The sequence below is a fragment of the Bacillus sp. FSL M8-0277 genome (genome assembly GCF_037975305.1).
Classification (GTDB): Bacteria; Bacillota; Bacilli; order Bacillales; family Bacillaceae; genus Bacillus; species Bacillus pumilus.
Map to the genome: position 1 here is coordinate 2,989,913 of NZ_CP150255.1, position 57,671 is coordinate 3,047,583.

Sequence of the window (57,671 nt, forward strand, 5' to 3'; positions counted from 1 at the left end):
TCTGTCATGACGCTATTGACGCCTTTTAACGCATCCACAAAGAAGCTTGAGGATGTGCCTTCTGTTAAACTCGTGAAAAACAGACCGATTGTAAACGATTTTTGTGATACAAGGCCTCTGGCATGGACATTTGGTGAATAGTTCAGCTGTTTTGCAATCGACAAAATCTTTTGTTTTGTCTTCTCTTTAATAAAAGGACTGTTATTCAAAGCCCTTGATACTGTGGTATGAGAGACATTTGCCAATTTTGCTATGTCTTTAATTGTGACTGTCATGCTATTCCGCCTTTTATGATTTTTTTCCATCTTATCATAAAACCGCTTTCATTTTCTCACCTTTTTCCTCATGTGATTTTACTTTGATGATGGAGCTGCTTTGCCCGGTCAAATTGAAAATATTGCTTGGCATTTTCATAGCTGATTCCCTTCACGATCTCCCCTAACAGCTCAAGGTCATAGGGGACTTCTCCTTTTTCTACCCAATCCCCGATGATATCACAAAGCAGTCTTCGGAAATATTCATGCCTTGTATAGGACAAAAAGCTTCGTGAATCTGTCAGCATCCCGATAAAACGGCTGATCAGTCCGATACTGGAAAGAGCCATCATCTGCTCTGTCATTCCTTGCTTCGTATCATTAAACCACCAGGCTGTTCCGTGCTGCATCTTCCCCGGTGTCTTCCCGTCTTGAAAGCTTCCAGCCAACGTTGATATCACTACATTGTCCCTTGGATTTAAGGAATAAAGAATCGTGTTTGGCAATGCATCTTCTTGTTCTAAACGATCTAATATTCGGCAAAGCGGCTTTGCAATGTCTTCGTCATTCATCGCATCGTACCCCGTATCTGGTCCGAGCCTCTCAAACATTTTCGTATTGTTGTTTCTAAGTGCATTGATATGAAGCTGCATTGCCCAGCCACGCTCACAGTAAGCCTGACCTAGCATAATGAATGTCTCTGTTTTAAATTTGATCTTCTCTTTTTCCGTCAATGGATGACCAGACATTCTTTTATGAAAGATGGTCTCCACTTCTTCTTGTGCCGTTTCTTCATATGTCATTTCATTAATGGCATGATCTGAGATCAAGCAGCCGTGATCATGAAAAAAATCAATTCTCGCACGGAGGGCATGTAAGAAGTCTTGGTAGGATTGTATCGGGATAGCTGAAGCCTCTGCCAGCTCATGAACATATTTTTCAAACAGATCATTCGCTATATCGAGTGCTTTATCAGGTCGAAACCCTGGAAGCACTTGTACAGAGAATCCCTCTTCCCGCAGTTTTTGATGATATTGAAGAGAATCGACCGGATCATCTGTTGTGACAACGGTTTCAACGTTTGATTTCATGATGAAGTCTCTCGCCCCAAATCCCTCTCCTTGCAGCTTTTCATTGACTTTCTGCCAAATGATGTCTGCATTTTTTTCATTTAATAGGTCTTCGACTCCGAAATACCTTCTCAGCTCTAGATGAGTCCAGTGATAGAGCGGATTTCCTATGGTCATAGGGACGGTCTTCGCCCACGCCAAAAATTTATCATCATCAGATGCATCCCCCGTGACGTGCGTTTCAGGGATGCCGTTTGCTCTCATGGCACGCCATTTGTAATGATCTCCATAAAGCCATGCCTCGGTGATATTTCGGAAGGTTTTATTTTCATAGATGTCTTTAGGACTTAAATGACAATGGTAATCTATGATTGGAAGGTCCTTTGCAAACTCATGGTATAACTTTTCCGCCGTTGGACTGTTTAGTAAAAACTGCTCATCTAAAAAGGCTTTCATCAAATTCCCCCATCCCTCTTATCGTATTAAATTGTTTTGTTCACGTTAACAATTTAATTGTAATCGTTTACAAAGTTGATTTCAATCCTAAAACAGGAAAAAACGATCTCCTTTTGAAAGGAAAATCGTTTTTTGGCTATTTTACAGGAGGTGATTTTTTTAGGATAATCGCAATAGTTGTTCCAGCACCTTGTTCACTTTCCACTTGAATATCACCGTCATGCAGCAAGACAAGCTCTTTTGCAATCGCCAGCCCGAGTCCTGTTCCATTCGTTGGATCGTTCGTATTTGTCCCTCTATAGTAGCGGTTAAATAAGTGATCGACCGTTTCTTGTGCCATTCCGCACCCGTTGTCTTTCATTTCGATCCGAACTTCCTCATTTGTTTCAGATAAGGTAGCTGTAATATGAGTTCCTTTTTGGTTATGCTTGACTGCATTCGCTAGCAGGTTCTCAATCACTCGTCTGAACCAGGCTTTGTCGATCTCAAACATGACACCATCAGTTTGATCTTCGAAGGAGGAAGGGAAATCTTCTGAAAATGAGCTCCTTGAAAACTCGTCCATAATGGATGCTAAGAATTCACCAAGCTCGACAGGTTTTCGATTAATAGGCAATGCGCCATTTTTTAGTCGATAAGTGAGGTTTAAATCTTCAATCAAGGTCGACATGTATTCTGATTTCTCACGAATCACCTGTCCCATTTCCATGACTTCTTCCTTGGACCATTGATATTGATCAGATTCAAGCATGAGCCCGTAGCCGTAAATCGTACTAAGAGGTGTTTTCAGATCATGAGACAATCCTGCAATCCATTCTTCCCTTGTGGTTTGAATTTTTCTTCGGTTTGCTTCATTCTCTTTTAATGTAAGCGTGAGCTGATCCATTGTTTTTAGGATATCCTCAAATAATCGGTATTCCCGCTTAATACGACCTTTTTTATTTTTACTGATTGGAATTCCTTTTCTATTTGTTGGTTCCTGCAATTTATTTCTAGATAAGAAAATCAGCCAGCGGATAATGTGATAGATCGGCAGTCCATAGCGATACGAGTACCATAATGTCATGACGATAATAATCGTAATCGCAAGACCTGCAATTAAGATGGTCGTATATTGATTTAAAGCGTCTGTTTCTTTATCGTATAATCCATCTGGGGTGTATACTTTATTTGGTACAGAAATAATGATATACCGGTTTTTATTCACCCTGATATAAGACAGATCACTTCTAAACTCCCAAGGCTTTGATTGATACTTGAGCAGTTCAACATCTGTTACCTCATGTTTCAAATTGGTATTGGCTCGAATACCTTGTAAATATTTCCCTTCATCATTGAACAGATGCACCGATCCATTCATTCTCTTCAAGAATTCTTTCGTTTCAACCGAATATTGAGATAATGCAGCCAAGTCTTTCTCGTGTTGCTTCAGATAGTTGGCGACCTTTGTGCTGTTCGTTTTGAACCCGTATAGCACGATAAAGCTTTTTTGATCAATTTCAATTGGCCAGAAGTACATCTTGTAATCTTTATATTGCCTTTTTTCAAAGATCTTGATCATTTCATCCTTTTGATAGGAAGTTGGAATGGACTTAGGGCGGTGATAGCTATAGACGTTATCCTTTTTTGAATCAATGACTTGCAGCCATCCGTCTCGTTTTCTCACTGCTTGTTTCAGCTGATCATCGGCTTCCATTTTTCCATCCTCATTAAAATAAAGCCAGCTCATGAGTGTATCTCCATCAGCTTTTGTTAAACCGGTTTCAGCCATGTTCTCGTAGTATTTTTTTAAATATAAATTATCAGAGAACGTATTTCCGATGATCAAAATGGCAATCACAATAAACATTTGTCCGACAAAGTGAAAGAAGAGTTTTGCTCGTAGATTCATAAATTATTTAAGAACCTTTGCTGGGTGCGGTATAAATTTATAGCCCATACCACGGATCGTCACAATATATTCTGGCTGACTCGGATCTAGCTCGATCTTTTCTCTCAGCTTTCGGATATGAACCATCACGGTGTTGTTATCACCATATGATGGAACGCCCCATACTTTCTCATAGATTTGATCTTTTGAAAGAACCACATTCGGATGATCACAAAAGTACTTCAGCAAGGAAAGCAGCTGAGCTGAGCATGCAGTCACCTCTCCTCTTACTTTCAATTCGGCTGAATGAGGATGATAAGAGAAATGGGCATATTCGTATTGACTTTGAGCCTCATCGTGGTCTTCCTTTAAAGAGATATATGTTCGGTTTAAGTGAGCCTTAATTCTAGCCACTAGCTCTAGCGGGTTAAATGGCTTTGTGATGTAATCATCTGCTCCTTGAGCAAAGCCGGTCAGTTTATCTACATCAGACGTTCTTGCAGTTAAATAGAAAATGGGCGCTTTCGTATATTTTCTCATTTCAGGAAGAACATCAAAACCAGACTTACCGGGCATCATCACATCTAGAAGTAAAAGGTGGATGTCCTCGTTTTTGACAACATCTAATGCTTCATCTGCATGGTAGGCTTTATAAATATGCTTGAATCCTTCTTTTTTTAATACGCGTTCAACCATTTTTACAATTGCTTCTTCGTCATCTGCAATCAATATTTTTGCTGTTTCCACGCATCTCTTTCCTTTCTAGCTATGATCTCTAACCGTATATTACCATTGTCTAAAGTAAAAAAGTACCTCTTTTCTGCATAAAAGCGAAAAAATATCAACTGGAGAAAATGGCAGCACTAGGAAGTTTCAGAGACACAAAAAAACTCGGCTATTCCACCGAGTTCCTTTTACTTCTATTATCCATTCACAGCTTCTAGCTTTCTTTCATGATTCATTAAGTCATATGTTAAACAGATCGGCTTATTCGTTCTAGGGTCAAGTACGATTTCTGCATCAATGTGGAATACCTGACCAAGCACCTCTTTGGTCATGACCTCATGAGGCGTCCCATCTTTGATGACTTTTCCTTGATTGAGAGCAATCATGTAATGAGAAAAACGTGCCGCATGATTCAAATCATGAATGACCATCAACACAGTACGTCCCTGCTCTCTGTTTAACCGTTCTAACAGCTGAAGAATTTCGAGCTGATGTGCAAGGTCCAAATACGTCGTCGGCTCATCCAATAGAAGCAGTTCTGTTTCCTGGGCAAGTGCCATTGCAATCCATACACGCTGACGCTGTCCACCAGAAAGTGCTTCAATTGGCCGATCATGAAAAGCAATCATGCCCGTTTCCTCAAGTGCCCATCTGATGATTCGTTTATCTTCATTTGATAAGCGCCCAAATCCATTTTGATGTGGGAAACGTCCATATGACACCAGCTCATACACTGTCAGTCCACTTGGTGCTTCGGGCGTTTGCGGTAAGATCGCCATTTGTTTTGAAATTTCTTTTGTAGGCGTTTGATGAATAGCCTGACCATTTAAGTAAACAACGCCTTGATTGGACTTCATGATCCGGGACATTGTTTTTAAAATCGTTGATTTCCCGCACCCATTCGGTCCGATTAGTGTTGTCACCTTGCCTTTTGGGATACTGATATTTAAATCGTCTACAATCAAACGGTCATTATAGCCAATACAAAGCTTTTCTGTTTCGAGCGATTTCATATGTTGTACTCTCCTTCCTTCTTAGTTCGTTTTCATCAATAAGTAAATGAAGTAAGGTGCGCCTAAAGCCGAAACGACAAGACCAACTGGCACCTCTGATGGTGCAAGTATGACGCGGCCAAGTGTATCTGCCAGTAATAATAACAGTGCGCCAATCAACGCGGAGGCTGGTATCATTCCTTGATGCTTTGGTCCAACAAGCTTTCTCGCCAAGTGCGGTGCGGCTAACCCTAAGAACGAGATACTACCTGCAACAGCGACACTAGCACCTGCTAATGCAACAGCAATCAGCATAAAAAAGCTTCTTTCTTTATGAACCGAGATCCCTAAGCCGTAGGAAAGCTGGTCACCCAAATTCATGATATTTAAGTAGCGTGCTCTTACAACCGCTAATACAAGGAAAATCAGCATCCATGGCAGGACAGCCAGGACATACGTCCAGCTCGATCCCCAAATGCTTCCTGATAACCACACGATGGCTTGGTTAAAATCATTTGGGCTCATTTTTAATTGAATAACCACAATTGCTGCTGAAAACGCAGCATTCACGCCAATACCCGTTAAAATCAATCGAACAGGTGTGATGCCTTTTTTCCACGCTAACACATAGATGAGAAATGCAGCAAAGCCTGCACCTACAAAAGCGAAGAGCGGCAGTACAAAGATCGTAAAATCACCTAGGTTTGACATCGTACCTTGGAAAGCAAAAATAAACAAAACCACTGCAAAGCCTGCGCCCGCATTGACACCAAGAATGCCTGGATCGGCTAAACCGTTTTGAGAAACACCTTGCCAAATCGCTCCTGATACAGCGATAGAAGCGCCAACAAGTAAAGCGATGACCATTCTTGGAAGTCTGAACTCGAATAATACAAGCTCATCCATTTCACTTCCGAATCCAAAAAATGTTTTCAATGTATCCATCGGAGAAATGCGAATTTCTCCGGTATTTAAACTAATAAGGAACACAGCCACGATCGCCAAAAAGATCATGAGCATCGTTCGTTTGTATTTCTTTTTCTTTGCCTGCTGCACCATTTCCATCTAAATCCCGCTCCTTTCACGTCTAGCTAAATATAAGAAGAAAGGAACGCCTATAATTGCAGTAATGGCACCGACTGGCGTTTCAAATGGGGCATTGACCAGCCTTGCAGCAATGTCTGCATAAATTAACAGAACCGCCCCTAAAATAGCTGAGCATGGGATAATCCATCGATAGTCAACTCCGACCAAGAAACGAGTGACATGAGGAATCACAAGCCCGATAAAGCCAATAGTACCGGCCACTGAGACAGCAGCACCTGTTAGAAGAATGACGACCAATATTCCAAGTACCTTGACAGTTTTCGTGTACTGTCCAAGCCCTTTTGCCAATTCATCACCTAAGCTGAGAACAGTGATCGAGCGGGCAAGAATCATTGCGATGATCAGCCCCGCAACCGCAACTGGAATGATGACCTTAATATTGCTCCAATTCACACCAGCCACGCCGCCAGCATACCAAAAGCTCATGTCTTGAGCGACGTCAAACCGGATGGCAATTGCTGAGGAGATGGAGCTTAAAAGTGCCCCAACAGCCGTACCAGCTAGTGCGAGCTTCACTGGGGTCAATCCACCTTTTGAAAGAGTACCGACACCAAACACAATAGAGGCAGCGAGTGCCGCACCAACAAATGACCAAAGAATTAATGTAAAAGAAGATTGTCCTGGGAAAAAAGCAAACGCAATGGCAATCGCAAATGCAGAGCCATTTGTCACACCCATAATTTCAGGAGACGCAAGCGCATTTCTTGTCATGCCTTGCATAATAGCTCCCGATACGGCTAAAAAGGCACCGACGAGTGCAGCCCCAACTGTACGCGGCAGCCTCAATTCCCGGATGATTTGATGTGAAGTTTGCTCATGATCAAATTGAAAAATGGCTTCCCATACCGTGTGAAGATGAATATTTGCTGCTCCTAATGATACCGATAAAAAAAGACCAAATGCTAAAGCGATAATTCCTATGATGACAACAACTGCTGTTCCAAAGGGTTTCGTGACAATATCCATTGCATCGTCTTTGGCCGGCAGCTGTTTATTCGATTGTGAGCCCAAAACCAGTCTCTTCCTTTCCGTTCAAATCTATTCCTCATTAGTGATAATGATTATCAATCTCGAAGTCTAGTATATCACTTTCTTTTCTTTTTGAAATCATTGTTCTAAACATTTTCTTTATTTTCATCAAAAAACCGTGAGAAATTTACCATTTTTCTTTAGGCCCTAAAATAGACGATGCATTTTTCATCCCATCATGTTACGATACAATTGAAATTGAGAATCATTATCACAAGAAAGTGAATAGGAGAGAATCTTTGTGAAAAACCGATCTGGATTTCTTTTGATATCCTTAGCCATTCTCATGCTTTTTACAGCTGCTTGCGGCAGCACTTCAAATAAAAAATCTGGTGCCAACCAGGATGACACAATCACCTATCAGGATGTAAAAGGTGAAGTCAAACTCCCTAAAGATCCAAAACGAATTGTACTTCTGGCAGAAAGCTACTACGGTGACCTCGTGACACTTGGCAAGACGCCAATTGCTGCAACGGCACCCATCTTTAAAAACCCTTTCTATAAAGGCAAAACGGATGGTGTCAAAAACCTTGGAACAACCCCTTCTGTCGAAAAGGTCGCCGCTTTGAAGCCAGATATGATTATTGCTTGGGGAGAAGACGAGAAATTTGATCAATACAAAAAAATTGCGCCAACCGTTGCCATTAAATACAATCAATATTCCTTTAAAGATCAACTAAAAGAATTCGGTAAAATGACAGGTACACCGAAAAAAGCAGCAGAATGGATCACAAAATGGGATACCAAAATAGCTGAGGTAAAGCCTAAAGTAACAAAAGCGATCGGCAGTAAAACCGTTTCAATCGTGTCACCTTTTGATAAAGGGATCTATATCTTTGGAAACACCTTTGCACGCGGAGGCGAAATTATTTATGATGAGCTGAAATTACGTGCGCCAAAGGCAGTTAAAAAAGATGCCATCGACAGCGGCGTCGGCTATGCAAACATTTCCCTTGAAAAGCTGCCAGAATACGCAGGCGACTATATTTTCACTAGTCCATGGAGCGGGTCAAAAAGTAAAGGAGACCAGGTGTATGAAAGCAGCATTTGGGCATCACTTACTGCTGTACAAAATAAACACGTATTTGAAATCGACCCTGTCGGTTACTTCTTTAATGACCCAGTTTCATTAGAAGGACAGCTTGAGTTTATTGTGGACCGATTAACATCTGCATCATAAAAAAACGTTTCTCCATATGTGGAGAAACGTTTCCCTTATTCCGTTCCTTTGGCAAATCCTTTTGACATGAATGGATAAAGCAAAATACCTACTAAGAACAGACCGATGCCAAGTCCAAATGTTTTCAAATCAGCTGTTCCTGAAATAATCACCCAAGCGGAATACCCCATCGCAACAAGCGCAATGATTCCGTCTCTTGTTCGCTTCCCTTTTTGAAGATCATACGTGTCACCTTGCATGATGACTTTAAAGCTATAGATCGAAGACACAATATACGGAATGAGATACGCAAGTGTCGCTGATGTCGTTAAAAAGGTAAAAGCTTCATTAATCGTACGAGACATCACTGAGAAAATAAACAGCTGTGACATGATATTTGTAACCGTTAAAGCAAAAACAGGACTGCCTTTTTTGTTTGTTTTTGCAAATACTGCCGGGAAATCGCCAGCCTTTGCTGCTTGGTATGGTACTTCTGAACCAAGTAAGATCCAGCCAAGCATCGAGCCAAATAAACAAATAATCGCAAGCAATGCCATCACAATTCCACCAGCCGGTCCAATAATAAGCTGAAGCACGTCTACGAATGGTTTATCTGAGCCTTGCAACTGATCGTGTGGCAGGACGCCCATTGTAATCAAAGTAATAATCATGTAGATAGAAAGTGCAATTAAAAGACCTGTAATCGTTGCACGTTTCACATCGCGCTGCGAGGACGCTCTTCCTGATAAAATGACAGCAGATTCGATGCCAATAAATGCCCATAGAGTGGAAATGGCCGCATGATGAATTTGGCCTCCAAGTCCGAGCATTCCTTCGCCTTCTGCTGCAACTGGGAAGTAATAATGTTCAAATAATGCCGTTTGGAATGCAAATAATCCCGCAACAATAAAAAGGACGAATCCAAGTACCTTTGAAAAGGTCGTAATAAAGTTTAATTTACTTGCAGCACTTAAGCTTGTAATTAAGATCGTATGTGTTCCCCAAAGAAGAATGGTACATACAATAAACGTTGTCAGCTGACCAAGTGTGATCGCTTCTTTACCAAAGGTGAAAATCTCCGTCTTCACTGTGAGAATTGGGAAAAATGTCGTTAAATAACCGGCAAGACTCGTAATAATTGCGACATTACTAATCCAGCTTGCTACCCAATATCCCCAAACCATTGTAAAACCGGCCGCTTTCCCCTTTTTCGGATCGTTAAAAAGTGCTCTTGCATAACTTTGTGGTCCTGCCGTTAGCTGCGGCTTATGAATGGACAAATGCCCAAAAACAAGTGCAATCATCAGCACACCGCCACCTGTGACAAGCCATGCCATCGTCACACCTAAAGGACTCGCATGCTGGGCAAGCGTACTTGGCAGCATAAAGATGCCTGAACCTACCATATTTCCGACGACAAAAGCCGTCAATAACCAAAAACCCCATTTTTTTGTCTGTTCCATTTCCGTACCTCCGTTATATTCACTTCGGACCAGACCCGGCAGTATCTTCATTGATATATTTGTGAAGCAATGACTTGTATTCTTTATGTTCCTCATGGGTCCACTTTCTTAACAGCATACCCTTATCTTCGGTACTCAGAACATAAAAAAAAGCCTGAACAACAGTCCATGCTTTTCAAAACATACACCTTGATCTCCGGATAGCCCTCCACGCTTCAAAGACGTGGCAGTCCTGCATTTATTCAATGCAGACCCAGCATAAAGAAAGTTGGAGCTCTCTCTACACTTCGGCGCTGATGCCTTTTTTCTCATGTTCTTCGATTCCATCTCTCCCATGAGTGACTCATCATCCGCGCAACCTCTACCTCACTGAGACATAGCGTGAGGATTTCTATTCATTTTTACTACACGAAGGTTATCAAACATTCTCACTTCTGTCAAAGGGAAAAACATAGAAAAAGGGCAGAGATCCTTTTCTCTGCCCTATACCTGTTTATTGATCGTTGTTTTTCTTCTTTTGTACAGCTTCCTGAAGCGGATCGCCTGCTAGCTCTTTGCTTGCTTCTTCTAACAGCTGATCTACTTGCTTGTGGTCTTTCTCGCTTTTCGCCTTTTTATCCTTTTGGAAAAATGACATCGCTGTTTCCTCCCTTTTCATAAAATGCGGTTGCCTGTTTAATTTGTGCTACAGTGCGCCGCATTATACAAAGTGGAAAGGCTCAATCATCATGAAAGGTCTGTCTCATTTTTTGCAGATACGTCAAATAGGTCTTTAAGTCTTCCTTTGTGAAGTCTGACATCATATGCTGAATCACCTTTCCGAAAAGACGTGTGTGCTTTTCATAAATCACCTGCCCTTTTTCGGTGGCTTCTAACCGGACGAGCGAGGGGTCGTCTTTGTCCCGTTCTCTCTGAATATAGCCCTGCTCACATAATTTATTGAGTGCAATGGAGGCTGCACCTGGGTTTAAAGAGAGTCTTTGTTTCAGCTCTTCGGCATGTGATACTTTGCCTTGTATCAAAATAGAAAGAGCATATATCTGCGGAGGCGTGATGTCTTTTTCTAACTCAAGTAACTTGCGGTTTAATTTACGGCTGACTTCATAATGTACAAGAACAATTTCTTTTAAAATGTCTGCATTCCCCATCCGAATCGCATCCTTATCGTTAGTATCAACATGACTTCCCCCTTATTATAGAATGTTTTTCCAATCAGCCAACCCTTTTGCCCTCTTTTTCTTTAGAAATAAGTCTTGCTGAATGAATTCACCCTTGATATAGTGAGGACTTGAACAAAAAACAGAACAGGAGTACGCATCATGACAGGAAAAACACACATTATGGGCGGAATCGCCGCCTCAACAGCCGTCGCCTACTACTACGGATTCGACCCAGTCATCATGGCTGCAGCTGGATCAGCAGGTGCTTTGATCCCCGATCTTTGCCATACAAAAAGTAAAATCGGTAGAAAATTTCCGCTGCTCTCGGCACTGATCAGCAGCGTATTCGGTCATCGCACGTTCACTCACAGTTTATTATTTCTGCTGATCATTTATTTTCTTGCGACAACATACATTCCAAATGACAGCCTAAGTATCGGTTTACTAGTTGGAATGGCGAGCCATCTTATCCTTGATGCTGGAACAGTGAACGGCATTAAATTTTTATTTCCAGCTTCCATTAAAGTGCGTCTCCCCTTCTATGTCAAAACAGGCAGCACAGGAGAACAAGTCGTACTAGCTGCTCTCACTGTCGTCACCTGCTATTACATCGCCGTCATCTGCGGCATATCTATCCCCATCCAGTTCTAACAGAATAAAAAAGAGTTTTGCGAAAAAGATAAGATATGAATTGATCATTCCTCATTTTTTTAGTAGGTTTAAGATAAGTGTTTTTGCCTTGCAGCTGAATACAGAATGATGAGGAGATACATAAATGAAAGCGTTTTTCAAAAATCACTGGTTTTTAGTGTATTCCATCCTCTTCATGTGGATGAAAACATACATCATTTATCAACTAGGTTTTCACATACGAACGGCCAATCTGTTTCATGAATGGCTGCTTTTGATCAATCCACTTAGCTTTCTACTCCCTTTGTTTGGGATAGCTCTTTTTTTAAATGAAACCAAACAAAAGGTTTTTTTATTGACTGCAAATTTTATTCTTACGGCGATTCTTATATCGAATACGATCTTTTATGGTTTTTACATTGATTTCATTACCATTCCCTTGCTATTCCAAGCGAAGAACATGGGAGATATGGGCAGCAGTATGACGGAATTATTCCACCCGCTCTTTGTGCTGATGCTCGTTGATTTTGTCGTACTTGCTTGGCTGCTCAAGCGCAAACCATTAGCCCCAAAAGCGTCATACAAGACGATCAAAACATATTATGCGATCTGCTGCAGCTTCCTATTGTTTCATGTCAGCTCAGCTATGATGGATCACCCTCGATTTCTGACAAGCTCTTATGATCGTGAAGTCATTGTCAGAAACCTCGGGCTGTTCCAATTCCATCTTTACGACGGTGCTGCCCAAACGGCACGCATTGGACAAAAGGCTTTTGCAGATGAAGATACGCTTTCTACTGTAGCAAACTACACAAAGGCTGATTACAGTGCACCAAACGAAGAGTACTTCGGACTTGCTAAAGGCAAGAACGTTGTGTTCATTTCACTTGAATCGACGCAGCAATTTGTCATGAATCAAAAGGTAAATGGACAATATATCACTCCCTTTTTAAATCAATTGGCTAAAAAGAGTTTTTATTTTGATGAATTTTATCAGCAGACAGAACAGGGGAAGACGTCCGATTCAGAGTTTATTGTCGCGAATTCCCTCTACCCTTCTAGCAGCGGCGCTGTCTTTTTCACAGCGAGTGATAATGAATATGATACGTTATACAAGCAGTTGAAAAAGGAAAACTATCAATCCGTCCAATTTCATGCGAATAATAAAACGTTTTGGAATCGTGATGTAATGTATGAATCTCTAGGAATTGATCGTTTTTATGATGTCGATTCATATCATGTCAATGAACGGAATTCCACTGGCTGGGGCTTAAAGGATATCGACTTCTTTGATCAATCCATTGATTATTTAAAAAAGTTGAAGCAGCCTTATTACAGTACGTTCATTACTTTGACCAATCATTTTCCATTTGAAATTGACCCGAAGGATCAGTTTATTGATGAATATGATTCGTCCAGTACCATTTTAAACCGCTATGTGACGACCGTCCGCTATCAAGATGAAGCGATTAAGACATTTTTTGACCGTATGAAAGAAGAAGGATTGTATAACAATACGATGTTTGTCCTCATGGGTGACCATTATGGCATCTCTGAGGCACATCATGAGGCAATGGCACAGCTACTCAATCAAGAGGAAATCACATCGTTTGATGCGGTCAAACTGCAGCGTGTTCCGTTTTTGATTTACATTCCTGGTGTCACGGACCAAGCACCGCAGACGATTTCTGAAACAGCTGGTCAAATGGACGTCAAGCCGACACTTCTTCACTTACTAGGGATTGAAACGAAGGATTCCATTCAATTCGGCAATGATTTATTTTCAAATGAACGGACGCCTTTCGCTGTATTGAGAAACGGTAACTTTATTACAGATGATTATCTCTATACAAAGAACACCTGCTATGATCAAAAAACAAAAGAACCCGTGAAGCAGGATGAGGTATGTCAGCCTTATATCGAAAAAGCCAATAAAGAGCTCTCCTTATCAGACAAGGTGATCAATGGGAATTTGCTGCGTTTTTATCAGCAGTAAACAGGATAAAACGATCTCCTTAGTCGTCACGCTGAAAGTCGCCATTTGGCGGCTTTTTCTTTTCTCTTTTTATTGAAAGCCTATGAATGCTCAAATAAGTTTGCTTATAATAAAGGGAACTACATGATATTGAATGATAAGAGGTGTGAACATGAAGTATATATTCTTAGCCTTCATCTCCATATGTTTGCTTCTGAGTGGATGCCAAACAGAGATGAAGCCATCTAATTCGAATAAAAAAACAGAGCTTGTGATTTCAGCAGCGGCAAGTCTTCAGGATGCACTAAAGGAAATTGAAGCCTCCTTTCACAAACAGCATCCACATGTGACATTAACGAATAACTTCGGATCATCCGGCGCATTGAAGCAGCAAATCGCTCAAGGAGCAAAAGCGGATCTCTTTTTCTCAGCAGCTGAAGAGCCCTTCGATGAACTTGTTCAATCTGGAGACATTGACCGAGAATATATCAAGGACGCCATACAAAATGAGCTAGTCCTTATTGTGCCAAAAGATGGCTCTTCCTCTATTAAAAGCTTTCAAGACGTCCAGCACGTAAAAGGAAAGATCGCTCTTGGCACACCTGAATCGGTTCCTGCTGGTACATATGGCAAAGAGATTTTCACAAAACTGAATATATGGGATCAAGTGAAAAAGAATGCTGTCTATGCCAAAGATGTACGGCAAGTTTTAAGCTACGTTGAAACTGGAAATGTCGAAGCAGGTGTTGTGTATAAAACAGACGCCCTCGTTTCTAAAAAAGTAAAGATTGCAGCTGAAGCAAATTCGGACATGCACTCCCCGGTTATATATCCAGTAGGGATTGTCAAAGGGACAAATCATCTTACGGAAGCCAAAGCCTTTTTTCAATTTCTTCAATCTGATAAAGCCACATCCATTTTTAAGAAATACGGCTTTCAAGTGTCGTAATGCCTATGCTGACTGAAGACTTTCTATCACCCATTTGGCTGTCCGTGCAAGTGGCTATCGTCAGCGGGCTGTTGGCCACTGTCTTTGGCACAACGATTGGCTTTTGGATGGCGCGAACAACTTTTAAAGGGAAAATGATTGTGGAAACGCTCCTGATGATGCCGCTCGTTCTCCCGCCAACAGTCGTTGGCTTTTTATTGCTCGTCGTATTCGGAAAACATAGTGTAATAGGGGGCGCGATTGAATGGATCTTCCATCAGCCGGTCATTTTCACATGGTGGGCGGCGGTCATTGCATCGACTGTCGTGGCATTTCCGCTTATGTATCAATCAGCAAAGGCGGGCTTTTCTACAATTGAGTCAGATATTGAAGGGGCTGCAAAAGTAGATGGTGCTCATTCATTCCAAGTCTTTGCCTATATTACTGTACCTCTTGCCCTGCCGTCCCTCTTGTCAGGCAGCATCCTTAGCTTTGCAAGAGCCCTTGGAGAATTCGGAGCGACTTTAATGTTTGCCGGCAACATCCCAGGAAAAACCCAAACACTCCCAACCGCTATTTATGTGGCGATTGATTCTGGACGCATGGAGCTTGCTTGGGCATGGACGATCTGTATTGTGATCTTATCTTTTATTATGCTTTTGGCTGTGCGTAGAAGTAGTACGTAAAAAAATCCCCTTTCTCACGTGAGAAAGAGGATTTTTTCATTTATTCAAACCCAACCGTCATCGTCTCTGGATTCGAGCCGACACGCTCGTTATTGTTTAATGCATCGATTTTTTCCATGTCTTCTTTTGTTAGTTCGAAATCGAAAATATCTGCATTTTGTTTAATGCGTTCTTCGTTGATTGATTTAGGAATCGTCACGACGCCGCTTTGCAGATCCCAGCGCAGGATGACCTGTGCAACAGATTTGTTGTAGCGTGCAGCCATGTCCTTTAATACGTCATGATCTAATAGCTTTCCTTGCATGAGCGGAGACCACGCTTCAATTTGAATGCCTTTTTCTTTTGCGTATTGACGCAGTTCGACAAGTGTCAGTTTCGGATGAAATTCAACTTGGTTCACGGCTGGAACAACCTCAGCATCTTTTAACAGCTCATCTAAATGCTGAATGTAGAAGTTGCTGACGCCAATGGCTCTCACTTTCCCATCCTTGTAAAGCTTCTCAAGCGCACGCCATGTGTCTTTAAATGTTTCTGCATTTGGGCCAGGCCAATGAATCAAATAGAGGTCTAAGTAATCAAGACCTAATCGATTCAAGCTTGCGTCAAATGCAGCCAGCGCTTTATCATAGCCTTGATCCGTATTCCATACTTTAGACGTAATGAACAAATCTTCTCGTTTCACGCCAGATTCTTTAATTGCTTTGCCTACGCCTGTCTCATTTTTATAAACGGCAGCCGTATCAATACTGCGGTATCCGTTGCGTATGGCTGCTTTTACGGCATCTACCACTTGATTGCCGTCCTCCACTTTGAATACACCTAAACCAAACCAAGGCATTTCCACTCCGTTATTCAGTGTTACGGTATCATTCAAGCTTTTAACCATTTTAACAACCACCTTTTTCATAGATTCCATCTTTTTCATTATCTCACGTTGTCCATTAAAACTCTATTATCAGGCGTTTTTCTTCGCTTCGATGGCTAACAGCAAAGCACCTGTCATGCCGGCCTTGTCTTCAAGTCCAGGAGAGACAATATATGAATCAAGCGGCGGCAGGTCTACATAATCATTGAGATAAGCAGCAAGCTTCTCTCGAATTAGTGGAAACAGTTGTTTTTGCTTCATGACGCCCCCGCCCATAATGATGCGCTCTGGGCTTAAAATAAGCGAGTACTGCATCAGCGCCTGCGCCAAATAGTCAGCTTCAAGTGCCCAAACTGATTCTTCCTCCGTAAGCTCTTTAGCAGATTTCCCCCATCTTTTCTCAATCGCTGGTCCAGCTGCCAGTCCTTCTAAACACGTCCCATGCGCTGGGCAGACTCCTTCAAACACGTCTGATTCATGCTGCCTGACAAGGATGTGCCCCATTTCTGGATGCGAATGACCGTGAAGAAGCTCGTTTTTTACAACAGCGCCAGCACCGATACCCGTACCGACCGTGATATACAAACAACTATTCAGCCCTTTGGCTGCTCCTTTTGTTAATTCACCTAAGGCTGCCGCATTTACATCTGTTGTAAAAGATACTGGGACTTCTAATTGCTTCTCTAGCTCTGGGATGAACGGGTAATGCTTCCACTCTACTTTCGGCGTGTTCATGATATAACCGTAAGAAGGGTCGTCCTTTTGGACACAAATCGGTCCAAAGGAGCCGACCCCTAATGCTTCAATGTCATGCTGCTCGAAAAATGGGATGAGCTTTTGTAATGTTTTTTCTGGGTGCTCTGTAGGAATTGTCATTTCTTCGAGAATGTCCCCGTTCTCATTGCCAATTGCACAACAAAACTTTGTACCGCCAGCTTCAATTGCTCCATAATACGCCATTATTGATCTCCCCCTGCTTGTTCTCTTTCTTCATCATAAAACATAGGGAAAAAGATAACAACATTACGTGTTGGTCAGGAGAACAGCTTCCATATCATTGATATACTCCCTTAGATGATGGGCAATATCACGATTGATTTCACCATTTTCATACAAAGTTTGAATTTCATTTCGAATCGTCTGTACAGCTTGGAAGTTAAGCTCTTTTTTCTTCCGGTCAAACGAACGGTCTTTTTGCTGAAAGAAGCTTGGACCGTGTTCACATCGATAAATGACTTGGTTGTAAAAGCCAATCACTTGGTGACATGTTTGTTTATTTTCATCGGTCATATGCTGTTTGATCGAGTCCACAGCAGCCTCTGCCGTTTTCTTACGGATTTGCTTGTACGAGTCTTCGTTTTCTAAAATACCGCTGGAAACGAGCTGATTCGGTCGCCATAATTGGAGCCATTGAAGCAAGCGCAGGAACTTCACTTTTGAAAAACGAATTTTGAAGGAGTTTGAATACAGCATTTCCAGCTCATGAAATCTCTCCTGTAGCTCATAGGCTTCTTCTTTATCTAATTTCTCTTCATCAATTAATTGCTGAAGCTTCATTTGTTCTGCTTTAATTCCATGCAATCTAATTTTTCGTTCCTGTCTTCTCATCCCGAATTGGTACGGCTCACGCTGGATATTACGCAGCTTCATTCGGTAATCATTAATGAGTGCTAGAGACACTTCCCTGTTGTCTTCATTCATTCCTTCTCTTAAGGTTTTAATGGCACTTCTCAGCAGCTTCCGTTTCGCATGCTGAACCTTTGTATCCAAATCCACGGCAATTTGTTTGTCTTTTTTCTCAGATAAAAGAGGCAATAATACACTAGCTAAAATGAGTGTACATAAAATGACGCCTGCTGCGAGGAAAATAATCAAATGCCGCTCGGGGAATGGTGATCCGTCCGCAAGCGTAAATGGGATTGAGAAGGCACCAGCTAAAGTGACAGCACCACGAACACCAGAGAATGTCATCAGCATCGAAGCACGCAGCTTCGGTTTTTTCACATTCTGCTTTTTCGTTACACTCCAGTTACCTGCCCAGAAGAGCCATACCCATAAGAATCTCAGGATCATGAGACACAGCGTGATGATTAAGATGTAGCTGATGACCTGCATATTATTAAACGCTTCATCCTGGAAAATCACTGTCGATACATCCGGAATCTGCAATCCAAGGATAACGAAAACAAGTCCGTTTAAAATAAATAAAATAATATTCCATGTGTTTGATGAAGCAATTTGCAGTTTGGCTAAATTTGCTTCCATTCGATCCTGCTCAATGGCATGTGTCACACCGCCAGCAACAACCGCTAAAATACCGGATACACCAATTTCTTCAGCTGCTAAATAGATGACAAATGGTGTAAGGATTTGCAGAATGATATGCATCGTGACATCGTCCATTCCTAAACGGCGGAGAAAATAGCGAAAACGAATGATAAAAAAGGATAGAATAAATCCAGTCAATAGACCACCTGCGGCAATCAGGACAAAGCTAAAGGATGCCTCAGCAATTGAAAAAGCGCCAGTTACTGTTGCTGCAATGGCAAATTTAAAGGCAACAAGTCCTGATGCATCGTTCATCAATCCCTCGCCTTCCAGCAGTCTCATGATGCCCTTTGGCATGTTCACACGGCTGGAAAGAGCACTGACTGCTACCACATCTGTCGGTGATAAAATCGCTGCAAGCGCAAATGCGGCTGGAAGTGGTATGCTTGGGATCATCCAATGGATGGTATATCCCGCGACAATGACTGTCGCAAAGACTAACCCTAGGGCTAACAGAAGAATCGGCGCTCTTAATTTCCACAGCTCATCCCTTGGGGTACGCTTCCCGTCATTAAATAACAGCGGCGCAATGAATAAAACGAAGAATAGTTCAGGATTTAAAGAAATATGTAAACCTGAAGGAAAAGCTGCCACCAGTATTCCTAAGCCCACTTGAATTAACGGGACTGGAATAAAGGGGACAAAACGATTGATAATATTAGATGATGCAATGAGTGCAAGTAGTACGAGCACTGCCAAAAAAATCTCCACTAGTACGTGTCCCTCCTATTTTCATTTTTTCGTCAAGTTTTGCTTACATGCAAAGATGTGTTCATTTCGAGTTGATTCATCCGTCCGATCATAGAAGCTTCTTTAGTATTCCGCAAAATGTGAAACCAACACATAACAATCCATCTAGGCAAAAAAAGGCTGAATCCAGATATTCAGCCAGCTGACAAAATTTTCATCATATGTATTGTTCCAATGATGAACAAAAAGACCCTGCTTTTATTTTACACGAAAACTCCATTACCTGCTGACATCCAGCTCGTTTCAAACACAAAAAAAAGAGCGAAATCGCTCTTTTCTCGTTTTACCCTTTATTTAAAAAATAAGACCTAGCGGGAAGCCGCCATTTGAATAGGTAGGAACAAACCCTGCATACGACGAGGATGAGAAACAGCAAATACAAAGCAATCTCTCCTTGTGCTAAACCGAGTCCTACGAGTAAGCCGCCAAGTGCTGCCCAGACTGCGTAAATCTCTGCTTTTAGCACAAGTGGCTTTCGCCCTGCCAATAAATCACGCACAATTCCGCCACCGCTTCCAGTCAGAATGGCTGCCACAATGACCGCACTGAGTGGAAGCTCTCTTTGCACAGCAAATAATGCACCTTGAATCGCAAACGCTGCTAAGCCAATCGCATCCGAGAAATTCCCCCATGTGCTCCAGTGCTTGAGCAAAAGCTTTGGAAAAAGAAACACAATCGTAATGGATACAAGAGCAATGGTAAACATCTTGCCCTGTGACCATAAAGCAGACACCGGAAGACCGATTAATAGATTCCGAATCGCTCCACCGCCAAATGCTGTCACAATCCCTAAAATGTACACACCAAGAATATCGTACTCTTCCTCCATTGCCACTATCGCACCACTAATGGCGAATGCGATAATACCAATGATACTTAAGACTTCCCATGCCATTTTCCGCTTATCTCCTTACATGATCTGATCATCTAACACTACTCCCTTAATGTATATCTGACATAAGCGAAAAGCAATACAAATTTTCTTTAAATTTTATCTTTTTGCAAAAATAAAAAATAGCCCGCTAAAAAGCAGGCTATCTCTCAATCTTCTTTTGCATTTAACAGCAGCATACTGATGATGATCAGAATAAATGCAATAAGTGCTAATAGCGGAATGGTGATAAAACCAAACCAGTTCAAATAATCAACAGAACAAGGAATACCGCTGAGGCAAGGGCGAATCGACGCAAAGCCTGGGATCTTTTGTTCCATATAATGATAGATGGAAAAGCCAGCACCGATTACAGCTAAAGGCAGTACGTAATACTTCACTTTGACATCACCCCGGAACGTAGCAATTCCAAGTAAAAGCACGAGCGGGTACATGAAAATACGCTGGAACCAGCACATATCGCATGGAATAAACTTTTTGATTTCACTTAAATACAGGCTGCTCATCGTCGCAACGATCGAGACAATCCAAGCACTGTACAAGTAAATAAGCTTATTCTTCATGATTTCTTCCCTTTAAGCTCTTGATCAATTAATTCTTTGATTTCATCATAGTCATAGAAGTTTTGAACTTGTTTATTGTTAATGAAAATCGTTGGTGTTGAATTCACTTTGTATTTGTTCACAAGCTGATCGTCTGTGTTCAACTGCGGCTGATACGTTTTCTTTGATAGGTTATCTTTGAGTTTGTCCGTATTAATTTTTGTTGTCTTTTTCGCTAATTCAGTCAGCTTAGCAGGCGAAACCCATTCTGCTTCACTATCTGGCTGTGCTTGATAGACAGCTTCATGGAATGCCCAGAAGTTTTTTGGATCTTCTTTCCATACTTCTTCAGAAGCTAGTGCTGCTAACACTGCGCCATCTCCATGAACAGGCAGTGGCAAGTTAATAAATGAAAATGATACATCGCCTTTATCTATGTAGTCTGCTTTCAGTTTTGGGAAAATGTCTGTTTCGAATGATTTACATGACGGACATTTGTAGTCCCCAAACTCGACAATTTGCACCGCTGCATCTTTGTCTCCTATGACAGGCTGTCCTTTAATCGAAGGCTTACTGTCAACTGTTTGTGCTTCTTGGCTGTTCTTGTTTCCAATCACAACAAATATACCGATGAGAAGAGCTGCGATGATGGTTAAAATGACAGCAAATTTAATGGATGAAGATTGATTATTTTTCTTACTCACATAAGCACCTACCTTATCTTTTTCATTCCTTTTAAAAAAGAAAAGGGATAATAGCTTAGAAAAATGCCATTATCCAACTTCTTCTATTTTAACAAGAGGGGGTCCATTATGAAAGATGGTATTCATGAAATTTTCCTTACAATTTTATTTCATGACCCTCATCGCATTTAAAACAGCGAGTACGGTGACACCGACATCCGAGAAGACGGCTTCCCACATCGTCGCAATTCCGAATGCTCCGAGTAATAGGAAAACGCCTTTGACACCAAGGGCAAATGCGATATTCTGCCAGACAATCCTTCTTGTTCGTTTTGCGACAGCGATGGCTTCTGCTACCTTTGATGGCTGGTCCGTCATGATGACGATATCAGCCGCTTCGACAGCTGCATCTGAACCAAGCCCGCCCATTGCAATTCCTATGTCCGCTCTTGCTAATACCGGTGTATCATTAATGCCGTCCCCAACAAATAATAGCTTTTCTTGAGGCGCTTTTTTCTGATCAATTTCTTCTAATTTCGTTACTTTGTCTTGCGGTAATAATTCTGCATGTACTTCATCAATGCCAATTTGCTTAGCGACCGCAGTTCCGACTTGCTTAGCATCACCAGTGAGCATGACGGTTTGAATACCAGACGCCTTTAGAGCAGAAACGGCTTCGATTGCATCGTCCTTTAATTCATCTGCGATCAAGATTGATCCGGCAAACTCACCGTTAATTGCCATGTACACAACGGTTCCGCTTCTTTTTTCTTTTTCATACGCAATGTCTTCTCGCTCCATCAAGCGATGATTTCCCGCTAAGACGTGAGATCCGCTGATGGTCGCTTTAATTCCATGTCCCGCGATATCCTCATATGCTTCGATCTGGCTTTCATCAAGCGGTGAGCTATATGCCGCTTTAATCGATTCTGCAATAGGGTGAGAGGAATGGGCTTCTGCTAGTGCTGCAAAAGAAAGCAGCTCTTCTTCTGACCACTTGTCACTGACTGTGGCAATATTGGTCACTGTAAAGTTTCCTTTTGTAAGCGTGCCCGTCTTATCAAATACCGCATATTTCACAGAATTCAATGCTTCTAAATAGTTACTGCCTTTGACAAGGATGCCTCGTTTAGACGCTGCCCCAATTCCCCCGAAAAACCCTAATGGAATGGATACAACAAGAGCACAAGGACAAGAGATCACGAGAAAGACAAGCGCCCGGTACACCCAGTCAGACAATTGTGCTGATGGAATAAGAAGCGGCGGCACAAAGGCAAGCAATAAGGCGAGCACGACGACAGCCGGTGTATAATATTTTGCAAACTTTGTGATGAAATTTTCTGTCTGTGCTTTTCGACTGCTTGCATTCTCAACCAAATCTAAAATTTTCGTCACTACCGATTCGCTTAACTCTTTTTGGACTTCAATTTCAAGTATACCGTTTTGATTCACAAATCCTGCAAGAACTTCTTTTCCCGCTTCTACATCCCGCGGCACCGATTCCCCTGTTAATGCGGATGTATCAACAAGTGAGAAGCCCTCAATAACGAGCCCATCCAGCGGAATTTTTTCACCAGGCTTCACGACAATACGGTCACCGGCTTTTACTTCTTCTGGATTCACTTTTTTCGTTTCATTTCCAACTTTTAGATTCGCGTATTCTGGACGTATATTCATTAATTCACTAATTGAACGTCTTGAACGATTCACTGCCGCCCCTTGGAAGAGCTCTCCAATTTGGTAAAAGAGCATCACTGCCAGTGCCTCTGGATATTGCTGAATCACAAAAGCGCCAACTGTTGCAATGGTCATTAAAAAGTTCTCATCAAATACTTGGCCTCGCACGATATTTTTCAGCGCTTTAAAAACCACATCACCGCCGACTAGTAAATATGCTGCGAAGAACATAAGGAACTTTAATACACCATCTTCAGGTATAAAGAAAGCGGCTGTTCCAATGACTGCACCGCCAATTAATTTCAGCACAATCGTTTTTAAATTTTTTGTCCCATGATCATGATCGTGATGATGTCCTTCTTCTTTCGGTGATACACTCACATGAGGTTCAATGGACTGAACAGTTTTTTCAATACGCTTTGTCATCGTTTCTTGCTTATCTGCATGCGTCACAGTCATGGTGCCTGTCGCAAAGTTAACAGAGCAAGCTTCCACTCCATCCATTTTGCTGACACCTGTTTCTATTTTCCGTGCACAGTTGCCGCAATCAAGACCGCTTAATACGTATTCATCCTTCATCTTTTTCATGTTCTCACCTTTTTCTATATGATAAGTAACGTTCCCTGGATCGATTCAACCTATTAAAAATTAAAAACTTTATATATGAGCATATATTCATATATTGGATTACCCTTATTATATGAGGATTTCTTATCTTCTGTCAATCATTTATGAAGAAATAATTGGTTTTTTGTGTCCCATTCTGTCACACGGATTTTCAATAAACCAAGCTCATGTCCCCCGCTCACCACATAACATAAAAACGATCGTTTGATCTCTGACAGAATAAGTGCAGTTTTTTCTCTTTACAAAAGAAGGACAGACGCTTAGAATGAAATAAAAGTTTCCTCAAGGAAACAAATTAGCGTTAGAGAATCATTTCATCCTTTAGTCAAAATTATTTAATGTATGCATATATCTTTAGGAAGTGCAATGATGATCGAAAGGGGCCGCAAGAGATGCCAAATGCTTTAACAATCGACCGTCTTCATGTCTCATATCACGGGCAGGATGCTTTAGAGAACATCTCTCTTTCCATACAGGAAGGAACGATGACAGGAATCATAGGTCCAAATGGTGCCGGTAAATCGACTTTACTCAAGGCATGCTTGGATTTAATTGAAAAAGATCAAGGGGATATTCGCTTTTTTGAACAGCCCTTTAAACAAGTTAGAAAACAGATCGCCTATGTACCTCAGAGAAATGATCTAGACTGGACGTTTCCTATTCATGTGCTGGATACCGTCCTACTTGGAACATATCCGAAGCTTGGCCTGATCAAACGTCCGAAAAAAGAAGACCGGTCATATGCGTACCACTGTTTAGAAAAAGTCGGCATGCAGGACTTTGCCAAAAGACAAATTGGTGAGTTATCCGGCGGTCAACAGCAGCGTGTCTTCCTTGCAAGAGCACTTGCGCAAAACGCACAGCTCTTCTGTTTGGATGAACCATTTGTTGGAATTGATATGGCAAGTGAAGAAACGATGATTCGCATTTTGAAGGAATTACGGGATGAAGGAAAAACCATTTTGGTGGTCCATCATGATTTAAGTAAAGCCGATGATTACTTCAGCCATCTCGTTCTGTTAAATAAAAAACTCATCAAAGCTGGACCTGTACACGATATCCTTCGCCCAGAGGTCATGCTGGAGGCATATGAAACGCAGCTACCATTCTTAAAATCAGCAGGAGGAGACGTGTAATGGAATTTTTAACCGGACTCTTTGAATATGCGTTTTTACAAAAAGCATTATTTACATCCGTGATGGTAGGCATTATTTGCGGGGTCATTGGCTGCTTTATCATTTTACGGGGCATGGCCTTGATGGGAGACGCCATATCGCATGCTGTGCTGCCAGGTGTCGCCATCTCTTATATGCTGGGAATTAACTTTTTCTTCGGAGCCGTCTTAACTGGCGTATTAACAGCGATTGGGATCGGATATGTGAGTCAAAACAGCCGCATTAAAAATGACTCTGCGATTGGCATTGTCTTCACCGCTTTTTTCTCAATCGGGATCATCTTGATCACATTTTTGAAAAGTTCCAGTGATTTATATCATATCTTGTTTGGAAACGTTCTAGCTGTTCGATCATCTGATATGTGGATTACGCTTGGCATCGGCATTTTTATCCTGCTGGCCGTCATCATTTTCTACAAAGAATTGCTCATTAGTTCATTTGATCCGGTGATTTCTTCGGTTTACGGTTTACCGAATCGAATGATCCATTATTTTCTCATGACCTTGTTGACCCTTGTGACCGTTGCTTCACTACAAACTGTTGGGATTATTCTTGTCGTTGCCATGCTTATTACGCCGGCAGCCACTGCGTATCTCTTAACAGACCGGCTATGGATTATGATTTATTTATCTGCATTTTTCGGGGCAGTTTCTGCCGTTGCCGGTCTTGGGCTTAGTTTTACGTATAACTTGTCGTCTGGCGCTTCTATCGTGCTAGTTGCGACCATTTTATTCGGGAGTGCCTTTATCCTTTCACCAAAGCAAGGAATTCTATGGAGATCATTAAGATCTAAACGAAAACGAACGCAGCTAAAAAAGGAAGCGTCTATGTAAAAGGAGGACATATATGAAGAAGGTATTTGCAATCCGTTTGACCGTAGTATTCATTGCCCTTATGGTCATCACAGGCTGTTCTACAAAACAAAATAATTCCGGCAAAGATGACGGCACATTAAAAGTCGTCACGACCTACTCCATTCTTTATGACATTGTGAAGGAAGTAGGCGGAGACCACGTCTCTATTCACAGCATTGTTCCCATTGGTACAGACCCACATGAATTTGATCCACTGCCAAAGGATGTTCAGCATACAACGGATGCAGACCTTGTTCTATATAATGGCTTAAACCTTGAAACAGGAAATGGCTGGTTTCAAAAGCTTCTCGAATCGAGTGGCAAGGACGGGGATGATGCACCTGTAGCCGAAATGAGTAAAGGCGTCAAAGTAAAACATTTATCTTCAAAAGGCCTCGAAAGCCAGCAGGACCCCCATGCCTGGCTAAATGTCGAAAATGGGATTCTGTATGCTAAAAATGCCAGAGATGCACTTATTAAAGCGGACCCTGAGCATCAAGAGGATTACGAAAAAAATGCAGAAGCCTATATCAAAAAGCTTCAAGCGCTTCATGATGAAGCAAAAGACAAGTTCGACCAGCTACCAAAAGACAAAAAGCGTCTTGTGACAAGTGAGGGAGCCTTCAAGTATTTTGCAGATGCCTATGGACTAGAGGCAGGCTACATTTGGGAGATCAACACAGAGAATGAAGGAACACCTGGACAAATGAAGCGCATCATTCATTTCGTCAAAGATCATCAAGTGCCTGCGCTCTTTCTTGAAACAAGTGTCGATCCACGCAGCCTTGAAAGCCTATCTGAAGAAACTGGTGTTCCGATTAAAGGAAAAGTATTTACTGACTCCATTGGAAAGAAAGGTGAAGATGGGGACAGCTACTATAAGATGATGAAATGGAATATTGACACCATTTACAAAGGGCTTGCATCATAAGAAAAGACAGGCGGAGTGAGTTCGCCTGTCTTTTTTATTAGCTGGCTATATTTTGCGGGTGTTTTTTCGGCCAGATCACATAGCTGATGCTAATGACGAAATCAATGGCTAAGACCATTCCCCATACTCTCGCTAGCTGCATCAGTGCTTCCGTTCGTTCTGGTGCTTGGATGAGATAAGATAACCCAAATAGTAGACCGGCTCCGATGACATAAGAGACGAGATGCCGCGTCCAGCCGACTATTTCATATACAGACCGTTCCTTCCCGTACTTTGGTCTTCCCTTCGGCTTAGGGCCTCCTGCAAATCGATAAGCAAACCGGACATCTGCCCATTTCACCATTTGATGTCCAAAAGCGAGACTCACCCCAATATAAACAGCTGCGAGCCCGTGAATGACACTTGCCACAGCCCCCTCTCTTAAATCCATATACGTCGCTGCAAGAAGTATGAGATCCAAAATCGGTGTACAAATGAGGAAGAAGGCGCCCCACTTTTTCTGTCTAAACACATAACGAAGTGTTAACCCCACCAGAATAAACAGCCAAAAGCCAATTTCACATGCCACAATCAATAACCCGATCAATATTCACCACATCCTTTTTAATACGATTGTATTAAATAAAAAATAACACAACTGTGTTAAAAAAACAATAGCTGTGCTAAAATCAATGTATGCCAAAAATCGTCGATCACTATAAACAAAAACAAAAAGTCGCTCAAGCTGCCATGAGAGTGATTAAACAGGATGGATTGGAAAACGCTTCTGTACGAAAAGTAGCGGTAGAAGCTGGCATTTCAGCGGGCTCTATGCGTCATTATTTCTCCACACAGCAGGAGCTATTTCTTTTCTCTATGACATTGATTCAGGAAAGAGTCAAAGAGCGGATGACAGCACTTCAGCTGAACGGTTCAACGGAAGAAAATGTCTTCGCGTTATTGGAGCAGGTTCTCCCACTTGATGAAGAACGAAGATTTGAAATGGAGGTGTGGCAGGCTTTTACAGTCAAGTCGATGACTGAACCTGATTTACAGCCGCTCAATGCAAAGATGTATGACGAGCTTTTCCAAATGACCCAATATTGTTTAATGAAATTAAAAGAGGATGGGCTCTTGCTTGATCATATCGATCTTTTAGTCGAAACTGAGCGGCTTTATGCGGTCATCAATGGGCTTGCATTGAATGGAATCTTGCAGCCTCATCGCTTACCGCCTCAGCTCATACGCTCCGTACTGCAGATGCACCTGCAATCCATCACCAAAAAAGACATGTCTCCCTCATGAGGGAGCATGTCTTTTTTTAATCTTCCATAAAAATACGTTTTGCTTCGTAGTAGAGCACCTGTACAAATTTCTTCACATTGATACGGGTATGTTCTTCTCTACCGCTCGTCTCTTTTGTTAATTCACTCATTTTCTTTCGCACGATGGTGAAATCAAAGAATTTAGAAGCGTAATTTTCAAAGGTCGGATGAGAAAAATCAGTTAACCCAAGTGAAGCGATGTGTTTCAAGGATTGGTTGATCGCACGCCTCACCCGCTGTTCCGCTGCCTTCGCTTCTCTTGCAATGTCTGCCGATGTGTAAGGCTCGCTTAATTTATCCTCGGTGACACCCGTGAAAATGACCTTTAAAGAAGGAAATGAATCATGATGTTCGGTATGTAGCGCCAAATACTGATCAGTGAAGAGGATCATATCTAATAAATCTTTAGATCCCTTTTCACCCACAATTCCAAGCTCTGCAAGCAAGAACTGGCCTGCCTCTGCAAGACTTTTCCCACGCTGCTTCGTTTTCGTCTGACCGCGCTGCTGAAACTGCATGACGGATTTGAGTGAGTGCTGAATATTTTCAATTGAATGCTCTAAATGAAGCCGCTCAATCATGAGGTGGAGCACACTTAAGACCTCTACACGATTGATTGGCTTTGTCACATAATACTCGACACCAAGCGTATACGCCTGGCCGATTAATTCCTTTGTTTCTACCTGTGACAGCATTAAGTATTTGCCATGAAACTCATCCTTAATGGCTCGAATCGTTTCAAGTCCGTCTCGTTCCGGCATCAATAGATCAATACATAAGATATCAATGTGCAAATCATTTAAGTAGCTTGCCGTTAACTCTGCGCCATCCTCTGCTTCTCCCGCGACGAAGCCAAGCTCTTCATCTTCAATGAGCTGAGCGAGTGAAGAACGCACGGCTTCATCATCATCCACAATAAAAAATCTCATCTCCCAATCCCCTCTTTTCTACTAACTTGATCCATTGGTATCGTTAACGTGAAAGTCGTTTGTTTATTTGGGATACTCTTCATCTCAACACTTCCGCCAAGCTTCTCCGCTGTATCCTTTACATAGGAAAGACCGATACCGCTTGATGGATTCCCAGCCTGATCGTATTTTAAAGTAAAACCGGGTTTAAAAATCACATGATGATTACGCTCTTTAATGCCAGGCCCGTTGTCACTAATTTGAAAGATCACATGGCTCTCTTTCTGGGAAATAGAGAGTGACACCTCTCCATCCACCGGAATGGCTTCGACAGCATTGGAAACGATATTATTTAACAAAGATAGAATGGTATACACGTGATAGACGGGATGCTGCCCATCTTCATCATAATGAAAGACAATGTTTTTTTTAAGAGATTCTGCGTAATTTTCATGAATACGAATCACGAGCCCAGCAATATGCGCAGGACTTGCATACGCCTGAAAATTTTCTTCATGAATCAGCTTTGATAATGCAGAAAAAATCCGCTGGTTATCCTTTTTGATCTCATGCACCTCTCCTGCGATTTGCAGGGCTGTTTTTCCGAGCTTTTTCAAATCCAATGACTCTGCATCCTTTGCGTGATGCAGGGATTGATACAATTGATAGGATGTCGCTGTAATGTGCTCAGCATGTGCAAGTGTTTTATGAAAGTATGTAGATTCCGTGTAAAGATTAGACAGGAGCATGAGCAGATGTTCCTTTTCCTTTTTCATCTGACGCTCTCTCGCCTGCTCTTCATATAATCGAATCATTGTATAACAAGCCAACACGAAAAAGCTTCTGAAAATCGCCAACACGAAAAGTTGAAACAGCGTCCGCATCGTTAAAATTTCATCGATGGTGCCACGAAGTGCAATCATTTCAACAACGCTCGCGCATAGCTCCATGATGATACCTGTCGCTCCAATCAGCCAAGGCTGATCGCGGAAACGTCTGACCTTTAATAAATAAAAGAGCGTGCCGTAGACGACGTAATAAAGCAGGGAAGGAAATCTTAAAGAAATCGCCTCTTCCAGCGGAAGATGACCTGTGACGGCTGTATCAAGAAGCACGCGAAACGCAAAAACAGAAACCCCTGCAATGATACCGCTTGCCCATGCTGGGAATTTTTTCATTTGGAGTAGGATAAAGAAAAAGACAACGGTTCCAAAGCTGACCCGAAAGCTGTCCTCAAATGGATAAAATTTAAACTCTCCGCCAATCGGTGTCAGTACAATGAGCATCACAATTAAATAAGGCTCTGTATTTAGCCATTTTTTCAGTAGATTCAAACGCAGTCACATCCCTAATAATTGACGATAGTATACTATGTGGACTTGAGAAAAACAAACATCCATGAAAAAGCGCACACCGGAACTTTGTCGGTGTGCGCTTCTCATGATGCTGCTTAATCTTCTAAACGATCCTTTTCTAAAAGTGATGCGCCAGCAATACCTGGTTTAGTCATTTCAAAAGGATTCAAGATGACATCAAGCTCTTCCTCTGATAAAACATCATTTTGCAGACAAAGCTCACGTACAGATACGCCTGTAAGAATCGCTTCTCTGGCAATTCGTGCAGCAGCTTCATAACCAATATGCGGATTCACCGCTGTCATGACACCAGCACTTTTTTCTACATATTCTTTTAATCTAGATTCATCTGCTTTTAGGTCACGCAAGCAGTTGTCTACGAAGGACTCAAAGACATTTTTCATGATGCTGAGAGATTGAAGCAAGTTGAACACAAGGACTGGTTCCATCACGTTCAGCTCAAGCTGACCAGCCTCTGATGCAAGACAGATCGTGTGGTCATTTCCGATGACTTGGAATGCTACTTGGTTCATGACCTCTGGCATCACTGGGTTGACTTTCCCTGGCATGATGGATGAACCTGGCTGTCTTGGTGGCAAGTGAAGCTCACCAAAGCCTGCTCTTGGACCTGATGCCATCAAGCGAATATCGTTCGCCATTTTAGACATATTCATCATACATACTTTCAGTGCAGCTGATACTTCTGTATAAGCATCCGTATTTTGCGTGGCATCGACTAAGTCTTCAGCTCCAACTAACGGTAATCCGCTAATGTCAGATAGATAGCCAACCACTTGGCGAATATATTTAGGATCAGCATTTAAGCCCGTTCCGACTGCTGTTGCACCCATATTGACTTCATATAAATGCTGTTTAGACTGCTTGATACGTTTAATATCACGAGCAAGAACCTTTGCATAAGCACTAAACTCTTGACCAAGTCTGATTGGAACAGCGTCCTGAAGATGCGTACGTCCCATTTTGATGACATGATCGAATTCTTGCGCTTTTTCTGTCATAACTTGATGCATGTTTTCCATCGTATAAAGTAGTTTTTCAATCATATTCAATGTTGAAATATGAATCGCTGTTGGGAAAACGTCGTTTGTTGACTGCGACATGTTCACATGCGTGTTTGGACTTAGCTCAGTATAAGCGCCTTTTTCCTTTCCTAGTAGTTCAAGCGCTCTGTTTGCAATGACTTCATTGGCATTCATATTCATTGAAGTGCCAGCCCCGCCTTGAATTGGATCGACAATAAATTGATTGTTCCATTTTCCTTCAATAACCTCATCTGCGGCTTGAACAATTTTTTCTCCAAGACCAGAATATAGTCGCTTTGTATCCATATTTGCAAGTGCGGCTGCCTTTTTGACAATCCCTAATGCTTTGATGAGTTCCTCATGAACATGGTAGCTAGTAATTGGAAAGTTCTCTACTGCACGTAATGTTTGAATTCCATAATACGCTTGAGTGTCTACTTCCTTTTCACCTAGAAAGTCTCGTTCGATTCGAACTTGCTTGTCCTGTAGCTTCGTCATTTGAAAAGATCTCCTTTTACGCTGCTTTTGTTTGTTGTTTTAATTCCTCAATATACTTCTTCGATTTCTCTTGATCAAAAACTTTTTCCCACTTAGACATGACAATGGCTGCAAGTGAGTTACCAAATACGTTAACAGTTGTACGAACCATGTCAAGAATACGGTCGATCCCAACGATGAAGGCAAGTCCTTCAAGCGGCAGTCCCATTGCACCAAGTGTTGTGATGACAACAACGATTGATGCACCTGGTACACCAGCCATTCCTTTAGATGTCAGCATCAAGATTAATAGTAACGTAATTTGCTCATAGATGGAAAGTGGCATGCCGTACATTTGTGCAACAAATATGGCGGCAATGGATTGATAGATGGCACTTCCATCTAAGTTAAAGGTGTAGCCTGTTGGGATAACGAACGACGTGATCGCTTTCGGGCAGCCGAACTTCTCCATTTTATCCATTAGTCTAGGCAGTACAGCTTCTGAACTTGCTGTTGAGAATGCAAGAATGATTTCTTCTTTTAGCACTCTAAATAGTGTAAAGACGCTTGTTCCAGCTAATTTTGCGATAATGCCAAGTACGACAATCACGAAGAATGCCATTGTGCCGTAAACGACAAGTACCAGCTTACCTAGCGGGAGAAGCGCTCCGACCCCGAATTTGATCACCGTCACACTGATGAGCGCGAATACACCAAATGGTGCAAACTTCATCACTTTATTGGTCACCCAGAACATGGCTTCGAGTATACCCTCAAAGAATCCTAACACTGGTTTCCCTTTGTCTCCTACTGCGGCAATTCCTAATCCGAATAAGACGGTAAAGAAGATCGTTGGTAATAGATCACCTTCTGCAATGGATTGGAAAACATTTGTTGGCACTAGATGCACAATCGTTTCAGAGAAACTTGCTTTTTCGGAAGAAGCTTTCGATGTCTCTTCATATTTAGAGATATCGCCTTTTTCCATGTTGCTCATATCAATTCCTGTACCAGGATGGAAGACGTTTGCTGCAAGCAGTCCTACTGCTAATGCAATCGTTGTCACAATTTCGAAGTAAAGAATCGTTTTCCCACCGAGTCTTCCGATGGTTTTCATATCCCCTACACCAGCTACTGCTACAATCAACGCAGCAATAACAATTGGAAGAACGATCATTTTAATTAAATGGATGAATATATCGCCAATCGGCGTTAACACATTAATAACGGTTTCATTTTGATAAAACAGCGCTCCAACGATAACACCCAGAACAAGTGCAATGAGTATTTGTGAAGCTAACCCTAACTTTTTCATACGTGAACCCCCTTTTTTTGATAACGCTTTCTTTGTTGCTTAATCGCATCTTAACGATGAACCTACAAAAAACGACAAAAAGGAACAAAAAGAAGTGAATTTTTTATGAAAAATCTTTTAAAAGGTGGGTTTTTCCACAAAATTGTTAAAAAAAGACTCCGCTTTTGGGCGAAGTCCTAATGATTTTGCATTTGTTCACTTGGTGTATCTTGTTGTGGATAAAATCTATCGTATATCGCATATCCAATAAGGACAAGAGCAACATAGAACAATGCACTAATCGTCCAAATCCATTTGACATTCAGCTTCATTGTGCCACTCCCTCTCTCACCGGTTTCAATCGCTGCAATCTGAGCGCATTCAATACAACCGACACGGAGCTAAAGGCCATTGCTGCTCCTGCAAGCCATGGCGCAAGAAGTCCTAAAGCAGCTATCGGTATCCCAATACAATTATAAGCAAGCGCCCAAAATAGATTTTGCTTGATGTTTCTCATCGTTTTTTGACTAAATTCAAGCGCATCAGCAATGGCATGGAGGTCTCCTGTCATGAGTGTGATATCTGCTGCTTCCATGGCGACATCTGTCCCAGTTCCAACTGCCATCCCAATATTCGCTGTCGCAAGGGCCGGGGCATCATTAATACCATCTCCGACCATGGCGACTTTCTTTCCTTGTTCCTGAAGCGCCGCGATGTGAGCCGCCTTTTCCTCAGGCAGGACTTCAGCAATGACATGATCAATGCCCGCCTGTTTCGCAATCGCCTCTGCTGTCATCTTGTTATCACCTGTCATCATCACGACGTGAATCCCTTGCTTTTTCAGACGCTTGATCGCTTGAGGTGAAGATGATTTGATTGTATCTGCGACCGCGACAATGCCAGCGACTTCGCCGTCAATCGCGACAAGCATAGCCGTTTTACCTTGCTGCTCCAGCATTGTGACGGATGCTTCGACTTGATCATATGGGATATGATGTTTCTGTAATAGCTTACGCGTTCCAATCAAAAGCTTGCGCCCTGCTGCCGTTGCTTCAATTCCATGACCTGGGTCAGCTTGGAAGGCTTCAATCTCGACCGCTTCAAGACCTTGTTCCTTCATTCCGTCTGTGATGGCTCTAGCCAGCGGGTGTTCCGACTGCTGTTCAGCTGATCCTGCTAGCTGTAGCAGCGCATCTTCTGTCCAATTGGCATATGCCAGCACATCTGTCAGACTCGGCTCCCCTTTTGTCACAGTTCCTGTTTTATCTAAAACCACCGTGTCGAGTGATTGAGTCACTTCTAAATGCTCTCCGCCTTTAAACAGAATGCCTGATTCAGCTGCACGACCGCTCCCAGCCATAATCGAGGTTGGTGTGGCAAGGCCGAGCGCACACGGACATGCGATGACGATGACTGCGATAAACGTTTCAAGGGCTGACGTCACATTTCCTGGATCAACAAAGAAAAACCAAATCAGGAAGGTAAGCATGGCAATTCCTACGACGATGGGAACGAATATCCCTGATATTTGATCTGCCATCCTTTGAATCGGTGCTTTTGAGCCCTGTGCTTGTTCTACGACTTTAATAATCTGTGAAAGGGCGGTCTCTTTCCCAACCTTTGTCGCTTTCACTTTCACAAACCCATTTTTATTAATGGTTGCCCCGATGACCGCATCACCTGCCGTTTTATCAACAGGCAAACTTTCGCCCGAAATCATGGACTCGTCAATTGCGGTTGTTCCCTCCACGATCTCTCCATCTACCGGCACTTTCTCTCCCGGTTTGATAAACACAAGGTCATTTACTTTCACTTCAGCAATAGGGACAGTCATCTCTTTCCCCTCTCGCTCGATGACCGCTTCTTTCGCTTGTAGACCCATCAGCTTTTGAATCGCTTCTGATGATCTCCCTTTTGCTCTTGCTTCCATTAATTTTCCGAGTACGATCAACGTAATGAGTACAGCACTTGTTTCATAATAGAGGGCTGCCTCATGTGTGCCTTGAACCGCTGACTGAATGCTTTCATATAAACTATAGAAAAACGCAGCTGATGTCCCAAGTGCGACAAGAACATCCATGTTGGCACTTTTATTACGTAACGCTTTATACGCACCTACATAGAAGGGCCAGCCGACAATGAACTGAACGGGCGCTGCTAACGCCAGCTGAACCCAAGGATTCATGAACGCTTCAGGCAGCCAAATAAAAGACGTGAAAGAAAAATGACTGACCATTGCCCAAAGAAGTGGCAGTGACAGGATCATTGAGAATAGAAAGCGTGCCGTCTGCTTCTCTATTGCTGCTTGGCGATGATCTTTTTTTCCTTCCTCTGCTTCATCTGCAGCTGGTTCAATTAAAGAATACCCAATGGACTGAACCGCTTGCTTTATATCACTTGTAGACGTTTGGCCTGGGTGATACGTGACCTGAAGGGTCTCCAGCGCAAAGTTCACAGATCCGTGATCGACACCATCCATCCGGTTAATTTTTTTCTCGATTCGGTTGGCACACGCTGCACACGTCATTCCTTCTATATCAAATTCTGCTTGCTCCATCACCACATCGTAGCCGAGAGATTGAATTTTTTGCTTGAGATCATCTGGTGTGAGTTGTTCTGCTCCATACACAATATGAGATGTTTCCAGCGCCAAATTTACATTGGCATCCTCTACACCTTCCAGCCTGTTCAATCCCTTTTCGATGCGCCCTGCACAGGCAGCACAGGTCATCCCCGTAATTTGAAAATCAATTTCCTTTTTCATTCATCTCACCTCTTCACATACTCCATAGGGGTATATTTTTTTGAAAAAAATACGTGCTGTTATGCAGCACGTATTTTCATTTATACGACATCATATCCCTGTTCTTCAATTACATCAGAGATACGGTGTAACGTGACTTGATCTGGGTGAAATGAAACTTCCACCTCTCCTTTGTCTAAATGGACTTTTACAGATTCAACACCTGCTAGTTCTCCTACATTTCCTTCGACTGCTTTCACGCAATGTCCGCAAGACATGCCCTGCACTTGAAGTGTTGCTTGTTCCACTTCTCATCGCCTCCATCAATCATTTTCTACAATTTACTATACCCTAGTAGGGTATCAATGTAAACATAAATGCTATGATTTTGTCAGTTTCGTAAAGACCGTCATTAACTCTTCAATGGCTTCATCCCCATTGCCGCTCTTGATCGCATCCGCTACGCAGTGATGTGTATGCTTTTCCATCAAATGAAGACTGACCTTTTTCAAAGCCGCATTGACTGCGGAGATTTGATTGACAACATCAATACAGTAACGATCGTTTTCAATCATTTGCTGAATCCCACGCACTTGTCCTTCCACTCGTTTCAACCGATTGATCAATTGATCTTTATCCTTCTCGGCTCTAGGCGAAGCCATATGTCTTTCTTCATGTTCTGTCATGTGATCACCTTTTTTCTATTAAGACTTGTCTTTACCTAAATTAAAGCATATCTCCACCGGAAAAGGCAAAGATATGCTGAATACACTCTATAGTGTTTGCTTTAGTTTGTTAATTGTTCAATGTCCTGCAATAGATTGACGGATTGCTGAAGCTGCTTAATCAATCCTTGCTGGTCCTCAAGCATGGCGGCAACGTCAATGTTGTCTGCTTTCAATTGCTGTAAATACGTCTGAATTTCCTCTGACAGCACTTTATTTTTTTCAATGATTTGCGCATGCAGGTCTTCTGCCATTTTTGGCGCTGTGACCTCATTAAAATCTTGAATGTCTGCCTTCAATGATTCAAGCTGCTGCGTTAATTCTGCCTTTTTGGCGGCGTTTTGGACAGCTTCTTCAGCAAGCTTTGGAAAGTCCTCTGTAAATTGCTGAATGTCTGTGACATAGTCATTTGCCTCAGTGACATATGTCGTTGTATCGTTGACTTGATCAAGTAAGCTGGAGCACCCGCTTAATACAAGCGTTCCGGAAAATAGGAAAGCTATCACATATTTTTTCAAGATCGATCATCCTTTCATCTGTGGGAGTAAAAGCATCATTTGTTCAGCTTCCCTATCACACAGACTTAAAAAGACCTTAAAAATAGCCAGACCTTTGCCTCATGTGTGATAGGCAAAGGTCTGGCTAACATTGTTCATGCCGGAATGGCCGAGAAGCAATCGCTGCTTCTGTAATGACGACCAAACCGTAAAAGCTACTCCCCTTTAGGAAACCGTTCAAATGTTATGTTTATCATATCGAATGTCAGGACAACCGTCAATGAGAAGCAAGCGGTAGGTCAATTCTCTTCATAAAGCATATAGTCCGCTCCAGTGGACGCATAAATCCGGTTCCGTCCTTGGCGTTTTGACATATACAAGGCCTGGTCCGCTTCAAATAGAAGAGTTTCTAATACATTGGGATCATAAACTGTATGAGCAATTCCAAAGCTCGCTGTTACTCGCACTTTTTCCTCATCATTCTCAAAGAAACTCATCTCAAATGAATGTCTAATTTGCTCCGCAATATGACATGCCTCTTCGAAAGAATGATGCGGCAGACAAATAGCAAACTCTTCTCCGCCATATCGTCCGAATAAATCGTCCATTTGTAAATGCTGCTGACAAATGGTGACAACATGACGCAGTGCCTCGTCTCCAATATGATGTCCGTGTGTGTCATTGATTTGTTTAAAGAAATCAATATCAAACAGCATAACAGCCGTATCCTGCGCATCCTCTTCCAGGATCATCTGCGTTCGTTCAATAAATGAAGACCGATTGAAGATATTCGTCAATCCATCAATATACGCACGACGCTCCAGCTCTTCCTGCAGCAAACGCTGCTCTGTTACATCACTGATCACAATTTGCCTGCCCTCGATCTCTCCTCTTCTATTAAATAACGATGAAGCGGTCAGAAGATAATAGCTGGACTGATCTTCTTCCTTTTTCCACATTAAATCATATTGCGAATGATCCTGCGGAGAACGCAGCCACTGGAAGAACGCGGTATCTTTGATGATCCCTGAGAAAATATCGTCAATTTTAAAGCCAATCCCCTTTTTATTAGAAAGTGCTGGAATGATCGATGCAGCAGCGGGGTTGTAATCTATGAGTGTCCGGTATCGATCTAAAATGAGAACCCCTTCAGACATATGCTCAAACACACGCTCCATCGCAATGGGAGAGAGCTTAAAGAGCTGGAACGACATAATCGCCCATAAGTAGAGCGCATTGGTTAAAAACATCACCACAGGGACCGGGTCAATATGAAGAGGTGTCACGCCTAATAAATAGATAAAAGATGTCGTGATTGGCAGTAACATGCCCACTAGCAAAATAAGGATCTGCTTTAAATACTCTTTTTTTGTAACACGCAAAAACCAAACCAGCATAAAAATAGCGAGCATCGAACAGCCAAATGTATAAACGCCATGAATGATATACCAATAGCCAATCGTAAAGTCAGCCAATAAAAATCCGTCTACTGGATTCATCGTGATGCTTCGATAAAAGAGTGAATGAAAAGAGTTGGTGAACACCATAATGGTGGTGAGAGTTGGAATCAATAAGATGAGAAGCACGCGGCGCTTTGTGAAATATTGTTGGAACCCCGTAAATTGCAACACAATCATTAGACTGAGCGGTGCGATAAACGGAAGACCTATGTATTGAAAACAAACCCAGAACATGATTTCTTCAGGGGTACGAGCCAATAATTCAAACGTATGCCCAAAGATATAAATCGCAGTTGCCCCAGACATGTACATAAACAATTGACAGCCAATGTACCGGTGGCGGTTCGCATGAGCAATGATTGATAATATCACGGACAGAATGCCAGAAACACTCATGATCACAATAAAATGTAAAACAATCGAATCCATGTAAACGCCCCAATTTCAGTTATTTAGAACTAGTCTAATATAACTATATATGAGGACGTCTAAAATGGGAAGGTGTGATTTTGAATTGGTTGGAGTTTTTTTGTAAAGTTTCGGTTGTTTTTTGTTTGTGAGGCCCTATCCTATTTTCACTATTTCTTTGCTTCACTGAGGGAGAAGCATATTGTGATAAGAGAAATATCAATGTCTAATCGTTTCCTTAAGCTTCATTTAACTCGGCCGTCATTTAATACATCTATTTGGACAAATCGCTTTACACCGCTTTCTTAATAGATTCTAGATTAATGGTATCTTCACTAAAAAACCTATAAAAAACACAGCGGCATAACCGCTGTGTTCGGCTTCAATAGCTATTGGATGAGTTGATTGCTTTACTCATTGACGATTCCTTTTTTATTTTTCGCTGCCGCTTAGATGTTTTGCATAGACAACTTTATCAAGTTCTTTATCTGCATTTCCGATATCAACGGTTACGTTGTCATGGCTGACCGAAATGTCTTCCATAAGGTCAATATCATAATCAGCAATCATAGCATGTGTGTTGTCAATAATGTACTGATAATCAGTACCGGCAAGAAGTACGTGTTTGTGCGCCTTTTTGAAGCTACTCGGAACATCTTCTTTGTCGTCACCCTCTTTAACTAGCTTCTGAGCGCGTTTGAGTGATTTATCGACTTTCGCTTCCCATTTTTTATTCCCAACGGCTGAGTTACCCATAAGATCGTCATACGTTGCAGCTTCAGCTTCAAGTGCGTTCATATGATCATCATACCATACAAGGTATGCTTCTAAATCAGCCGTTGTTTCTTTTGATGATGCGCTTTCTTGTTTTTGGTTTGATGACTCGCTACTTGATGTTTCTGTTTTACCACACGCTGTTGTCAGTGCTAATACGAATACTAAAAGGATTGTTGCAATGATTGATTTATTTGTTTTCAAGATCTGTTTCCTCATTTCTTATCTTTTTTGTCTTTTCTAACTTTGTTCACTTCGTCATCTGCTTTGTTTGTTTCATCTAGTGCTGAGTCAACCTTTTTCTCAATCGTCTCGAGTGCGTCAACGGAATCTTCGTTCATTGTTCTGATAGAACTTGGTGTTTCATCGATAAGATATTGATACCCTGCGTTTGCTTTGAGTAAATACTCATGTGCTTTTTTATAAGCGGCAGGCACATTCTTTTTGTTTTCTACACTATCAACAACTTTTTGTAAGCCATCTAGTGATTTTTTAACAGACTTGAACCATTCTTTGCTGCCAGGTTCGATCTCCATCATACGTTTTGCATATGTAAGCATTGCGCCTTCGATATCGACGCGGTATTCATCGTACCATTCAACATATTCTTTCTCTGCCTTTTCACTGTTCCCGCATGCCGTGCCGAACACCATTAGTAGCCCAATCACCATAGCTCCAATTAGTGATCTCAGTTTTACTTTGTTTAACATTAGCTTTGTCTCCTTCTGCTATTATCCAATTAGTCAATAAACAATCTGTGGAATTATAGTTAAATATCCCTACATTTAATCATCGGCTCAAAAATAGTTATATTTAGCTATTCACTCATTTTTTAGTAAAAAATACCTCTTTTAGATTTTTTGTAAGGGATTATAAATAAAAAGCATAAAAAAAAGACGCTATCGATAGCGTCTTTTTGAATTCAAATCTCAGTTTTTCATATTGCCAAACCCGCATCAAGGGCTTTCAAACCCTTGATACGACTGCATTCTAAAAGTTTTGATGGAGACGGTGGGAGTCGAACCCACGTCCAGAGACATCGATTACTTAAGCGTCTACGAGCGTAGTCAACATATTTGGTGTTCACTCAGCCTCATGCCTGCTGACGGGCGCTTGGAGAGCTAGTCTGATGGATCTCTTCTTACGTCCTCAGACGAAAACGTAAGCGTAGCCTACTTCATTGGGCTCCTCACAGACACATAGGCGATGTCAGGAAGAGCTCGCTGCACTTATTAGGCAGCTAGTGCTAAGTTTTGGTTAAAACTTTTAGTTTTGCCAGTTACATTTAGTGCGTGTTAACGAGATCGCCTCTCGGCTCGCAGCTCAAGCTCGAACCGCCCCTGTCGAATCCGTAACGTCCCCTTGTAAAAGGGATATACGGGATGGAAACGTTCAGCTTAACTGCTTCCGTATATAACTATTATAACAATCTTATCGCTTGAAACAACTGGTGGTTTCTGTAAGAAAAGCGGTGATTGTTTACTGCATAACATATTGTAGCATAATGCTTCCGCTCTCAGCAAGCCATCTGCATCAGGCTAGAATTGCTTTTGTCGATCACGGAAGGCACGGTCGATTTCGCGTTTTGCATCTTTTTTCTTCAGATCTTCACGTTTATCGTATTTCTTTTTCCCTTTACCAATTCCGATCAACACTTTGGCAAAGCCATTTTTTAAATAGAGTTTCAGAGGCACGAGTGAGTAGCCCTCTTCCTTTGTCGCACCAATCAATTTACTGATTTGCTTGCGATGAAGCAGCAGCTTTCTCGTTCTCAGCGGATCATGGTTATAACGGTTCCCCTGCTCGTATGGGCTCACGTGCATGTTGTGAAGGAACACTTCTCCTCGTTCGATTTTGGCAAAGGAATCTTTTAAATTCACTTTTCCTGCACGAATCGATTTGATCTCAGTTCCTTGTAACACAAGGCCGGCTTCATACGTTTCTTCAATAAAATAGTCATGATTTGCTTTTTTGTTTTGGGAAACAACCTTTCCCTCTCCCTTTGGCATTGGCGTACACCCTCCTTTTGACACAAACACGGTCCAAATCGTACGGATTATTTTATCAAACAATCCAGCTTTAGACAACGCTGACGCTATGTGGTCAAAAAGCAAATAGAGCGTGATGCTCTATTTGCTTTTTGTCACGTTACTTTTTCTTTTTACGTTTTTGTTTTGGTGCGTTATCAAATACGCGTTTTTTCTTTTTCTTCTTCTTACGGCCTGTGAACCAGTCACTTCCGCCTTTATCCTCTTTGGCTTTATCCCCAGAGGCATTTTGGCTTCCGTGCCCTTTTTTCGCTGGTGAATCTGTTCGTTTTTTAAACTTAAAATCTTTCGGCGATTTACGGCGGGTGCCTTTCATACCGACGATTTCAAAATCAATCGAGTGCTCATCTTTATTGACATTCACCACTTTGACTGTGATTTCATCACCGATACGGTAGACATTTCCTGTGCGTTCACCGATCATGGCAAAGTGCTGCTCATCAAAGCGATAGTAGTCGTCTGTCATGTAGCTGACATGAACAAGACCTTCAATTGTATTCGGCAGTTCAACAAATAGTCCGAAGTTCGTCACGGAACTAATCATGCCATCAAACTCTTCACCGATTTTATCAAGCATAAATTCTGCCTTCTTGAGATCATCTGTTTCACGCTCTGCATCAACTGAGCGGCGCTCCATTGTAGACGCATGATCTGCAATTTCAGGAAGCAGCTGACCCCACTTTTCTAGAGTTGCTTCGTCTGTCTTTTTCTGAATCAAATAGGTTCTAATTAGTCTATGCACGATTAAATCCGGATAACGGCGGATCGGTGACGTGAAATGTGTATAGAATTCCGTTGATAAACCAAAATGGCCGATGCTTTCTGGATCATATTTCGCCTGTTTCATCGAACGAAGCATGACAGTTTGAATCACAACTTCTTCTGGTTGATCCCTCACAGCATCAAGTACACTTTGAAGTGCACGTGGATGGATGTTTGTCGACGTTCCTTTCACAATGTAACCAAACGTTGTCACGAACTCTAAAAAGCGCTGAAGCTTCTCAGGATTTGGTTCTTCGTGAATCCGATAAATGAAAGGTACATTCAACCAGTGGAAATGCTCTGCAACTGTTTCGTTAGCAACAAGCATGAATTCTTCAATTAATTTCTCTGCGACTGAACGCTCGCGAACGACAACGTCTTTTGCTGCGCCTTCATCATCTACAAGTACTTTTGCTTCCTTGAAGTCAAAGTCTACTGCCCCGCGCTCCATCCGTTTGTCGCGAAGGATCTCTGCAAGCTTCTCCATCTCTTGGAACATTGGGACGAGCGGCTCGTATTTGTCTATAAGCTCCTCGTCTTGATCGACTAAAATCTTATTCACATCAGTATAGGTCATTCTTTCCGTCGTTTTGATCACACTTTGGAAAATCTCGTGTTTGACGACCTTCCCATTTCGATCAATGACCATTTCACAAGACAGCGTTAGACGATCGACCTTCGGATTCAACGAGCAAATACCGTTTGACAGGCGGTGCGGGATCATCGGAATGACGCGGTCTACGAGATATACACTCGTTCCACGCTCATAAGCTTCCTGATCAATCGGAGAGTTCTCTGTGACATAATGAGAGACATCTGCAATATGCACCCCTAGCTTATATTTGCCATCATCCAGCTTTTGCACCGTAACGGCATCATCTAAGTCCTTCGCATCTGCTCCGTCAATGGTTACAATCGTTTCATTGCGTAAGTCACGTCTGCCTTCTAGGTCTTTTTCATCAATCGTTTCAGGTGTGTCTACTGCCTGCTGGAGCGCTTCTTCTGGGAACTCACCTGGCAGGCCGTGTTTATGAATGATTGATAGTATATCAATGCCAGGGTCATTTTTATGACCAAGGATTTCAGTGACTTCGCCCTCTGCACTCATTCTTCCTTCTGGGTAGCTAGTCAGCGTCACGACCACTTTATGCCCTTCGACCGCTCCATTTTTAGCGGATTTCGGGATGAAGATATCGGTTGTGATTTTTTTATCATCAGGAATGACAAAGCCAAAGCTTTTCGTTTCTGTATAGGTACCGACAACCGTCTGAGTATTACGCTCCAGAATTCGGATGACAGTCCCTTCTTTTTTTGTGCCGTTTGATTTGTGGCTGACACGAACCATGACCGTATCACCATTCATCGCTGTGCCTAGCTCATTAGGCGGAATGAAAATATCATCCTGTCCAAACTCTTCTGGTGTCACAAATGCAAAGCCTTTTGCATGAGCAGACAGCTTTCCTTTTACCAAGTTCATTTTTTCCGGTACACCGTAGCGATCGCTGCGCGTGCGAACGATGAGTCCTTGATCTTCCAGCATCACAAGTGCTTTGACGAGCTCTTTATAATCATCTGGATTGGTAATCTCCATCATCACTTCCAGCTCTTGAACGGTTAACGGTTTATACGCTTCATCTTTCATAAAAGCGAGTAATTCATTCATAAATTCTTCTTTTTGCACACTCTAACCCCCTATATATTTAAACTGACCAATCAAGTGATTCTAAGAATGCATATACATCCTGATGAACCTTCTCGCGCTCTTTATCAAGCGTGATCGCATGGCCTGATTCTTCATACCATTTCAAATGCTTTTGATCTGTCTCTACTTCGTTGTAAATGATATTCGCACTGTCTGTATTAATCATATGATCGTGACGTGCCTGAACAACAAAAGTAGGTGAATAAATCATGTCGACATTGTTTCTGACATCTGCAATGAGTTCTTGCAGGCTCCTCAGTGTATCCATTGGCGTTTTCTTGAACTCTTCCATTTCCTGTTCAATTTGGTCCTCTGACTTACCCTCGAATTTCTTATAGTTACGGGCATATTCTAGTACACCCTGGTACATGACTTCTTCACTTTTTATGTACATAGGTGCACACATAGGTACAATTCCCTTTACAGGTACAGTGTAACCTAATTTCAATGAAAAAACTCCTCCGAGGGATAGTCCGCAAACTGCAATTTCCTCATAGCCTTCATCCTTTAAGAATTGATAGGCTTCTTGTACATCCTTCCACCAGTCATCCGGTCCAAAATGGACAAGCTCTTCTGGCGGCACGCCGTGTCCTTTATATTGTGGTGCATGACACGTATACCCTCTTTCGTTCAAATAACGGCCTAGCATTCGAACATCGGCTGTATTCCCAGTAAAACCGTGAAGAAGAAGCACCGCCTTTTCTCCACCTTTAAACGTAAATGGTTTTGGTGTAACAACTTTCATGATGTGACTTCCTTTCCTTCCGATATGGTTTATATTTTCCACTTGTATGTATGAAACAAACACAAAAGAGTGCTGATAATAAAAAAAGGTCTGAAAAAAGATCAGACCTTCTGTTACTCGCGCTTTATACGCCTAAATATGCCAATGCAAGTGTTAAGATGAAGAAAAGCACTGACAAAATAACCGTTAAACGGTGAAGTATCAAGTCAAGACCTCTCGCTTTTTGCTTACCGAAAAGCTGCTCGGCTCCACCTGAAATAGCGCCTGACAGTCCAGCACTTTTACTAGATTGTAACAATACAACGATGATAAGTGCGATACTGACAATTACGAGTAATGTGATAACAAATGCGTGCATGAAAACACCTCCAGACAAACTGGTACACATAACTTTATTTTACATGAAAACAAGGTGCATGTCACGAAACATCAAAATAAAGATTCCCTCTATATTCTCGACTTTACTCGTTATTTTGATTCAATTTCATTCCAAAGAGTAGTATGCAGCATTTTTTATATGCAATTTTCGGTTAAAAACACGTTTTTAACGGGTTGCTTCTTCTTTCAATAGCTGTTTTAATTCTACTAACAAACGTTCAGCTCCTTCAGGACTCAGCATCACTTTCCCATTTCCATAGCTTTTGTTATACTTCGTCACTTGTCCAGTTAACAGGCAGCTCTTATCTGCATCATATTTTTTCAGCATAATAGTTTGATCTTCAATGAAAATTTCTAAAAGCTGCTCTTCTTTAATATTGAGTACCTTGCGCATTTCTGAAGGCAGAACAATTCTGCCTAGTGAATCAATATGTCTGACCATCCCAGTTCTTTTCAACGACATTGCCTCCTTGATCATTTCATTCATTGACTTTTGTCAACATTCTCATAGTAAAATAGATCTTCAAATTTTTTATCAAAGTAATGAATCATTTTGCCAATGACAAGCTGGCCTGGTTTCCGATGACCATTTAATACCCTGCTGAGTGTGGCAGGAGAAATGCCAATTTCATCAGCGAGCTGATTTAAAGACATATCGTTTTCGATCATATACTGCATGACATAAGTCCGTCTGATCTGAATCTTTTCGACCATCATTACAACCTCCTATGGAATCAATATGTACAACGTGTAGGTGCTCACATGAAACAGATTCATTAACTTAAGTCAACACTTTTACCCCTCTGCTATTTCCTTTGGTCAATGATCATACTAAAATAAGTCATATACTGAAATGTGAGGTTCGATGTCATGAATCACTTTGGTGAACAATTACGCATTTTAAGAGAAAATAGAAAAATGTCTGTCAATCAACTCGCCATGTATTCAGGTGTAAGCGCTGCTGGTATTTCTCGTATCGAAAATGGAAAGCGTGGTGTGCCGAAGCCTTTAACCATAAAAAAATTAGCACACGCCTTGAAGGTGCCTTATGAGGATTTAATGCTGCTTGCCGGTCATATTGAACAGGAACAAGTTCATGAAATGAAACCAAAATATGAATCCATGTTGAAAATCTACCAAACGGCGCTTCAAAAGGATGTAGAACATCTTCCCATTTTTGACGGAGACCTATGGGAAAGGCTATCCGCACAAGACATCAGCCAGCTGAATGAATACTTTCTCACGCTCATCAACCAAAAAAAGACGAACAAATAGCGGGGCATAACCCTAAGATACATTCACTATTAACTAATGTCAATATTTTCATGGTATACTTGTTGCCAATAGTCAACAAATCAAGTAAAATAGATATATCTAATCTATAACCATGTGAGGTTTTGCCTTGATGAACTTTGGTGCATACTTAAGAGCATTACGTGAGGAAAAGAAGCTGTCAGTGAACCAATTAGCGATGTATTCAGAAGTCAGTGCTGCTGGTATTTCTCGTATTGAAAATGGGAAACGCGGCATTCCGAAGCCTCCTACGATAAAAAAACTAGCCGGTGCATTAAAGGTTCCTTATGAGGAAATGATGCAGGCTGCGGGCTATATTGAGGAAGCCTCTTCTGTCCATCAGCTGAAGGAAGAGGAAACGGCATTATCCAAAATAAAGGAAGCCGCAGCGCAATATGAACTTGGTGATCTCGAGCTATTTGATGGAGACATTTGGTCAACTCTTTCGAAAAAAGAAATAGAAGATCTTAACCGCTATCTGTTATTTATATTAAACAGCCGTTCGTCATCATAGAATGTTTTGATCATTAACAAGCTTTTTGAGCTGATTTATGACAAATTTACGGTATAATGGGTTCAGATTGGAGTGAAGAAAGATGAATCAATCTGACATGTGCCCGCGGTTTGAAAAAGCAGTTGAGTTATTGAGTAAACGCTGGGTTGCACTGATTGTTTTTCAGCTTCTCTCAAGTCCGCAGCGCTTTGGTGAAATTGAGGCCGCTCTGACAAATTTAAGCGGAAGAGTATTATCTGAGAGATTAAAAGAGCTGGAAGCAGCAGGCATTGTAAAACGGGAGGTTTTTGCTGAAACACCCGTGCGTATTGAGTATTCTTTAACTGATATGGGGCGTTCCCTTGCACCCGTTTTTGAGGAAATTTCGAAGTGGTCTACTGAATGGATCACGCTTTAATCATAAAATACCCGCATGTGAACTGCCTGATCATCATAAAACTACCTCCCTTACAGATGTAAGGGAGGTTTTGTCTTTTCAACCGCTTAAGCAGATGTCATGTTTTTTTCAGCTAATGCTTTTCTTTCTTTTTTCTTGTTCGTTGGGCTTAAATAGCGTTCGAGCCAGCCCATGACTAGGTCAGCGATAATGGCCATGAGTGCAGTTGGAATAGCACCTGCTAAAATGATGGCTGTTCCGTTTGTGGCGTTTGATCCTCTGATGATGATATCACCTAGACCTCCCGCGCCAACAAATGTCCCAATCGCTGTAATGCCGATAGCGATGACCAGTGCAGTTCTTAAACCAGCCATAATAACCGATAAAGCAAGCGGTAATTCAACCATTCTCAGCACTTGCCATTTCGTCATGCCCATCGCTTTACCCGATTCTAAATAAGCATGTTCAATGCTGACAATCCCTGTATACGTGTTGCGGATGATCGGCAACAGCGAATACAGAAAGAGTGATATGATGACTGTATTTGCGCCAAGTCCTAACACGAGCATCAACACGGAAAGCATTGCCAACGCCGGTATGGTTTGAATGACGTTGGTAATGGCGAAGATCCAATTGCTTAGCTTACGGTAATGCGCCACAAAGATGCCTACTGGAATTCCGACTATTGCCGCAAACAGCACCCCATACGCTGACATGAGAAAATGCCGATAAAATTCTTCTAACACATATGAACCGTTCTGCTGATAATACGTCCATAATTGCTGCAGTGTGTCCATCAGCCGTGACACCTCCCCATCTTACTCAAAGTAATTGTGCTTTTTCAGGAAATTCTTCGCAACGGTGGCTGGTTCTTGAAGCTCTCCGTCGACTTGATAGTTCAGCTCTTGCATTTGTTCTGTATTAATTTTTCCGATCAGTCTGTTGATCACCTTATCAAGCCCTGGGTTCTCTTTTAAAACTTTTTCCGGGACAACGGGCGATGCATCATATGGCGGGAAAAACCGCTTATCATCTTTTAAAATTTTGAGGTCATAGGCTTTGATTCGTCCATCTGTTGAATAGGCAAGCACAATATCCATTTTTTCATTTTTTAATGCATCGTACACTAAACCAATCTGCATTGGATACGTGCTTCCAAATTCAATTCCGTATGTTTTCACGAATCCTTCATAACCGTCGCCTTTCTTTTTGAGCCATATATTATCGACACCGAACCGGTAATTCTTCGCATTCTTTTTCAAGTCAGAGACCGTTTCTAACTTGTTTTCCTTCGCCATCTTTTGTGTCACGGCAAAGGCATACGTATTGTCAAAGCCATAGGAATCAAACCATTTGTAATCATAGCGTTTCTTAAATTCTTTTTGGACGATTTCCATTGCACGCTCCGGGTCTTTTTCCGCATCCATTCCAAGCGTACTTGTCAAATCTGTCCCTGTATATCTTGTCGCCGAAATGTCGATATCCCCATTTTCCATTGCTTTCTGCTGTACGGTATTAGAGCCTAGGTTTTTCACAATGGTTGTCTTTTTATCTGTGTAATGTTCGATGATCTCGCTAACCATATAGGCCATGATTTCTGATTCGGTAAAGTTTTGTGCTCCCACCCGCAGCGTATTGCCTGAGGAGCCGGCTAGTCCAGGAAGTGAACAGCCGCTTATCAATAGCAAGCATCCAGCAAGCAGTGCGCTGATCCATTTTGTTTTTCGATTCTTCACATAAGCCAACTCCTTATGAAACTTCCTTCAATCCTTTTAAGCCTTCTGGTGTTACTTTTTTCTCCAGCTTCATCAATGTAAAGTCAATGATGACCGCTAAAATGGTGACTGGGATGGCACCTGCAATAATGTATTCCGGCTGGTATAGCTGAAGTCCAATCAAAATGTAGTCACCAAGACCGCCTCCACCGATAAAAGCAGCAAGTGTTGTCCAGCCAATTAAATAAATCGTTGACGTTCGGACACCTGCCATAATGATCGGTACAGCAAGCGGAAGTTCCACGAGACGAATTTGTTCCCATGTCGTCATGCCGATCCCTTTACCGGATTCAAGCAGATTTTTGTTCACACCTTGGACGCCGGCATACGTATTTCTCAAAATAGGCAATACCGAATAGAAAAAGAGAGCAACGATTGCAGGTATTTTCCCAACCCCCAAAATAGGAATAAAAAATGCAAGAATCGCTAAACTAGGGAGTGTTTGAAAGATATTCACGACACCGATGACAAAACCTGCGCCTCGTTTCATTCGCGTGAGAACGACGCCTAAAGGAACGGCAACGATAATTCCTAGCACGACAGCAATTAAGGAAATATATAAATGCTCCCACATTTTTGTGAGGAGTTCCCCACCATTTTTCTCTAGAAAATCGATGATTTGATCCATGTGTCCACCTCCCTTAGTTCATTTCAATGGCAGACGCTGGCGTATCGTCTCCCCAAATGGAGTCGTACACAACATCTACAAGACTTGCCCGTGTCACAATGCCTTTTAAATGCCCTTTGGCATCGACAACCGGTACATATTTAATACCGCGTATTAAGATTTTCCGAACGGTGTCTCTGAGAAGTGCGCCTTCTTGTACAGTATAGAACTCTGTATTTAAGATCTCACCAACGAAAGCCGCTTTTCTGCGGTTCGCATCAATTGTTTCAATATCGATATAGCCTTTTAACACATCATGTTCATCTACTACAAGCAAGGAATCGACCCGCTTTTCTCTCATGATATAGATGGCATCAGTCAACGTTTGTTCGACTGTAATGGTGACTGGTGACGTGTTCATCATTTGTTCTACACGTTCCATATTCGGATTTGATTGAAGCAGGCGTTCTTTTCCGATGAATTCTTCAACGAACTCGTTGGCTGGGTTACGCAAAATATCTTCTGGTGTGCCTACTTGGACAATCTCTCCATCTTTTAAAATCACAATTCGGTCAGCCAGTTTAATCGCTTCATCCATGTCATGTGTGACGAATACGATGGTTTTATTTAACGTTTTTTGCAATTTCTTAAATTCTTCCTGCAATGTATCTCGTGTAATTGGATCAAGTGCACCAAATGGTTCGTCCATGAGGATCAGAGGGGGTTCTGCTGCCAGTGCGCGAAGAACTCCGATGCGCTGCTGCTGTCCTCCACTGAGTTCATGAGGATAGCGCTCTAAAAATTCTGGGCCCATGTCGACGAGCTTCAGCAGTTCGCGTGCTCGTTCTTTCCGTTTTTCTTCCGGCCATTTTAAGAGCTTCGGCACAAGTGAGATGTTTTGCGCGATGGTCATATGGGGGAACAGTCCAATTTGCTGAATCACATAACCGATTTCTCTTCTTAATTGAACTGGATCTTTTTTCATAATATTTTCTCCCTCGATAAAAATGTTTCCTGAGGAAGGTTCGATGAGTCGGTTGATCATCTTCATGGTTGTGGTCTTACCACAGCCACTCGGTCCAATAAAACAAATAAATTCTCCTTTTGCTATGTCTAAATCAATATTTTTGACAGCTTTTTTTCCGCCTTTATACGTCTTAGATACATTCTCTAGTTTCAGCAAATGAGACACCTCCAATTAGTTGGATCTATATATTCAGAAAATTTACACCTTATTAATTATAGTGCAAACTTTATAAAATAAAAAGTTTATGATGTGTTTGTATTGCATAACATTTATATAAAATTTTCAGTTAACGCCGTAATATCTAGATATCTCTCCTTTTTCCTCCAAATTACTAGCAATTACTCAATATTTATTGTTTTCATCAACAAACAGGTATATGATATATTGTGTTACAAATTGTCAGTCGTGAAGGGATGAAGCGGGGAGTGGACAAGCAAGCGCTAGGCGCCATTCAAAAAGCACAGGATCATTATATTGAAAAAGCTGCAGAAAACATGAATGCCTTTGGTCTTTCTTCTACAGTGGGTAGAGTGCTTGGTATCATTCACATGAACCGTAAACCAATGACGCTGGAAGAGCTATCAGAGGCGACCGGCATGAGCAAAACGAGGATGAGTCAAGTCGTTCGAGAAATGCTCGATTTAAATATTGCGGAAAAGGTTTATGAAAAAGGAATACGTAAAGATCTTTATGACGTTGAGCAAGATCAATACCAAACGTTTATTTCATTGTTTGCAGCCAATTGGACACGTGTTGTCAGTAAAAACCGTAAAGCACATAAGAAAACGTGCAAGGAATTGCAAGAGCTGCTTGAACAGGAAGATTTACCAGAAGAAACAGAGGATAAAATCAATCTGCTTCTTTCAGAAATCAAGGAAAGTCTTGATTACTATGATTGGATTAGCCGCTTAATTGAGTTCTTTGAAAGTGAAGAAGTATTTAAGCATGTGCCGAAACCTTAAAAAAAGCTGTTTTATTTTACATCATTGTAGAAAAAAACAGCTTTTTTATATACACTTATGACATAAACATCGGAAACATCCCTTTTAAGCCTGCGCCGATCATTTCAACTGCCACTACAGCCAGAATTAATCCCATCAAACGCGTCACGACATTCATCTCTGTTTTCCCCATTTTTCGCATAATAAAACTTGAATAATGAAAGGCATAATACGTCATGGCAAGAACGATGACAATGCCGATTAGAATCGCAAACATGTGGAGCATCCCTTGACTTCCCGGGGTTAAACTCATCACTGTAGCGATTGTACCGGGACCAGCGATGATCGGAATGGCGAGCGGCGTAACGGAGATATCTGACTTCTCTTTGCTTTCTGCCTTTTCCTCCGAATGAGGATTTTGGACGTGTGATTCTTTTGCATTCAGTAAATTGTAAGCGATACCAAAAATAAAAATACCGCCAGCGATGCGAAGTGCATGAATATCAATTCCAAACAGTTTGAAAATGAGCCTGCCTGCCAATAGAAAGGCAATCAAAATAATAAAAGAGACCACGATGGCTTTTTTGGCTGTCTGGGAGCGCTCTTTCTCTGTATAGCCCTCTGTTAAGGTGATGAAAAGAGGTACGTTTCCTATGGGGTTTGATACAGCAAATAATGAGACGACAACATGAATCATAAAGGAAATCAACAGACACCCTCCTTTTTGCATAGTGTCTGCCATTCTGATGTGAATATTCCCTTGTGATGTTAAAACATTGGGGCGTGAAACAAGGGTATATAAAAGAATAGAAAGGATGAAAAAGTGTGATACAGATTCGGCCATTATCTCATGATCAATCTCTCCCGATGGATCTTTTACTATTAGCTGATCCTTCAAAGGAAAAGGTTCTTGCTTATGTACAATCCGGCTCTTGTTATGCCGCCTTTCATGAACAGGAAGTGATTGGTGTCTATGTGCTATCATCGCTCTCTCAGCATTCAGTGGAAATCATGAATGTTGCTGTGAAGGAGTCATGGCAAGGAAGGGGAATTGGGAAGCAGCTGATCCGCCATGCGATCGCTGAAGCGAAAGCCACTGGTTTTCATACGATTGAAATCGGCACAGGCAACTCGAGTATTCAGCAGCTCGCACTTTATCAAAAATGCGGCTTCCGTCTAACGTCGATCGATCGCGATTTCTTCCTTAAGCATTATGATGAACCAATTTATGAAAACGGGATTCAGTGTATGGATATGGTACGGCTGTCTCTCACATTTCAAGCAGACTGACTATTTGTTCAGCCTGCTTTTTTTATGCTCTTCGTTTCTTCATAGCATGAATCACATATTGAATGAAAAAGTAAAGCACAGCGCCGGCTAAAAAGCAGACAACGCATCCAAAAAGCGTCGCCTCAGAGCTGAATTGATACTCTTCAATTTTCATAATATAAAATGGCATACCAAACAGCGTTGGACTTGATTCGATATGATTGACCTCTAACAGTAGTAAAAAGACAGGGGTCATAAACACAGCAAATATATACAGCATCGCAAGTGTTAAGCCGCTAGAAAACGAATGAAATACTTTGATCATCTCTTTCTCTCCTTCATCTCTTTTAAACTGACTGTGATATTTTTCCCGTCTGGGCAAGCTGGATGCAGCATCACAGTGTTCAGTAAAGAAAAAAACAGCAGCTGATGACTAACCGAATGCTTCCACGTTAATAAAAGCACAATTGAGCAGAGTACCGGAAACAGCGGACCTGCAAGTGCCACCATCAGATTAAAGCTCGGCCGGGCAAATGTCTCATGGACGATCGCCACATGCTTCCAATCAATCGTTACCACAAAATCAAAGAGCGGCCTTTTTTCGACTTTGTTACACACCATGATCATCAGCATATGACCGAGTTCATGAATAAGCACAACCGCTAGTAAACTAATGACAAGCCCCATCATCGCAATATCGGCCTTTTTAACATCACAGCATATATACAACTGAAAAAGGCAAGTGACCCAAGCAGATAAGCGGTGGCAAGAAGAAACATATGAGCTGACAGCCACTCTAATAAAAGCATATCGATGAAGCTGAATACAGCAATCATCATCACGATGACAAACAGTTTATTAAAATCACTGATTTTCACGACAAATCCCGTACAGGCTGCCATGACGGTCATGAATAAAATGGACAAACTCGCCAAGCCATGACCTTCACTTTCAATACCGATCACCAAATAAGCAAGGCCAATATACACAAAATAAATGAGTAAATTGATTGTGTAATAAAATAAAATTCTTGGCAATATATACGCACCCTTTGATGTATTTAACATAAAGATGGCCCGTTGATTGATATGATATTCTCTGCCAATCATCAGCGGAAGCATGATCAATATTTCCTTTAACGCAAACTGCACAATAAAGGCATACAGCCAGCCAGTTTCTTCCGGTGTAAAAACAAATGGCAGCCCAATCGTCAAACAAACGAGAAAGAGGAACAAAATGCCTTGTTCTTTAAAAACAGTTGATCGGATGAAATAGACCATTTCCTGCCGCACATGCGTCAGAAAGGAAGAGTACGTCCTAATTTTCTGGTAAGAAAATGACTTTACCTCTGTTTTCAGCTGCAAAAACATTTGATGAACATAGCAAGCTGCTAAGCCCTTTACCCATAGCCAGCCAGAGCTTAGAAGAATTACCAGCAACGTCAGATAGACAGCCGGCCATACATGGATCATCTCCACTGCTTTTTGAAAAAGAAGATATATGAGTACTTGAAGTGCCGCAAAGCCGATTGTTTGTAGCAGTAAATGCTCCTTTGTTTTTGATACGAAATAACTTACACCGATCCTCATTAGCATCCATGAAGAGAGCGTATAAAGTGCCAATATGCCGCATGTGATGCAAACAGCGATGATCCAATACAGAGATGGGGTGACACCCGTGATCAAAAGACCTAATACAATCGGTAAAAAAAGCAATCCAGCCATGAGGAAGCAAAAAAGCACTGGAAAGAAATACGCACAATGGACAAAGGGTACACTTTGTATCGCACTGTTCAAAAAGTAGAATTGATATTCTTGGCGCTTCAGTTTATTGCGGGATAACACAATCCCTGCTCCTAATAGTAAGAGCGACATTTTGACAAATTGGAGATATAGCGCAGCTGGCTCACTTTCACCTGCCTGCATGTAAAAGCGCAGGCTGATGACAACGTATATCGCATAGATGAGCAAGAGAAAAACGGCAGCTGAGAGCAGCTGCAAAGGATACTTTTTTCCAAGTTGCTTTCCTTTCGTTGTCAGCATGCCCCACTCTATTTTATGAAGAACGTGTCGTGTCCAAATCATTGAGTAACCTCTCCACCTGCATATAGTAATCTCGATTTACTTCTTTATAAATCTCTTCAAGTGCCTGATGAGGAAATGTCTCATTCGTTTCTTGGCGGGACATATTCAGCTTGACGTCACCATTTCTTAAGATCATGAGATGATCATATAATGTATCACCAAAACTCAAATGATGAGTTGAAATCAGGATGCCAGCGCCTTGATCTCTCAGCTTCATGAGCACCTTTTTTAAGATGATCATCATATCTGGATCAAGTCCGTTCGTTGGCTCGTCGAACACATAATAATCACACGGTCTGAGAAGCTGCGAAATGATCTGTGTTTTCTTTTGATTGCCATGGGACAGCTGAGCGATTGGCTGATCCATATACGGACTCAGCTCAAACAAATCGGTGAAGGTCTCTTCTCGAGTGACATCTTGCTCATGTGGCAGCTGAAGTAATTGAAAGTATTCCCTCGGTGTTAAATAATCAAACAACGCATGATCGTCAGGAATATAGGAAACATGTTTTTTCAACAGGGAAATATGTGCTGAGGATCGAAGGTTCAGCTGTTCACCATGTAAGGAAACGTAGCCAGTAAATGGCGTCAGCCCAAACATAGCTTGAATCATCGTTGTCTTTCCTGCACCATTATGCCCTAAAAGAAGCATCATCTGGCCTTTCTCCACGTTCATTTGTATATGGCGGAGAGAGAAGGTGCGGCTATACGTTTTTTCTTGTAATTGTAATGTCAGCATCATATCCCTCCGTTTGTTTCAGATGGAACAGATGACCTTGCATCTGTTCTCATCCCTGTTAGAACCCGCATTGGATTTTAACGTACATGCCTAATAATTTGAACTCTCCTAAAAATTTGGAGCCCTGTCCAAAGGTCTTACATGCCCAAATCAATGCTCCAAGTGAAATAATGCCCAATATAGCGGCAAGGACATAAATCCAAAATGCGTTTTTCTGTACATTCTTAGAAGTTAGAATTCGTTGCTTCCTTTCATCATATGCCGCCAGTAGGTGGAGAATATACATATACACACCTACTGGAAAACGAAGGCTAAAAGGATTCAGCATCTCATCACCCCCTAATATATGTAAAATGATACCACCCCCTTACAGAAAGCATAAGTTCATTTCAGATCATATTTTTAGTCGATTTTTCATGATCTATTGCTTATAAATGGTGGATCTTCTCACTTTCCCTCTGACTGAAGGACGACTTTTTACAAAAATAGGATGTGACTATTGAAACAGCTGCGGGATCTCATTCAACACAAAAAAACGCTGCGCCCACTCTTTTATAAGAGCGGAACGCAGCGCATAGCTGACATTATTTATTCAAGTTATAGAATGTTGCAATGCCGTGATATTGTGCTGTTTCAGCCAATTGATCTTCGATGCGAAGTAATTGGTTGTATTTCGCCACACGGTCCGTACGAGACGGAGCACCTGTTTTGATTTGTCCAGCGTTTGTTGCAACAGCGATGTCTGCAATCGTGCTGTCTTCAGTTTCACCAGAACGGTGAGAGATAACAGCTGTGTATCCTGCACGTTTTGCCATTTCGATTGCATCAAATGTTTCAGTTAATGTACCGATTTGGTTTACTTTGATTAGGATTGAGTTACCAACGCCGTTTTTGATTCCTTCAGAAAGCTTCTTCGTGTTCGTTACGAACAAGTCATCTCCTACTAGCTGAACCTTGCTGCCAAGGCGCTCAGTTAATAGTTTGTGACCTTCCCAGTCGTTTTCATCAAGGCCGTCTTCGATAGAGATGATTGGGTATTTCGATACCATATCTTCATACCAGTCAACCATTTCAGCAGATGTTTTCACAACACCTTCGCCTGATAAATGATATTTACCGTCTTCTTTGTTGTAGAACTCAGAAGATGCAGCATCCATTGCAAGTTTCACTTCTTCACCTGGTTTGAAGCCAGCTTTTTCGATCGCTTCAACGATTGTTTGAAGTGCTTCTTCGTTAGAACCAAGGTTTGGAGCGAATCCACCTTCGTCACCTACAGCTGTGTTTAAGCCTTTTGCACTTAATACAGATTTCAGGCTATGGAAGATTTGAGCGCCCATGCGAAGTGCTTCACGGAAGTTCGGTGCACCTACAGGCATAATCATGAATTCTTGAATGTCTACGTTGTTATCCGCATGCTCTCCGCCGTTGACGATGTTCATCATCGGTACTGGAAGCGTTTTGGAGTTGAATCCACCAAGGTATTGATAAAGTGGAATTTGTAAGAAATCAGCAGCCGCACGTGCTACAGCGATAGATACGCCAAGGATTGCGTTTGCGCCTAATTTCCCTTTGTTTTCTGTTCCGTCAAGTTCGA

At 41.8% G+C, this 57,671-nt stretch carries 61 protein-coding genes, 1 other RNA gene and 1 riboswitch (2 of these 63 running past the window's edge); of the genes, 14 read left to right on the top strand and 48 right to left on the bottom strand.

From position 1 onward, the window contains the following. From MKZ05_RS15210 to MKZ05_RS15240, 7 genes are all read right to left on the bottom strand, one after another. A protein-coding gene (locus tag MKZ05_RS15210) for a LacI family DNA-binding transcriptional regulator (RefSeq protein ID WP_253622245.1) crosses the window boundary here: on the bottom strand, positions 1 to 275 show its 5' end (the start). Its footprint begins 736 nt before the window's first position; 275 of the gene's 1,011 nt are visible here — the first part of the coding sequence; it begins with the start codon at positions 273 to 275; its stop codon lies off the left edge, out of view. Between the two features lie 68 nt (positions 276 to 343). Continuing rightward, positions 344 to 1,780 carry a glucuronate isomerase gene (gene uxaC, locus MKZ05_RS15215; RefSeq protein ID WP_339160473.1) on the bottom strand — a complete coding sequence of 479 codons (1,437 nt, stop codon included), beginning with the start codon at positions 1,778 to 1,780 and terminating at the stop codon, positions 344 to 346. A gap of 136 nt (positions 1,781 to 1,916) precedes the next feature. Then, positions 1,917 to 3,671, bottom strand: a complete 1,755-nt coding sequence (locus tag MKZ05_RS15220) for a HAMP domain-containing sensor histidine kinase (protein ID WP_339160475.1) — start codon at positions 3,669 to 3,671, stop codon at positions 1,917 to 1,919. 3 nt (positions 3,672 to 3,674) lie between these two features. Continuing rightward, positions 3,675 to 4,397 carry a response regulator transcription factor gene (locus MKZ05_RS15225; RefSeq protein ID WP_050944115.1) on the bottom strand — a complete coding sequence of 241 codons (723 nt, stop codon included), beginning with the start codon at positions 4,395 to 4,397 and terminating at the stop codon, positions 3,675 to 3,677. A gap of 176 nt (positions 4,398 to 4,573) precedes the next feature. Further along, a complete protein-coding gene (locus MKZ05_RS15230) occupies positions 4,574 to 5,389 on the bottom strand; it encodes an ABC transporter ATP-binding protein (protein WP_137054411.1) in 816 nt (271 codons plus the stop codon). A 21-nt stretch (positions 5,390 to 5,410) separates the two neighbouring features. Beyond that, positions 5,411 to 6,433: an iron ABC transporter permease gene (locus tag MKZ05_RS15235; protein WP_065098030.1), complete on the bottom strand. Its 1,023-nt coding sequence runs from the start codon at positions 6,431 to 6,433 to the stop codon at positions 5,411 to 5,413. Further along, on the bottom strand, positions 6,434 to 7,486 hold the full coding sequence (locus MKZ05_RS15240) for an iron ABC transporter permease (RefSeq protein WP_137054409.1): 1,053 nt from the start codon (positions 7,484 to 7,486) through the stop codon (positions 6,434 to 6,436). A 259-nt stretch (positions 7,487 to 7,745) separates the two neighbouring features. Between MKZ05_RS15240 and MKZ05_RS15245 the strand changes: the two genes are divergently transcribed. Then, on the top strand, positions 7,746 to 8,684 hold the full coding sequence (locus tag MKZ05_RS15245) for an iron-hydroxamate ABC transporter substrate-binding protein (RefSeq protein ID WP_339160477.1): 939 nt from the start codon (positions 7,746 to 7,748) through the stop codon (positions 8,682 to 8,684). Positions 8,685 to 8,719: 35 nt separating this feature from the next. On the opposite strand, the gene MKZ05_RS15250 is transcribed toward MKZ05_RS15245, so the two are convergent. The 3 genes from MKZ05_RS15250 to MKZ05_RS15260 all read right to left on the bottom strand — a co-directional run bounded on the left by MKZ05_RS15250 (position 8,720) and on the right by MKZ05_RS15260 (position 11,274). Next, on the bottom strand, positions 8,720 to 10,126 hold the full coding sequence (locus MKZ05_RS15250) for an amino acid permease (RefSeq protein ID WP_050944120.1): 1,407 nt from the start codon (positions 10,124 to 10,126) through the stop codon (positions 8,720 to 8,722). 193 nt (positions 10,127 to 10,319) lie between these two features. Then, a riboswitch (Lysine riboswitch) is annotated at positions 10,320 to 10,498 on the bottom strand. 121 nt (positions 10,499 to 10,619) lie between these two features. Next, positions 10,620 to 10,763 carry a small acid-soluble spore protein SspJ gene (gene sspJ / locus MKZ05_RS15255; RefSeq protein WP_003213383.1) on the bottom strand — a complete coding sequence of 48 codons (144 nt, stop codon included), beginning with the start codon at positions 10,761 to 10,763 and terminating at the stop codon, positions 10,620 to 10,622. Between the two features lie 82 nt (positions 10,764 to 10,845). Then, a complete protein-coding gene (locus MKZ05_RS15260; RefSeq protein ID WP_003213061.1) occupies positions 10,846 to 11,274 on the bottom strand; it encodes a MarR family transcriptional regulator in 429 nt (142 codons plus the stop codon). Between the two features lie 171 nt (positions 11,275 to 11,445). Here MKZ05_RS15260 and MKZ05_RS15265 point away from each other — a divergent pair, with 171 nt between their 5' ends. The 4 genes from MKZ05_RS15265 to modB all read left to right on the top strand — a co-directional run bounded on the left by MKZ05_RS15265 (position 11,446) and on the right by modB (position 15,505). Next, on the top strand, positions 11,446 to 11,937 hold the full coding sequence (locus MKZ05_RS15265) for a metal-dependent hydrolase (RefSeq protein ID WP_050944121.1): 492 nt from the start codon (positions 11,446 to 11,448) through the stop codon (positions 11,935 to 11,937). Between the two features lie 124 nt (positions 11,938 to 12,061). Further along, positions 12,062 to 13,912 carry an LTA synthase family protein gene (locus tag MKZ05_RS15270; RefSeq protein WP_339160479.1) on the top strand — a complete coding sequence of 617 codons (1,851 nt, stop codon included), beginning with the start codon at positions 12,062 to 12,064 and terminating at the stop codon, positions 13,910 to 13,912. A gap of 151 nt (positions 13,913 to 14,063) precedes the next feature. Continuing rightward, positions 14,064 to 14,840: a molybdate ABC transporter substrate-binding protein gene (gene modA / locus MKZ05_RS15275; protein WP_034620123.1), complete on the top strand. Its 777-nt coding sequence runs from the start codon at positions 14,064 to 14,066 to the stop codon at positions 14,838 to 14,840. After that, entirely contained in the window at positions 14,840 to 15,505 is a 666-nt protein-coding gene (modB, locus tag MKZ05_RS15280) for a molybdate ABC transporter permease subunit (protein WP_212045537.1), read from the top strand. Before modA ends, modB begins: the two co-directional genes overlap by 1 nt. Positions 15,506 to 15,545: 40 nt before the next feature. Here modB and MKZ05_RS15285 read toward each other — a convergent pair whose 3' ends face one another. From MKZ05_RS15285 to MKZ05_RS15315, 7 genes are all read right to left on the bottom strand, one after another. Continuing rightward, positions 15,546 to 16,391: an aldo/keto reductase gene (locus MKZ05_RS15285; protein ID WP_339160480.1), complete on the bottom strand. Its 846-nt coding sequence runs from the start codon at positions 16,389 to 16,391 to the stop codon at positions 15,546 to 15,548. A 69-nt stretch (positions 16,392 to 16,460) separates the two neighbouring features. Then, positions 16,461 to 17,330 (bottom strand): ROK family protein, encoded by an 870-nt coding sequence (locus tag MKZ05_RS15290; RefSeq protein ID WP_339160481.1) that lies wholly within the window; start codon positions 17,328 to 17,330, stop codon positions 16,461 to 16,463. Positions 17,331 to 17,393: 63 nt separating this feature from the next. Beyond that, a complete protein-coding gene (locus tag MKZ05_RS15295) occupies positions 17,394 to 19,409 on the bottom strand; it encodes a Na+/H+ antiporter (protein WP_003212699.1) in 2,016 nt (671 codons plus the stop codon). Between the two features lie 322 nt (positions 19,410 to 19,731). Further along, positions 19,732 to 20,343 (bottom strand): trimeric intracellular cation channel family protein, encoded by a 612-nt coding sequence (locus MKZ05_RS15300; protein WP_003212961.1) that lies wholly within the window; start codon positions 20,341 to 20,343, stop codon positions 19,732 to 19,734. A gap of 146 nt (positions 20,344 to 20,489) precedes the next feature. Then, on the bottom strand, positions 20,490 to 20,903 hold the full coding sequence (locus MKZ05_RS15305; RefSeq protein ID WP_003212957.1) for a disulfide oxidoreductase: 414 nt from the start codon (positions 20,901 to 20,903) through the stop codon (positions 20,490 to 20,492). Next, positions 20,900 to 21,586 carry a DsbA family protein gene (locus MKZ05_RS15310; protein ID WP_339160482.1) on the bottom strand — a complete coding sequence of 229 codons (687 nt, stop codon included), beginning with the start codon at positions 21,584 to 21,586 and terminating at the stop codon, positions 20,900 to 20,902. The genes MKZ05_RS15305 and MKZ05_RS15310 overlap by 4 nt, the downstream gene beginning before the upstream one ends. Positions 21,587 to 21,730: 144 nt before the next feature. Next, positions 21,731 to 23,830: a heavy metal translocating P-type ATPase gene (locus MKZ05_RS15315; RefSeq protein WP_339160483.1), complete on the bottom strand. Its 2,100-nt coding sequence runs from the start codon at positions 23,828 to 23,830 to the stop codon at positions 21,731 to 21,733. A gap of 431 nt (positions 23,831 to 24,261) precedes the next feature. On the opposite strand from MKZ05_RS15315, the gene MKZ05_RS15320 reads away from it, so the two are divergent. The 3 genes from MKZ05_RS15320 to MKZ05_RS15330 are packed head-to-tail and all read left to right on the top strand — an operon-like array spanning position 24,262 to position 26,829. Then, positions 24,262 to 25,005, top strand: a complete 744-nt coding sequence (locus tag MKZ05_RS15320) for a metal ABC transporter ATP-binding protein (protein ID WP_251190819.1) — start codon at positions 24,262 to 24,264, stop codon at positions 25,003 to 25,005. After that, complete coding sequence (locus tag MKZ05_RS15325) at positions 25,005 to 25,877, top strand: metal ABC transporter permease (protein ID WP_003212785.1); 873 nt, start codon at positions 25,005 to 25,007, stop codon at positions 25,875 to 25,877. Before MKZ05_RS15320 ends, MKZ05_RS15325 begins: the two co-directional genes overlap by 1 nt. A gap of 13 nt (positions 25,878 to 25,890) precedes the next feature. Then, positions 25,891 to 26,829, top strand: coding sequence for a metal ABC transporter substrate-binding protein (locus tag MKZ05_RS15330; RefSeq protein WP_339160484.1), 939 nt, complete (start codon positions 25,891 to 25,893; stop codon positions 26,827 to 26,829). Positions 26,830 to 26,866: 37 nt separating this feature from the next. On the opposite strand, the gene MKZ05_RS15335 is transcribed toward MKZ05_RS15330, so the two are convergent. Next, on the bottom strand, positions 26,867 to 27,415 hold the full coding sequence (locus MKZ05_RS15335) for a hypothetical protein (protein WP_003213116.1): 549 nt from the start codon (positions 27,413 to 27,415) through the stop codon (positions 26,867 to 26,869). Positions 27,416 to 27,504: 89 nt separating this feature from the next. Between MKZ05_RS15335 and MKZ05_RS15340 the strand changes: the two genes are divergently transcribed. Beyond that, entirely contained in the window at positions 27,505 to 28,113 is a 609-nt protein-coding gene (locus MKZ05_RS15340; RefSeq protein WP_339160485.1) for a TetR/AcrR family transcriptional regulator, read from the top strand. A 16-nt stretch (positions 28,114 to 28,129) separates the two neighbouring features. Here MKZ05_RS15340 and MKZ05_RS15345 read toward each other — a convergent pair whose 3' ends face one another. The 19 genes from MKZ05_RS15345 to MKZ05_RS15435 all read right to left on the bottom strand — a co-directional run bounded on the left by MKZ05_RS15345 (position 28,130) and on the right by MKZ05_RS15435 (position 46,169). Then, entirely contained in the window at positions 28,130 to 29,062 is a 933-nt protein-coding gene (locus MKZ05_RS15345; protein WP_339160486.1) for a response regulator, read from the bottom strand. Then, complete coding sequence (locus tag MKZ05_RS15350; protein ID WP_003213283.1) at positions 29,059 to 30,375, bottom strand: sensor histidine kinase; 1,317 nt, start codon at positions 30,373 to 30,375, stop codon at positions 29,059 to 29,061. The genes MKZ05_RS15345 and MKZ05_RS15350 overlap by 4 nt, the downstream gene beginning before the upstream one ends. Positions 30,376 to 30,491: 116 nt before the next feature. Continuing rightward, on the bottom strand, positions 30,492 to 31,937 hold the full coding sequence (gene aspA, locus MKZ05_RS15355) for an aspartate ammonia-lyase (RefSeq protein WP_339160487.1): 1,446 nt from the start codon (positions 31,935 to 31,937) through the stop codon (positions 30,492 to 30,494). Positions 31,938 to 31,953: 16 nt separating this feature from the next. Continuing rightward, a complete protein-coding gene (locus MKZ05_RS15360) occupies positions 31,954 to 33,231 on the bottom strand; it encodes a cation:dicarboxylase symporter family transporter (RefSeq protein ID WP_003213370.1) in 1,278 nt (425 codons plus the stop codon). A 176-nt stretch (positions 33,232 to 33,407) separates the two neighbouring features. Continuing rightward, on the bottom strand, positions 33,408 to 33,542 hold the full coding sequence (locus MKZ05_RS15365; protein WP_267885135.1) for a hypothetical protein: 135 nt from the start codon (positions 33,540 to 33,542) through the stop codon (positions 33,408 to 33,410). Further along, positions 33,539 to 35,974, bottom strand: coding sequence for a heavy metal translocating P-type ATPase (locus MKZ05_RS15370; RefSeq protein ID WP_339160488.1), 2,436 nt, complete (start codon positions 35,972 to 35,974; stop codon positions 33,539 to 33,541). Before MKZ05_RS15370 ends, MKZ05_RS15365 begins: the two co-directional genes overlap by 4 nt. Positions 35,975 to 36,054: 80 nt before the next feature. Next, positions 36,055 to 36,261 (bottom strand): copper chaperone CopZ, encoded by a 207-nt coding sequence (copZ, locus tag MKZ05_RS15375; RefSeq protein ID WP_012011271.1) that lies wholly within the window; start codon positions 36,259 to 36,261, stop codon positions 36,055 to 36,057. A gap of 72 nt (positions 36,262 to 36,333) precedes the next feature. Continuing rightward, on the bottom strand, positions 36,334 to 36,639 hold the full coding sequence (locus tag MKZ05_RS15380; protein WP_137054397.1) for a metal-sensing transcriptional repressor: 306 nt from the start codon (positions 36,637 to 36,639) through the stop codon (positions 36,334 to 36,336). Between the two features lie 101 nt (positions 36,640 to 36,740). Then, positions 36,741 to 37,196 carry a DUF6376 family protein gene (locus MKZ05_RS15385; RefSeq protein WP_003213149.1) on the bottom strand — a complete coding sequence of 152 codons (456 nt, stop codon included), beginning with the start codon at positions 37,194 to 37,196 and terminating at the stop codon, positions 36,741 to 36,743. 278 nt (positions 37,197 to 37,474) lie between these two features. Beyond that, complete coding sequence (locus MKZ05_RS15390) at positions 37,475 to 39,064, bottom strand: histidine kinase N-terminal 7TM domain-containing protein (protein ID WP_339160489.1); 1,590 nt, start codon at positions 39,062 to 39,064, stop codon at positions 37,475 to 37,477. A 411-nt stretch (positions 39,065 to 39,475) separates the two neighbouring features. Continuing rightward, positions 39,476 to 40,021 carry a hypothetical protein gene (locus tag MKZ05_RS15395; RefSeq protein ID WP_212045545.1) on the bottom strand — a complete coding sequence of 182 codons (546 nt, stop codon included), beginning with the start codon at positions 40,019 to 40,021 and terminating at the stop codon, positions 39,476 to 39,478. A gap of 11 nt (positions 40,022 to 40,032) precedes the next feature. Next, positions 40,033 to 40,527 carry a hypothetical protein gene (locus MKZ05_RS15400; RefSeq protein WP_212045546.1) on the bottom strand — a complete coding sequence of 165 codons (495 nt, stop codon included), beginning with the start codon at positions 40,525 to 40,527 and terminating at the stop codon, positions 40,033 to 40,035. A 290-nt stretch (positions 40,528 to 40,817) separates the two neighbouring features. Then, positions 40,818 to 41,179: a transfer-messenger RNA gene (gene ssrA / locus MKZ05_RS15405) on the bottom strand. 176 nt (positions 41,180 to 41,355) lie between these two features. Continuing rightward, positions 41,356 to 41,826 carry an SsrA-binding protein SmpB gene (gene smpB / locus MKZ05_RS15410; RefSeq protein ID WP_003213153.1) on the bottom strand — a complete coding sequence of 157 codons (471 nt, stop codon included), beginning with the start codon at positions 41,824 to 41,826 and terminating at the stop codon, positions 41,356 to 41,358. A gap of 139 nt (positions 41,827 to 41,965) precedes the next feature. Then, complete coding sequence (rnr, locus tag MKZ05_RS15415) at positions 41,966 to 44,308, bottom strand: ribonuclease R (RefSeq protein ID WP_268492589.1); 2,343 nt, start codon at positions 44,306 to 44,308, stop codon at positions 41,966 to 41,968. Between the two features lie 19 nt (positions 44,309 to 44,327). Continuing rightward, entirely contained in the window at positions 44,328 to 45,074 is a 747-nt protein-coding gene (locus tag MKZ05_RS15420; RefSeq protein WP_050944165.1) for a carboxylesterase, read from the bottom strand. Between the two features lie 124 nt (positions 45,075 to 45,198). Then, a complete protein-coding gene (gene secG / locus MKZ05_RS15425) occupies positions 45,199 to 45,432 on the bottom strand; it encodes a preprotein translocase subunit SecG (RefSeq protein ID WP_003212746.1) in 234 nt (77 codons plus the stop codon). Between the two features lie 186 nt (positions 45,433 to 45,618). Then, a complete protein-coding gene (locus tag MKZ05_RS15430; RefSeq protein WP_003213714.1) occupies positions 45,619 to 45,909 on the bottom strand; it encodes an AbrB/MazE/SpoVT family DNA-binding domain-containing protein in 291 nt (96 codons plus the stop codon). Between the two features lie 26 nt (positions 45,910 to 45,935). Next, complete coding sequence (locus tag MKZ05_RS15435; RefSeq protein WP_003213379.1) at positions 45,936 to 46,169, bottom strand: helix-turn-helix transcriptional regulator; 234 nt, start codon at positions 46,167 to 46,169, stop codon at positions 45,936 to 45,938. 153 nt (positions 46,170 to 46,322) lie between these two features. Between MKZ05_RS15435 and MKZ05_RS15440 the strand changes: the two genes are divergently transcribed. From MKZ05_RS15440 to MKZ05_RS15450, 3 genes are all read left to right on the top strand, one after another. Beyond that, positions 46,323 to 46,727, top strand: coding sequence for a helix-turn-helix transcriptional regulator (locus MKZ05_RS15440; protein ID WP_003213200.1), 405 nt, complete (start codon positions 46,323 to 46,325; stop codon positions 46,725 to 46,727). 130 nt (positions 46,728 to 46,857) lie between these two features. Further along, a complete protein-coding gene (locus MKZ05_RS15445; protein WP_003213015.1) occupies positions 46,858 to 47,259 on the top strand; it encodes a helix-turn-helix transcriptional regulator in 402 nt (133 codons plus the stop codon). Between the two features lie 82 nt (positions 47,260 to 47,341). After that, positions 47,342 to 47,656, top strand: a complete 315-nt coding sequence (locus tag MKZ05_RS15450; protein ID WP_284907339.1) for a helix-turn-helix domain-containing protein — start codon at positions 47,342 to 47,344, stop codon at positions 47,654 to 47,656. A gap of 86 nt (positions 47,657 to 47,742) precedes the next feature. On the opposite strand, the gene MKZ05_RS15455 is transcribed toward MKZ05_RS15450, so the two are convergent. From MKZ05_RS15455 to MKZ05_RS15470, 4 genes are read right to left on the bottom strand one after another with little or no spacing between them, the layout of a single operon-like run. Further along, positions 47,743 to 48,432, bottom strand: a complete 690-nt coding sequence (locus MKZ05_RS15455) for an ABC transporter permease (protein ID WP_003213726.1) — start codon at positions 48,430 to 48,432, stop codon at positions 47,743 to 47,745. A gap of 21 nt (positions 48,433 to 48,453) precedes the next feature. Next, positions 48,454 to 49,371, bottom strand: a complete 918-nt coding sequence (locus tag MKZ05_RS15460) for an osmoprotectant ABC transporter substrate-binding protein (RefSeq protein ID WP_003213573.1) — start codon at positions 49,369 to 49,371, stop codon at positions 48,454 to 48,456. Positions 49,372 to 49,384: 13 nt separating this feature from the next. Further along, the gene (locus MKZ05_RS15465; RefSeq protein WP_003213477.1) at positions 49,385 to 50,038 is read right to left on the bottom strand and encodes an ABC transporter permease; all 654 of its coding nucleotides are present in this window, start codon (positions 50,036 to 50,038) and stop codon (positions 49,385 to 49,387) included. A gap of 13 nt (positions 50,039 to 50,051) precedes the next feature. Continuing rightward, a complete protein-coding gene (locus MKZ05_RS15470) occupies positions 50,052 to 51,200 on the bottom strand; it encodes a betaine/proline/choline family ABC transporter ATP-binding protein (RefSeq protein ID WP_003212926.1) in 1,149 nt (382 codons plus the stop codon). Positions 51,201 to 51,469: 269 nt separating this feature from the next. On the opposite strand from MKZ05_RS15470, the gene MKZ05_RS15475 reads away from it, so the two are divergent. Then, a complete protein-coding gene (locus MKZ05_RS15475) occupies positions 51,470 to 52,006 on the top strand; it encodes a GbsR/MarR family transcriptional regulator (protein ID WP_012011291.1) in 537 nt (178 codons plus the stop codon). Positions 52,007 to 52,061: 55 nt separating this feature from the next. On the opposite strand, the gene MKZ05_RS15480 is transcribed toward MKZ05_RS15475, so the two are convergent. Then, a complete protein-coding gene (locus MKZ05_RS15480; RefSeq protein ID WP_212045550.1) occupies positions 52,062 to 52,694 on the bottom strand; it encodes an NAAT family transporter in 633 nt (210 codons plus the stop codon). 116 nt (positions 52,695 to 52,810) lie between these two features. Here MKZ05_RS15480 and MKZ05_RS15485 point away from each other — a divergent pair, with 116 nt between their 5' ends. Next, positions 52,811 to 53,275, top strand: a complete 465-nt coding sequence (locus MKZ05_RS15485) for a GNAT family N-acetyltransferase (RefSeq protein WP_050944183.1) — start codon at positions 52,811 to 52,813, stop codon at positions 53,273 to 53,275. 22 nt (positions 53,276 to 53,297) lie between these two features. Here MKZ05_RS15485 and MKZ05_RS15490 read toward each other — a convergent pair whose 3' ends face one another. From MKZ05_RS15490 to eno, 6 genes are all read right to left on the bottom strand, one after another. Further along, complete coding sequence (locus tag MKZ05_RS15490) at positions 53,298 to 53,579, bottom strand: hypothetical protein (protein ID WP_003213050.1); 282 nt, start codon at positions 53,577 to 53,579, stop codon at positions 53,298 to 53,300. Beyond that, positions 53,576 to 53,944, bottom strand: a complete 369-nt coding sequence (locus MKZ05_RS15495) for a hypothetical protein (RefSeq protein WP_050944185.1) — start codon at positions 53,942 to 53,944, stop codon at positions 53,576 to 53,578. Before MKZ05_RS15495 ends, MKZ05_RS15490 begins: the two co-directional genes overlap by 4 nt. Next, positions 53,941 to 55,338, bottom strand: a complete 1,398-nt coding sequence (locus MKZ05_RS15500; RefSeq protein WP_050944187.1) for a hypothetical protein — start codon at positions 55,336 to 55,338, stop codon at positions 53,941 to 53,943. The genes MKZ05_RS15495 and MKZ05_RS15500 overlap by 4 nt, the downstream gene beginning before the upstream one ends. Beyond that, complete coding sequence (locus MKZ05_RS15505) at positions 55,310 to 56,077, bottom strand: ABC transporter ATP-binding protein (protein ID WP_050944189.1); 768 nt, start codon at positions 56,075 to 56,077, stop codon at positions 55,310 to 55,312. The genes MKZ05_RS15500 and MKZ05_RS15505 overlap by 29 nt, the downstream gene beginning before the upstream one ends. A gap of 58 nt (positions 56,078 to 56,135) precedes the next feature. Next, positions 56,136 to 56,405 carry a hypothetical protein gene (locus tag MKZ05_RS15510; RefSeq protein WP_034620133.1) on the bottom strand — a complete coding sequence of 90 codons (270 nt, stop codon included), beginning with the start codon at positions 56,403 to 56,405 and terminating at the stop codon, positions 56,136 to 56,138. Positions 56,406 to 56,661: 256 nt separating this feature from the next. After that, positions 56,662 to 57,671, bottom strand: the 3' portion of a protein-coding gene (gene eno, locus MKZ05_RS15515) for a phosphopyruvate hydratase (protein WP_003212752.1). Its footprint extends 283 nt past the window's final position; only the last 1,010 of its 1,293 coding nucleotides appear in the window; its start codon lies beyond the right edge, outside the window; the stop codon is at positions 56,662 to 56,664.

What these genes read in the sequence shown, in the direction of transcription:
- uxaC (WP_339160473.1), bottom strand. Translation starts at nt 1,780, where the DNA reads ATGAAAGCCTTTTTAGATGAGCAGTTTTTACTAAACAGTCCAACGGCG.
- MKZ05_RS15220 (WP_339160475.1), bottom strand. Translation starts at nt 3,671, where the DNA reads ATGAATCTACGAGCAAAACTCTTCTTTCACTTTGTCGGACAAATGTTT.
- MKZ05_RS15230 (WP_137054411.1), bottom strand. Translation starts at nt 5,389, where the DNA reads ATGAAATCGCTCGAAACAGAAAAGCTTTGTATTGGCTATAATGACCGT.
- MKZ05_RS15235 (WP_065098030.1), bottom strand. Translation starts at nt 6,433, where the DNA reads ATGGAAATGGTGCAGCAGGCAAAGAAAAAGAAATACAAACGAACGATG.
- MKZ05_RS15250 (WP_050944120.1), bottom strand. Translation starts at nt 10,126, where the DNA reads ATGGAACAGACAAAAAAATGGGGTTTTTGGTTATTGACGGCTTTTGTC.
- sspJ (WP_003213383.1), bottom strand. Translation starts at nt 10,763, where the DNA reads ATGTCATTTTTCCAAAAGGATAAAAAGGCGAAAAGCGAGAAAGACCAC.
- MKZ05_RS15260 (WP_003213061.1), bottom strand. Translation starts at nt 11,274, where the DNA reads ATGGGGAATGCAGACATTTTAAAAGAAATTGTTCTTGTACATTATGAA.
- MKZ05_RS15265 (WP_050944121.1), top strand. Translation starts at nt 11,446, where the DNA reads ATGACAGGAAAAACACACATTATGGGCGGAATCGCCGCCTCAACAGCC.
- MKZ05_RS15270 (WP_339160479.1), top strand. Translation starts at nt 12,062, where the DNA reads ATGAAAGCGTTTTTCAAAAATCACTGGTTTTTAGTGTATTCCATCCTC.
- modA (WP_034620123.1), top strand. Translation starts at nt 14,064, where the DNA reads ATGAAGTATATATTCTTAGCCTTCATCTCCATATGTTTGCTTCTGAGT.
- modB (WP_212045537.1), top strand. Translation starts at nt 14,840, where the DNA reads ATGCCTATGCTGACTGAAGACTTTCTATCACCCATTTGGCTGTCCGTG.
- MKZ05_RS15285 (WP_339160480.1), bottom strand. Translation starts at nt 16,391, where the DNA reads ATGGTTAAAAGCTTGAATGATACCGTAACACTGAATAACGGAGTGGAA.
- MKZ05_RS15290 (WP_339160481.1), bottom strand. Translation starts at nt 17,330, where the DNA reads ATGGCGTATTATGGAGCAATTGAAGCTGGCGGTACAAAGTTTTGTTGT.
- MKZ05_RS15300 (WP_003212961.1), bottom strand. Translation starts at nt 20,343, where the DNA reads ATGGCATGGGAAGTCTTAAGTATCATTGGTATTATCGCATTCGCCATT.
- MKZ05_RS15305 (WP_003212957.1), bottom strand. Translation starts at nt 20,903, where the DNA reads ATGAAGAATAAGCTTATTTACTTGTACAGTGCTTGGATTGTCTCGATC.
- MKZ05_RS15315 (WP_339160483.1), bottom strand. Translation starts at nt 23,830, where the DNA reads ATGAAAAAGATGAAGGATGAATACGTATTAAGCGGTCTTGATTGCGGC.
- MKZ05_RS15320 (WP_251190819.1), top strand. Translation starts at nt 24,262, where the DNA reads ATGCCAAATGCTTTAACAATCGACCGTCTTCATGTCTCATATCACGGG.
- MKZ05_RS15325 (WP_003212785.1), top strand. Translation starts at nt 25,005, where the DNA reads ATGGAATTTTTAACCGGACTCTTTGAATATGCGTTTTTACAAAAAGCA.
- MKZ05_RS15330 (WP_339160484.1), top strand. Translation starts at nt 25,891, where the DNA reads ATGAAGAAGGTATTTGCAATCCGTTTGACCGTAGTATTCATTGCCCTT.
- MKZ05_RS15340 (WP_339160485.1), top strand. Translation starts at nt 27,505, where the DNA reads ATGCCAAAAATCGTCGATCACTATAAACAAAAACAAAAAGTCGCTCAA.
- MKZ05_RS15345 (WP_339160486.1), bottom strand. Translation starts at nt 29,062, where the DNA reads ATGAGATTTTTTATTGTGGATGATGATGAAGCCGTGCGTTCTTCACTC.
- aspA (WP_339160487.1), bottom strand. Translation starts at nt 31,937, where the DNA reads ATGACGAAGCTACAGGACAAGCAAGTTCGAATCGAACGAGACTTTCTA.
- MKZ05_RS15360 (WP_003213370.1), bottom strand. Translation starts at nt 33,231, where the DNA reads ATGAAAAAGTTAGGGTTAGCTTCACAAATACTCATTGCACTTGTTCTG.
- MKZ05_RS15365 (WP_267885135.1), bottom strand. Translation starts at nt 33,542, where the DNA reads ATGAAGCTGAATGTCAAATGGATTTGGACGATTAGTGCATTGTTCTAT.
- MKZ05_RS15370 (WP_339160488.1), bottom strand. Translation starts at nt 35,974, where the DNA reads ATGAAAAAGGAAATTGATTTTCAAATTACGGGGATGACCTGTGCTGCC.
- MKZ05_RS15380 (WP_137054397.1), bottom strand. Translation starts at nt 36,639, where the DNA reads ATGACAGAACATGAAGAAAGACATATGGCTTCGCCTAGAGCCGAGAAG.
- MKZ05_RS15390 (WP_339160489.1), bottom strand. Translation starts at nt 39,064, where the DNA reads ATGGATTCGATTGTTTTACATTTTATTGTGATCATGAGTGTTTCTGGC.
- MKZ05_RS15400 (WP_212045546.1), bottom strand. Translation starts at nt 40,527, where the DNA reads ATGTTAAACAAAGTAAAACTGAGATCACTAATTGGAGCTATGGTGATT.
- smpB (WP_003213153.1), bottom strand. Translation starts at nt 41,826, where the DNA reads ATGCCAAAGGGAGAGGGAAAGGTTGTTTCCCAAAACAAAAAAGCAAAT.
- MKZ05_RS15420 (WP_050944165.1), bottom strand. Translation starts at nt 45,074, where the DNA reads ATGAAAGTTGTTACACCAAAACCATTTACGTTTAAAGGTGGAGAAAAG.
- secG (WP_003212746.1), bottom strand. Translation starts at nt 45,432, where the DNA reads ATGCACGCATTTGTTATCACATTACTCGTAATTGTCAGTATCGCACTT.
- MKZ05_RS15435 (WP_003213379.1), bottom strand. Translation starts at nt 46,169, where the DNA reads ATGATGGTCGAAAAGATTCAGATCAGACGGACTTATGTCATGCAGTAT.
- MKZ05_RS15440 (WP_003213200.1), top strand. Translation starts at nt 46,323, where the DNA reads ATGAATCACTTTGGTGAACAATTACGCATTTTAAGAGAAAATAGAAAA.
- MKZ05_RS15445 (WP_003213015.1), top strand. Translation starts at nt 46,858, where the DNA reads ATGAACTTTGGTGCATACTTAAGAGCATTACGTGAGGAAAAGAAGCTG.
- MKZ05_RS15450 (WP_284907339.1), top strand. Translation starts at nt 47,342, where the DNA reads ATGAATCAATCTGACATGTGCCCGCGGTTTGAAAAAGCAGTTGAGTTA.
- MKZ05_RS15455 (WP_003213726.1), bottom strand. Translation starts at nt 48,432, where the DNA reads ATGGACACACTGCAGCAATTATGGACGTATTATCAGCAGAACGGTTCA.
- MKZ05_RS15465 (WP_003213477.1), bottom strand. Translation starts at nt 50,038, where the DNA reads ATGGATCAAATCATCGATTTTCTAGAGAAAAATGGTGGGGAACTCCTC.
- MKZ05_RS15490 (WP_003213050.1), bottom strand. Translation starts at nt 53,579, where the DNA reads ATGATCAAAGTATTTCATTCGTTTTCTAGCGGCTTAACACTTGCGATG.
- MKZ05_RS15495 (WP_050944185.1), bottom strand. Translation starts at nt 53,944, where the DNA reads ATGATGGGGCTTGTCATTAGTTTACTAGCGGTTGTGCTTATTCATGAA.
- MKZ05_RS15500 (WP_050944187.1), bottom strand. Translation starts at nt 55,338, where the DNA reads ATGATTTGGACACGACACGTTCTTCATAAAATAGAGTGGGGCATGCTG.
- MKZ05_RS15505 (WP_050944189.1), bottom strand. Translation starts at nt 56,077, where the DNA reads ATGCTGACATTACAATTACAAGAAAAAACGTATAGCCGCACCTTCTCT.
- MKZ05_RS15510 (WP_034620133.1), bottom strand. Translation starts at nt 56,405, where the DNA reads ATGCTGAATCCTTTTAGCCTTCGTTTTCCAGTAGGTGTGTATATGTAT.